This is a genomic window from Larkinella soli (assembly GCF_003703975.1).
In the GTDB taxonomy this organism is placed as follows: Bacteria; Bacteroidota; Bacteroidia; order Cytophagales; family Spirosomataceae; genus Larkinella; species Larkinella soli.
Genome location: NZ_QTJY01000011.1, coordinates 170,614 through 228,284, shown reverse-complemented (window position 1 = coordinate 228,284; position 57,671 = coordinate 170,614). Strand labels below are relative to the sequence as shown.

At 57.8% G+C, this 57,671-nt stretch carries 51 protein-coding genes (1 of these 51 running past the window's edge); 24 read left to right on the top strand and 27 right to left on the bottom strand.

Annotation, left to right across the window (positions count from 1 at the left end):
* Positions 1–32 precede the first annotated feature (32 nt).
* The gene (locus tag DX909_RS19565) at positions 33–443 is read right to left on the bottom strand and encodes a VOC family protein (protein ID WP_128546899.1); all 411 of its coding nucleotides are present in this window, start codon (positions 441–443) and stop codon (positions 33–35) included.
* 182 nt (positions 444–625) lie between these two features.
* Here DX909_RS19565 and DX909_RS19560 point away from each other — a divergent pair, with 182 nt between their 5' ends.
* Entirely contained in the window at positions 626–1,699 is a 1,074-nt protein-coding gene (locus tag DX909_RS19560; protein ID WP_128546898.1) for an AI-2E family transporter, read from the top strand.
* 26 nt (positions 1,700–1,725) lie between these two features.
* On the opposite strand, the gene DX909_RS19555 is transcribed toward DX909_RS19560, so the two are convergent.
* The 3 genes from DX909_RS19555 to DX909_RS19545 form a co-directional block, all read right to left on the bottom strand.
* On the bottom strand, positions 1,726–2,247 hold the full coding sequence (locus DX909_RS19555) for a dihydrofolate reductase family protein (protein ID WP_128546897.1): 522 nt from the start codon (positions 2,245–2,247) through the stop codon (positions 1,726–1,728).
* A gap of 58 nt (positions 2,248–2,305) precedes the next feature.
* Positions 2,306–3,157: an AraC family transcriptional regulator gene (locus DX909_RS19550; protein ID WP_128546896.1), complete on the bottom strand. Its 852-nt coding sequence runs from the start codon at positions 3,155–3,157 to the stop codon at positions 2,306–2,308.
* A gap of 187 nt (positions 3,158–3,344) precedes the next feature.
* A complete protein-coding gene (locus tag DX909_RS19545) occupies positions 3,345–5,306 on the bottom strand; it encodes a glycoside hydrolase family 127 protein (protein ID WP_128546895.1) in 1,962 nt (653 codons plus the stop codon).
* A 276-nt stretch (positions 5,307–5,582) separates the two neighbouring features.
* Between DX909_RS19545 and DX909_RS19540 the strand changes: the two genes are divergently transcribed.
* A complete protein-coding gene (locus DX909_RS19540; protein ID WP_206513022.1) occupies positions 5,583–6,677 on the top strand; it encodes a glycoside hydrolase 5 family protein in 1,095 nt (364 codons plus the stop codon).
* Positions 6,678–6,889: 212 nt separating this feature from the next.
* Here the strand turns inward: DX909_RS19540 and DX909_RS19535 are convergent, their stop codons facing one another.
* The 8 genes from DX909_RS19535 to DX909_RS19500 form a co-directional block, all read right to left on the bottom strand.
* Complete coding sequence (locus DX909_RS19535) at positions 6,890–10,240, bottom strand: UvrD-helicase domain-containing protein (RefSeq protein ID WP_128546894.1); 3,351 nt, start codon at positions 10,238–10,240, stop codon at positions 6,890–6,892.
* A gap of 32 nt (positions 10,241–10,272) precedes the next feature.
* Entirely contained in the window at positions 10,273–10,803 is a 531-nt protein-coding gene (locus DX909_RS19530) for a hypothetical protein (protein ID WP_128546893.1), read from the bottom strand.
* A gap of 24 nt (positions 10,804–10,827) precedes the next feature.
* A complete protein-coding gene (gene hisC / locus DX909_RS19525) occupies positions 10,828–11,895 on the bottom strand; it encodes a histidinol-phosphate transaminase (protein ID WP_128546892.1) in 1,068 nt (355 codons plus the stop codon).
* Positions 11,896–11,909: 14 nt separating this feature from the next.
* Complete coding sequence (locus tag DX909_RS19520) at positions 11,910–12,284, bottom strand: type II toxin-antitoxin system VapC family toxin (protein WP_128546891.1); 375 nt, start codon at positions 12,282–12,284, stop codon at positions 11,910–11,912.
* Positions 12,281–12,511 carry a hypothetical protein gene (locus DX909_RS19515; RefSeq protein WP_128546890.1) on the bottom strand — a complete coding sequence of 77 codons (231 nt, stop codon included), beginning with the start codon at positions 12,509–12,511 and terminating at the stop codon, positions 12,281–12,283. The genes DX909_RS19520 and DX909_RS19515 overlap by 4 nt, the downstream gene beginning before the upstream one ends.
* Positions 12,512–12,552: 41 nt before the next feature.
* The gene (hisD, locus tag DX909_RS19510; RefSeq protein ID WP_128546889.1) at positions 12,553–13,812 is read right to left on the bottom strand and encodes a histidinol dehydrogenase; all 1,260 of its coding nucleotides are present in this window, start codon (positions 13,810–13,812) and stop codon (positions 12,553–12,555) included.
* A 1-nt stretch (position 13,813) separates the two neighbouring features.
* Entirely contained in the window at positions 13,814–14,674 is an 861-nt protein-coding gene (gene hisG / locus DX909_RS19505) for an ATP phosphoribosyltransferase (protein ID WP_128546888.1), read from the bottom strand.
* A 79-nt stretch (positions 14,675–14,753) separates the two neighbouring features.
* Positions 14,754–15,515, bottom strand: a complete 762-nt coding sequence (locus DX909_RS19500; protein ID WP_128546887.1) for a hypothetical protein — start codon at positions 15,513–15,515, stop codon at positions 14,754–14,756.
* Positions 15,516–15,685: 170 nt separating this feature from the next.
* On the opposite strand from DX909_RS19500, the gene DX909_RS19495 reads away from it, so the two are divergent.
* The 3 genes from DX909_RS19495 to corA all read left to right on the top strand — a co-directional run bounded on the left by DX909_RS19495 (position 15,686) and on the right by corA (position 21,641).
* Positions 15,686–18,736 carry an amidohydrolase family protein gene (locus tag DX909_RS19495; protein ID WP_128546886.1) on the top strand — a complete coding sequence of 1,017 codons (3,051 nt, stop codon included), beginning with the start codon at positions 15,686–15,688 and terminating at the stop codon, positions 18,734–18,736.
* Positions 18,737–18,746: 10 nt separating this feature from the next.
* Positions 18,747–20,057 carry an amidohydrolase family protein gene (locus DX909_RS19490; protein WP_128546885.1) on the top strand — a complete coding sequence of 437 codons (1,311 nt, stop codon included), beginning with the start codon at positions 18,747–18,749 and terminating at the stop codon, positions 20,055–20,057.
* A gap of 627 nt (positions 20,058–20,684) precedes the next feature.
* Positions 20,685–21,641 (top strand): magnesium/cobalt transporter CorA, encoded by a 957-nt coding sequence (corA, locus tag DX909_RS19485; protein ID WP_128546884.1) that lies wholly within the window; start codon positions 20,685–20,687, stop codon positions 21,639–21,641.
* On the opposite strand, the gene DX909_RS19480 is transcribed toward corA, so the two are convergent.
* The 4 genes from DX909_RS19480 to DX909_RS19465 form a co-directional block, all read right to left on the bottom strand.
* Complete coding sequence (locus DX909_RS19480) at positions 21,619–22,404, bottom strand: phytanoyl-CoA dioxygenase family protein (RefSeq protein ID WP_128546883.1); 786 nt, start codon at positions 22,402–22,404, stop codon at positions 21,619–21,621. The genes corA and DX909_RS19480 overlap by 23 nt on opposite strands.
* A gap of 254 nt (positions 22,405–22,658) precedes the next feature.
* Entirely contained in the window at positions 22,659–23,534 is an 876-nt protein-coding gene (locus DX909_RS19475; protein ID WP_128546882.1) for an endonuclease/exonuclease/phosphatase family protein, read from the bottom strand.
* Positions 23,531–24,151: a hypothetical protein gene (locus tag DX909_RS19470; protein ID WP_128546881.1), complete on the bottom strand. Its 621-nt coding sequence runs from the start codon at positions 24,149–24,151 to the stop codon at positions 23,531–23,533. Before DX909_RS19470 ends, DX909_RS19475 begins: the two co-directional genes overlap by 4 nt.
* Positions 24,152–24,159: 8 nt before the next feature.
* Complete coding sequence (locus DX909_RS19465; RefSeq protein ID WP_164851344.1) at positions 24,160–24,513, bottom strand: hypothetical protein; 354 nt, start codon at positions 24,511–24,513, stop codon at positions 24,160–24,162.
* Positions 24,514–24,610: 97 nt separating this feature from the next.
* Here DX909_RS19465 and DX909_RS19460 point away from each other — a divergent pair, with 97 nt between their 5' ends.
* Genes DX909_RS19460 through DX909_RS19450 form a run of 3 tightly spaced genes read left to right on the top strand, consistent with a single transcriptional unit; the run spans position 24,611 to position 26,210 of the window.
* Positions 24,611–25,177 (top strand): RNA polymerase sigma factor, encoded by a 567-nt coding sequence (locus DX909_RS19460; RefSeq protein ID WP_128546879.1) that lies wholly within the window; start codon positions 24,611–24,613, stop codon positions 25,175–25,177.
* Entirely contained in the window at positions 25,168–25,590 is a 423-nt protein-coding gene (locus tag DX909_RS19455) for a hypothetical protein (RefSeq protein ID WP_128546878.1), read from the top strand. Before DX909_RS19460 ends, DX909_RS19455 begins: the two co-directional genes overlap by 10 nt.
* 26 nt (positions 25,591–25,616) lie before the next feature.
* A complete protein-coding gene (locus DX909_RS19450; RefSeq protein WP_128546877.1) occupies positions 25,617–26,210 on the top strand; it encodes a hypothetical protein in 594 nt (197 codons plus the stop codon).
* 124 nt (positions 26,211–26,334) lie between these two features.
* On the opposite strand, the gene DX909_RS19445 is transcribed toward DX909_RS19450, so the two are convergent.
* Positions 26,335–26,829 (bottom strand): hypothetical protein, encoded by a 495-nt coding sequence (locus tag DX909_RS19445; protein WP_128546876.1) that lies wholly within the window; start codon positions 26,827–26,829, stop codon positions 26,335–26,337.
* A 3-nt stretch (positions 26,830–26,832) separates the two neighbouring features.
* Positions 26,833–28,359 carry a hypothetical protein gene (locus DX909_RS19440; protein ID WP_128546875.1) on the bottom strand — a complete coding sequence of 509 codons (1,527 nt, stop codon included), beginning with the start codon at positions 28,357–28,359 and terminating at the stop codon, positions 26,833–26,835.
* A gap of 175 nt (positions 28,360–28,534) precedes the next feature.
* Here DX909_RS19440 and DX909_RS19435 point away from each other — a divergent pair, with 175 nt between their 5' ends.
* Positions 28,535–29,851, top strand: a complete 1,317-nt coding sequence (locus tag DX909_RS19435; protein ID WP_128546874.1) for a DUF6600 domain-containing protein — start codon at positions 28,535–28,537, stop codon at positions 29,849–29,851.
* Positions 29,852–29,913: 62 nt separating this feature from the next.
* On the opposite strand, the gene DX909_RS19430 is transcribed toward DX909_RS19435, so the two are convergent.
* Together DX909_RS19430 and DX909_RS19425 are read right to left on the bottom strand one after the other, a co-directional pair.
* The gene (locus DX909_RS19430) at positions 29,914–31,428 is read right to left on the bottom strand and encodes a malate:quinone oxidoreductase (protein ID WP_128546873.1); all 1,515 of its coding nucleotides are present in this window, start codon (positions 31,426–31,428) and stop codon (positions 29,914–29,916) included.
* 262 nt (positions 31,429–31,690) lie between these two features.
* Positions 31,691–33,055 (bottom strand): TrpB-like pyridoxal phosphate-dependent enzyme, encoded by a 1,365-nt coding sequence (locus DX909_RS19425; RefSeq protein WP_128546872.1) that lies wholly within the window; start codon positions 33,053–33,055, stop codon positions 31,691–31,693.
* Between the two features lie 118 nt (positions 33,056–33,173).
* On the opposite strand from DX909_RS19425, the gene DX909_RS19420 reads away from it, so the two are divergent.
* Positions 33,174–34,808 (top strand): S8 family peptidase, encoded by a 1,635-nt coding sequence (locus tag DX909_RS19420; protein ID WP_128546871.1) that lies wholly within the window; start codon positions 33,174–33,176, stop codon positions 34,806–34,808.
* 26 nt (positions 34,809–34,834) lie between these two features.
* Here DX909_RS19420 and DX909_RS19415 read toward each other — a convergent pair whose 3' ends face one another.
* From DX909_RS19415 to DX909_RS19405, 3 genes are all read right to left on the bottom strand, one after another.
* On the bottom strand, positions 34,835–35,743 hold the full coding sequence (locus tag DX909_RS19415) for an NAD(P)/FAD-dependent oxidoreductase (RefSeq protein ID WP_128546870.1): 909 nt from the start codon (positions 35,741–35,743) through the stop codon (positions 34,835–34,837).
* A 105-nt stretch (positions 35,744–35,848) separates the two neighbouring features.
* On the bottom strand, positions 35,849–36,223 hold the full coding sequence (locus DX909_RS19410) for a DUF4406 domain-containing protein (RefSeq protein ID WP_128546869.1): 375 nt from the start codon (positions 36,221–36,223) through the stop codon (positions 35,849–35,851).
* A gap of 18 nt (positions 36,224–36,241) precedes the next feature.
* A complete protein-coding gene (locus DX909_RS19405; RefSeq protein ID WP_128546868.1) occupies positions 36,242–37,801 on the bottom strand; it encodes a serine hydrolase domain-containing protein in 1,560 nt (519 codons plus the stop codon).
* 82 nt (positions 37,802–37,883) lie between these two features.
* On the opposite strand from DX909_RS19405, the gene DX909_RS19400 reads away from it, so the two are divergent.
* The 3 genes from DX909_RS19400 to DX909_RS19390 are packed head-to-tail and all read left to right on the top strand — an operon-like array spanning position 37,884 to position 40,275.
* Positions 37,884–38,105, top strand: a complete 222-nt coding sequence (locus DX909_RS19400; protein WP_128546867.1) for a VF530 family protein — start codon at positions 37,884–37,886, stop codon at positions 38,103–38,105.
* On the top strand, positions 38,102–39,337 hold the full coding sequence (locus DX909_RS19395; RefSeq protein ID WP_128546866.1) for a DEAD/DEAH box helicase: 1,236 nt from the start codon (positions 38,102–38,104) through the stop codon (positions 39,335–39,337). Before DX909_RS19400 ends, DX909_RS19395 begins: the two co-directional genes overlap by 4 nt.
* On the top strand, positions 39,337–40,275 hold the full coding sequence (locus DX909_RS19390; RefSeq protein ID WP_206513021.1) for a glycoside hydrolase family protein: 939 nt from the start codon (positions 39,337–39,339) through the stop codon (positions 40,273–40,275). Before DX909_RS19395 ends, DX909_RS19390 begins: the two co-directional genes overlap by 1 nt.
* A 260-nt stretch (positions 40,276–40,535) precedes the next feature.
* Here the strand turns inward: DX909_RS19390 and DX909_RS19385 are convergent, their stop codons facing one another.
* Positions 40,536–41,717: an MFS transporter gene (locus tag DX909_RS19385; RefSeq protein ID WP_206513020.1), complete on the bottom strand. Its 1,182-nt coding sequence runs from the start codon at positions 41,715–41,717 to the stop codon at positions 40,536–40,538.
* Positions 41,718–41,864: 147 nt separating this feature from the next.
* Here DX909_RS19385 and DX909_RS19380 point away from each other — a divergent pair, with 147 nt between their 5' ends.
* Both DX909_RS19380 and fdhA read left to right on the top strand, forming a co-directional pair.
* Positions 41,865–42,725, top strand: coding sequence for a glycosyltransferase family 2 protein (locus DX909_RS19380; RefSeq protein WP_128546865.1), 861 nt, complete (start codon positions 41,865–41,867; stop codon positions 42,723–42,725).
* Between the two features lie 145 nt (positions 42,726–42,870).
* Positions 42,871–44,061, top strand: coding sequence for a formaldehyde dehydrogenase, glutathione-independent (gene fdhA, locus DX909_RS19375; protein WP_128546864.1), 1,191 nt, complete (start codon positions 42,871–42,873; stop codon positions 44,059–44,061).
* Positions 44,062–44,140: 79 nt separating this feature from the next.
* On the opposite strand, the gene DX909_RS19370 is transcribed toward fdhA, so the two are convergent.
* Positions 44,141–44,848 carry a DsbA family oxidoreductase gene (locus DX909_RS19370; protein ID WP_128546863.1) on the bottom strand — a complete coding sequence of 236 codons (708 nt, stop codon included), beginning with the start codon at positions 44,846–44,848 and terminating at the stop codon, positions 44,141–44,143.
* A gap of 188 nt (positions 44,849–45,036) precedes the next feature.
* Between DX909_RS19370 and DX909_RS19365 the strand changes: the two genes are divergently transcribed.
* From DX909_RS19365 to DX909_RS19325, 9 genes are all read left to right on the top strand, one after another.
* A complete protein-coding gene (locus tag DX909_RS19365; RefSeq protein ID WP_128546862.1) occupies positions 45,037–45,357 on the top strand; it encodes a DUF4258 domain-containing protein in 321 nt (106 codons plus the stop codon).
* Entirely contained in the window at positions 45,345–45,557 is a 213-nt protein-coding gene (locus DX909_RS19360) for a DUF2283 domain-containing protein (RefSeq protein WP_128546861.1), read from the top strand. The genes DX909_RS19365 and DX909_RS19360 overlap by 13 nt, the downstream gene beginning before the upstream one ends.
* A 154-nt stretch (positions 45,558–45,711) precedes the next feature.
* Positions 45,712–47,058: a sensor histidine kinase gene (locus DX909_RS19355; protein WP_128546860.1), complete on the top strand. Its 1,347-nt coding sequence runs from the start codon at positions 45,712–45,714 to the stop codon at positions 47,056–47,058.
* Positions 47,059–47,079: 21 nt separating this feature from the next.
* A complete protein-coding gene (locus tag DX909_RS19350; protein WP_128546859.1) occupies positions 47,080–48,066 on the top strand; it encodes a helix-turn-helix transcriptional regulator in 987 nt (328 codons plus the stop codon).
* A 182-nt stretch (positions 48,067–48,248) separates the two neighbouring features.
* Complete coding sequence (locus tag DX909_RS19345) at positions 48,249–49,544, top strand: vanadium-dependent haloperoxidase (protein WP_206513019.1); 1,296 nt, start codon at positions 48,249–48,251, stop codon at positions 49,542–49,544.
* An 81-nt stretch (positions 49,545–49,625) separates the two neighbouring features.
* Positions 49,626–50,783 (top strand): acyltransferase family protein, encoded by a 1,158-nt coding sequence (locus DX909_RS19340; protein WP_128546858.1) that lies wholly within the window; start codon positions 49,626–49,628, stop codon positions 50,781–50,783.
* Positions 50,780–52,990: a TonB-dependent receptor family protein gene (locus DX909_RS19335; RefSeq protein WP_128546857.1), complete on the top strand. Its 2,211-nt coding sequence runs from the start codon at positions 50,780–50,782 to the stop codon at positions 52,988–52,990. Before DX909_RS19340 ends, DX909_RS19335 begins: the two co-directional genes overlap by 4 nt.
* A 126-nt stretch (positions 52,991–53,116) precedes the next feature.
* Positions 53,117–53,734 (top strand): hypothetical protein, encoded by a 618-nt coding sequence (locus DX909_RS19330; protein ID WP_128546856.1) that lies wholly within the window; start codon positions 53,117–53,119, stop codon positions 53,732–53,734.
* A gap of 130 nt (positions 53,735–53,864) precedes the next feature.
* On the top strand, positions 53,865–55,745 hold the full coding sequence (locus DX909_RS19325; protein ID WP_128546855.1) for a cytochrome c oxidase subunit I: 1,881 nt from the start codon (positions 53,865–53,867) through the stop codon (positions 55,743–55,745).
* A gap of 20 nt (positions 55,746–55,765) precedes the next feature.
* Here DX909_RS19325 and DX909_RS19320 read toward each other — a convergent pair whose 3' ends face one another.
* Positions 55,766–56,083 carry a hypothetical protein gene (locus DX909_RS19320; RefSeq protein WP_128546854.1) on the bottom strand — a complete coding sequence of 106 codons (318 nt, stop codon included), beginning with the start codon at positions 56,081–56,083 and terminating at the stop codon, positions 55,766–55,768.
* A gap of 312 nt (positions 56,084–56,395) precedes the next feature.
* Positions 56,396–57,671 carry the 3' portion of a TSUP family transporter gene (locus DX909_RS30050; RefSeq protein ID WP_310589862.1) on the bottom strand. It continues 440 nt past the right edge of the window, so the window shows 1,276 of its 1,716 coding nt (coding positions 441–1,716); its start codon lies beyond the right edge, outside the window; it ends in the stop codon at positions 56,396–56,398.

Genomic DNA, 57,671 nt, shown 5'->3' with positions numbered 1-57,671 from the left:
GTCGGGCGATTTGTTATGGCAAAAGGTTGCATTTAATTCTTGGGAAGGTCGTAATTGAACATCCAGTTCACCCCAAACCGATCCGTACACATTCCGAAGCGGGCGCCCCAGAAGGTATCCTCCAGCGGCATCGTGACGTTTCCGCCTTCGGAGATCGCCCCGAACACCCGCTCAATTTCATCGCCGGAGGTCAGATTCAGTGACAGGCTGCAATGGGTGCCGGGCTGTACCGGAAAATCCGGCATGCTGTCCGACGCCATCAGCACATTATCACCGAAACTCAGAACGGCGTGCATCACCCGGTTTTTGGCGGTTTCGGGAATCTCCATCGGCGACTCACCAAAACGCTGCATGTACTGGATTGTGCCGTTCAACGCCTGGCTGTAGAAATTCATGGCCTGTTCGCAGTCGCCATTGAAGGTCAGATAGCAATTGAGGTTCATAAGCGGGATCATTTGAAGTGGAAAGGAAGGAATATTTTGACGGCTCAAATGTATAATATAGTTGTGTTATTTTTTCTCCGATCTATCAAATTTTTTTATCAGTTAACTTTTAGTTAACATATAGGCCCAAAAAACAATTGAACCCGGATTTTGATTGTATAAGGCAACACCATTTGAAATCCATGTCTACGATCTATACACCCCGCCAGCAACGTATCCTGCTGATCGTCAGCCTTATCATCATAGCAGTATTTGTCTTTCTCGGACTGCGTCAGTACACCATAGCCTTGCTGGGCTCCGGAATTTTCTATGTAATCTTCCGGCCGTGGTTCCGATTCCTGGTGAAAAAAAAGAAATGGAACCGCCTGCTGGTGACCATTTTACTGATCCTTTTTTCGGTGATCGTCATCATCATGCCTTTTTTTGCGCTGAGCCTCCTGCTGGTGAACCGGATTCAGTATTACAGTCAGAATTCGGGTCAGATACTCCAGCTCATCGACAAAATGGAAAAGGCGACGGGCATCACCCTCACCGACCAGAAAAACATCCAGTCGCTCGTGCAGCAGGGAGCCGGTTTTGCCAGCCGGCAGTTTCCGTCCATCCTTAGCGGAACCCTCGACGTGATCATCTCGCTCGGACTGCTGTATGTCGGGCTGTACTTCATCTTTATGGATGAGGAAAAATTTCTGAAAGGGCTACGCCGGTACCTGCCCTTCGATAACGACACGCTGGATGAACTCGGGGAGGATCTGAAAAACATGGTGAACGCCAACATTCTCGGCCAGGCGCTGGTGTCTCTGGTCCAATCCATCCTGACCGGCCTGACGCTCTGGATTTTCGGCGTCCCGGATGCGGCTTTCTGGGGAACGGTGGCCTTTTTCTTTGCCTTCATCCCGATTCTGGGAACGCCCATCATCTGGGGTCCGGCCGGCATTCTGATGATTTCCCAGGGGCAGACCGGAAACGGCGTCGGGATTCTCGTGGTCGGGGTCATCGTCATCATCAACGTGGATAACCTGCTGCGGGTCATCCTGGCGAAACGGATGGGCGACGTTCACCCGTTCATCACCCTGACCGGCATTGTGCTGGGGGTGCCCGTCTTCGGCATTCTGGGTCTGGTGATCGGACCGCTGCTGCTTTCTTACTTCATCGTTCTCTTCAAAGTATTTGAACGCCAGAACCAGCGGCTGCGGGTCGAGGCCGTCCGGGACGACGAACGGGTGGAAGCCAAAGCCGGAAAAACGGCCGACCGATGAAGAAAAAAGGCCCTTCAGGGCTTTTTTCAATTCTCCGGAAGCTTCTCATAATGCAGCTCCACCAGTCCGTTTTCGAAGGCATGGCTGCGAACGAAACGGAACGACTGCCGCCTGTGGGTCGGCTGAATCATCGGTATTCCTTCCCCCAGCAGAATGGGGTGGATAAACACCCGGATTTCATCGATCAGCCCGGCTTCGAGCAGCAGCGCGTTGATCTGCCCTCCTCCCACCAGAAAAAGGTCTTTCCCGCTCTGCTCCTTCAGGTTTTTGACAAACCCGGCGATCTCCCCCGAAACGAACTCCACATAGGGTGCCTGCGGGCGGTCGGTTCGCCGGGTAAACACGAAGTTCCGGGTGTCTTTGTAGGGAAAATCTCCGAAGGACTCGGTTAGTTTGTAGGTTTCGTATCCCATCAGGGTGGTATCGACGGTTTCCATGAACTTGCCGTAACCGTAATCTCCTTCGGCTAAGAGCCAGTCGATTTCGCCGTTCGGACCGGCAATGTAAAAGTCCAGACTGGTGGCAATGAACAGTTTTACTTTTCTCATGTGGCGCTGATTTGGCCACAAAAGTAAGCCGCCCCGGACCGTCGGGATTGTATAAAAATTACCTGTTGGGCGTATACGTCTCCAGCCCGGCCCGGATGTAGCAGGGGTCCTGCGGATCGATGTTTCCGGCCAGAACCTGATCGCGGTATTGACCGGGGGTAAGACCGCTCAGGGATTTGAAGTGGTGATTCAGATGGGCCTGGTCGAAAAATCGGTGCCGGTAGGCCAGCCCGGTCAGCGACTGCCGGGGATTCCGGGCCAGATCGGCCGTTACCTGGTTGAACAGCCGCAGGTGCAGAAACCGGCCCGGCGACAGACCGACGTATTTCCGAAAAGCCGCCGTGAGAGATTTTTGACTGATCCCCAGATGGTTGGACAGTTCTTTCACCATGCCGTCGTGCCACGGGCGGTTTTGGAGATATTCGACCGCGAAGGCCAGGTAGGCCGGAACGTCGCGGCTTTCCAGCCGTTTCTTCAGAAATCGTTCGAGAACCGCCAGCTTCTGGACCGGCTCCGAAGCCTCTCTGAGCCGGCCGACGAGTTCCGAAGCCGCCTTTCCGAACAACGCATCGATTTCCAGCACCCGGTCGGTCAGTTCGAAGGCCGGGATGCCGGTCAGGGGTTGAAGCGCCCAGGGAAGCAGAAAAACGCCGAAGGATTCATGCCGGCCCATCGTAACGGTCCGCATCGGGCGGGTGTAAATCGGCGTAACCCATCCCTCCCGATCCCGGACCAGCGGCTGTTTTCGGTGGTCGTAAACGGAAAAGTGGTCGGAAAAACTGAACATGAATTCGTGCTGAAGCACCGGAAGACCGATGTCCTGCTGCACGAAAGAATCGGCGGAGATCAGCCACAGTTTGTCGACAAACAGGCGAAGGCTGGGCGCAGGTTCTCGGACGACGACGTTCATCGGTTAAAAAGGATTCGTTACTTCAACCAACCGGACGGACCGCGGGTTCCGGCATACCTCAAGTGTCTGATATTAAAAAATAGTTACAAGAGCACCGTTACTTTCCTGCGCCTGTTCCGTCTTAGTTTATTTTGTGCCCCTTCCCCGACTCTGAAAAATAGTTGGGTAAATTTTCAAAGTTGTTGATTTATTTGCTCACCTGCCCGAACCAGACCGCCATTTCGTTGGCTCCCCGGTTACACCAGGCATAATAAGGGATCAGGGTCATGGTTTTGGCTCCCGTGCTTTTCAGGACCGTTACCCCGCCCAGCAAATCGTTCCGAAATTCCGGCGTGAAGGTCTGGTTCGGGGCTACGGTCAGGTTCAGGGCCTGGCCGTGGTTGTCGGTTCCTTCGGCACAGTAGACGATGGGGCCGCGCTCGACGGCAATCCGTCCCTGATCGGCCTTTACTTTCGGGTTGGCCATCACCTGCCGGACGGCCATATCGAAGGTCAGCGTCACGACATCCCCCGGTTTCCAGGTTCTCAGAATTCGAAGGTATCCCTGCTCCACGGTCAGCGGTGTCTCCTTTCCGTTGATGGTCAGGCGGGGTTGCGTATTTCGGTTATCGGCGTAGCGGTAGAGGTCGCCCGGCATCGGCTCATTGCGGGCCCAGCCCGGAATCCGGATTACGAGCGGGAAAGACACGGCCTGTTTGGGAGAAACGGTCAGTTTGACGGTGCCGTCCCACGGAAAACCGGTCTGCTGACGGAGGCTGACCGGCGTGTTGTTCAGAGTCTGTTCGGTCTGGCTGTCGATGAAAAGATTGACAAACAGCTCATTATTCCGCAGGGCGTAAATGTAGCCGGGCAGGGAGGGCAGGAAGCGGGCGACGTTGGTAGGGCAGCAGCTGACCCCGAACCAGTCCGACCGACGGGCCGGCTCCCCGTTACCGAAATCCCGTTTGCCGTTCGAGGACATCGGGTTCACGTAGAAGAAGGTATTTCCGGCCAGCCCGACACCCCCTAGAAAGCCGTTGTAAAGCACCCGCTCGAACACGTCCATGTACTTCGATTCGCCGGTCAGGAGAAACAGGCGGTGGTTCCAGAAAAGGTTGGCCGTGGCTGCGCAGGTTTCGGCGTAGGCCGCATCGTTGGGCAGCACATACGGGTCGTCGAAAGCCTCCCCGTTTTCGCGGGCGCCCACCCCGCCGGTAACATACTGCTTTCGGGTGGTGGCGTCGTTCCAGATTTTTTTCAGGGCTTCGGCATAGGCCTGGTTTTGCTGAAGGGCCGCCAGGTCGGTCATCCCGGCGTAGAGATACTGCGCCCGTACGGCATGGCCGACCGCTTCCGTCTGCTGCGTGACGGGTTTATGATCCTGAAAATAGGCCGGGCCGAGGTTGTGGGCGTCCAGAAACAGGGGCCGTTTGTCGGAGCGGCCTCGCATATCGACGAAAAACCGGGCGAGGTCCAGGTAGCGTTTTTCACCCGTGACCCGATACAGGCGCACCAGCCCGATTTCGGTTTCCTCATGCCCCGGCACCACGATCAGCTGACCCGGCCGGGTTCCGAAGGTTTTGACAAGGTGGTCGGCGTTTTTGACGGCGATGTCCAGCAGCGACCGCTTGCCCGTTGCCTGAAAATGGGCAACGGCCGCTTCGTAGAGGTGCCCGACATTGTAGAGTTCGTGACTGCCGTTTTCAAACGAATACCGGGTAGGCCCCGCGGTCCAGTCGACCAGGCCGGTGCTGTCCTTATGGATGGTGCGGAAGGTGTAGAGATAGCCGTCCGGCTCCTGAGCCGCGGCAAACAGGGTGATGAGGCTGTCGAGGTAGCGGTCCAGACGGGCGTCGTATTTCAACTGGAGGGAATAGGCGGCTCCCTCCACCACTTTGAACACGTCCGAATCATCGAACCGGACGCCCCGGAAGGTGCCTTTTTTCAATCCGCCGGCTACCGCAAAGTTGTCGATCCGGCCGGTTTCCTCGCATTTGGCCAGGACATGGGGAATCGTGACGTTCCGGACGGTTTCGAGCCGCGTATTCCAGAAACCCGGCTGCATCTTTACCTGAGCCAGCAGGACGGGAACGATGGGGTAATCCTGCGCATATCCCGAAAGGGAGCCGATTATCAAAAGCAGGGCACTGAGCCGGAGGCTGCGTATCATGGTTGGTTGGATTTGTTAGTTTTCGGTAGAGAATATACCGGTCGGAAGATACTTTCTGGTATTAAAATTGTGTTATATCGGGTAAAAAGATTCACCATTCAATAATCAGGAAACCGGTTCCTAAAAAGATGGCATGAATCTGGATAACGAATAATTAGGTTAGCATAGTGCGGATTAAACGGATGTTAACCTAACGGGTCTAACCGGCATATAACCTATGAACGGCAGGCCAGATTGAGGAATCCCAAAAATTTGCGACCGAACCGTAACTAACTTATGAATACCTACGCAATTTCGTCGGTTTCGACCGACCGGGTCAAAATGATCGCCCGGACGCTGCCCTCCGGCCAATGGACCGAAGAACAGGCTCACCTCTGGCACGCGGAGCAGCCTTATTTCAGCGGCAGCAATTTCGTCCCCTCCACGGCCATCAACCAGCTGGAAATGTGGCAGGCCGAAACCTTCGACCCTGAAACCATCGACCGCGAACTCGGCTGGGCCGCTTCGCTCGGTTTCAACACCATGCGGGTGTTTCTGCACTACCTGGTATGGCAGCAGGACCCCGAAGCGTTCAAAGAGCGCATCGACGAATATTTGAACATTTCCATGAATCACGGCATCCGGACGATGTTCGTCTTTTTCGACGACTGCTGGAATCCCAACCCGCAGCTGGGTCCGCAGCCGCATCCGAAGCCGGGCGTACACAACTCCGGCTGGGTGCAGTGCCCCGGTCAGAAGGAAGTGTCGGACGTCTCGCTCTATCCGGTATTGCAGGGCTACGTGCAGGATATTCTGCGCAGCTTCGCCCACGACGAACGGATCGCCATCTGGGACCTTTACAACGAGCCCGGGAACTCTAATCACGTCAATGAATCGGTGCCCCTGCTGCGGAACGCCTTCGAATGGGCCTGGGCGGTTCGCCCGTCGCAGCCTCTGACGGTCGGCATCTGGAATTTCTCGGAAGAATTCGACCTGCTGAACACGCTTTCGCTGTTTTACTCGGACATCGTCAGCTTCCATCATTACTGGGAGGTTCAGGATATGGAGCGGATCATCCGTCGCTGCCGGGCCTACAACCGCCCGGTGATCTGTACCGAATACATGGGCCGGACCACCGGCAGCCGGTTCGATACGCACCTGCCCGTTCTGCGGAAGCACAACGTCGGGGCCATCAACTGGGGCCTGGTCAGCGGTCGCAGCAATACCATCTTCCCCTGGGGCTCGCCCGAAGGAACGGAGGAACCCGAAACCTGGTTCCACGACATTTTCCGGGCCGACGGAACCCCCTACTGTCACCATGAGGTCGCCGTGATCCGGGAAATCACCGGCACCGTGAAGGTCAGTTCCGTCGAATTTCTACTTACCGCCTGATACTCAACGTTCATACATCCGAAATGGCTCACCCCTAATCCCCGGCCGGGAATTAGGGGTGACTTTTTTAGGGGTGTCATGATGGGGGGATCAAGCGACAACGCTTTATGGATTCATCCATGCCCAAGTGAATTTGAAGAGGATTGACTGGTAATTCAAACCAGTCAATGACCGGCGGCCACCCGGGAACTGGACTGATGCCGGGAAAATTTTCAGGAAAGCCGGATAATCTCCGGTCCGTCCACCAACACCAGCCAGCCTTCGACCGCCGGATAGCCCATCTGCCGGTACAGTTTGAGGTAATAGGAGAGGGTGGAACGGTGTTTTTCTTCGGGTGGGCAGCTGAGGTAGTTGACCAGAAGGACTTTGTCCGGAAGATGGACGACGCGGTTCGGGCCGCTTTTCTGGCCGTTTTTCACCAGAATCCGCCGATTGTTCTCGGACTTAACGGTGTTCGAAAAGAGGAGTGAAAGATCCGGGTGGGTCAGGATGTGCTCCAGGCGGGTTTGCAGGTCGTTCTGCTCGGAGGCCCGGAGTTTACCTTCGGCCACCATCTGCCGGATGGTCCGATCCATGGTTTCGGTGGACCGCATCATGGTCAGGGCGGTGCAGACTTTTTGCGCCCAGTCCCGGCTTCGTTCGACCCTATCTTCCCCAAAGGATCGCTCCACCCGTCGAAGTTTCAGGGCCTGAACCCCTTCCCGGTTTCCAACGACCACCGGCAGCGAATCGCCCGGCTGGTTCCGCGAATGGCGGTCTCCCGGCCTGGTCGGACAGTCGAAAAGCACATAACTGAGCCGGCCCTCCTCCCAGCAGCAGTTGCCCCGGAGGTCGTTCAGGTAATTGAAAAGCCAGAAGTCGATGCCCTGTGCGTTTTTAGGCTGGCCGTCCTTGTTGGCGGAATAATCCTGTTTGGCCGAGAGGATGTAAATGCGGTCCGTCGGGCGGGTGAATGCCACGTACAGCATATTCATGCACTCCACAAAAACCCGGTATACTTCATCTTTGTACTGCGGGCCCAATGGGGTGTCGTCCAGCCCTTTCTGAATGGTAATGGAAGTGGTTTGGAGCCGCCTGCTTTCACTGCGGACGTCGCCGGGGATGGTCAGTTCCTGCATTTCCCCGAGCGGTTCCAGATCGGCCCACATCGTATCGCCGTTCCGCGGTTTGAACGACCAGTCGGCGTAGGGGATGATCACCACCGGATATTCCAGCCCTTTCGATTTGTGAATCGTCTGAATGGTGACGGCATTGCGGTCGGCGGGAGTGCTGACGGAAACCTTTTCCTGGGCGGTTTGCCAGTAAGCCAGAAAATCAGCTAAGTGACTGCTATACCGACTGCTATATGTCAGTACCTCATCTAAAAATCGAAATAAGTAGGCGCATTCCCGCTCATTGTCAAACAGATCGAAATAGTCGGACAGCTTCTCGGACAGTTCGTAAACGCTGAGCTGCTGCAACTGGACGGCGTCGAGCCGTTCCTTCCCGAGTTTGGAGAGGTAGGTGAACACCTGTTCGACATCTTCGGCCCGGGCCATATCGTCCATGAACTGCATCAGGTCTTCATTCGGTGCCGCTGGGTTGACGATCCGGTGATACAGAAACAGCATGTCATACCGGACCATGCGGTTTTCGGGCTGATGGAGCAATTGCAGCAGGGCCACCAAAAAACGGACCCGCTCGGAGGATTGCAGGGTCAGCGAGTCTTCCGAAATCAGCGGGATGTCGTTGGCTTCGAAGTGGTCGGCCAGCAGCCGGGCGTTTCGTTTGAAGCGGCAGAGCACCGCAATGTCTCCGAAGGAGTAACCTTCTTCAACGGCTTTCCGGATGTAATGCAGGGTCCGTTCCACCATCTGGGTATTGAAATCCGGCTCGTCGGTTTCGGCTTTGGCGGCAAACCGATCTGGTTTTTCGATGAAGTCGACCTGGACGTGGCCCTGAATACCGGCTTTCGAGGCTTTCTGCCGGAATTCCTCGTCGAACACTTCCGTCACCTGGCTGAACTCGGTACCGGTATAGGATTCGGCCAGAAAGTGAAAGAAGCTGTTGTTGAACTCGACGATGGACTCCGCGCTGCGCCAGTTGGTCGCCAGGCGGTCGGGAATGAGGTAGTTCCGCAGGCCGGAAAGGCGTTCGAGCGTCAGTTCGCTTTCCTCATGAGCCGACAGCAGCAGGTCGAGTTTACCGCTATGCAGCGACACGATCTGGTCCATGTCACCGCCCCGGAAGCGGTAAATGGCCTGTTTGGCGTCGCCCACGGCCAGATTGAAGCGCTGGTAGGCCAGGTTATTATCGATCAGAGGCAGGAGGTTGACGAACTGAAGCCGGGAAGTGTCCTGAAATTCGTCGATCAGAATGTGGTGATACTTCTCTCCCAGCCGCTCGTAGATAAACGGAACCGGCTCTTCGGTAACGATCCGGACGATCAGCCGGTTAAACTCGGAGATGTGAATCCGGTTCTGTTCCCGCAGCAGGTCGTCGCATTCCTGCTTCACCTGTTTCAGCAGGGCCACTTTCTGCAGGTGCTGTTCCACGGCCTGAAACGTCAGGTACCGTTGGCGGTTTTCGGCCCTGATCTGCTCGATTTCTTCAATGAGGGGGCGCAGACGGTCCTTCAGTCCTTCGATGGCCAGCTGGTCCGGAGTCAGGTTCTTTTTGCCGGAATGCCAGACGTCCTCCTCGATGGCTCTCCGGACGTAAGAGTTCGGGTCTTCGGGAAAACCGGCCGTTTCGGCCCGCTTTCTGAAATAACCGGGAACCCCCTTTTCGCCCTGAAAGAACGATTTTTCGGCGATGCCGGCCTGCCGGATCATTTCCTGGCCCTGCCGGGCCAGCCTTTGAATGTCGGCTTCGATATGCCGCAGGTGGTCGCGCAGGTTGCGCCGGATGGTTCGGAAATGGCCCGGGTTAAGGTCTTTCAGCTTCTGCACCGAATCGTAATTCCGGTCGCCGAGCTGGCCTTTGGAAAAGTCCGCCAGACTGCCCGCGAGGCTGTACCAGCTCCGGCCTTCCGTCGCATTTTCGAGATAAAATTCTTCGAGGGCTTCCGAAAGATACCGGTGATCCTCCTGTCCGACCTTCTCCAGCAGGCGGTCGATGGCGGTTTGCAGTACGGCGTCGGTATCCATTTCGACCTCGAAGCTGTAGGGCAGTTCCAGGTCTTCGGAAAAGGCCGAAACCACCCGCTGCACGAAGCTGTCGATGGTCAGGACCGAAAAAGCGGAATAATCGTGGAGAATGGTATGGAAGGCCGCCCGGGCCCGGGCTTTCAGGTCGACGGCTTCAATGTCAAGCTCATTTTTAAGTTTGGAAAACAGGGAGTTCTCATCTCTGACAGCTTTCTCCGGATCGGCGTCGGCCAGTATTCGAAGTTCCTTCAGAATCCGCTCCTTCATCTCGTTGGCGGCCGCATTGGTGAAGGTAACCGCCAGGATGTGTTTATACTGGTGACTTTCAAAAGGTTTCCCAAGCTCGGTCCGGTCGCGCAGGGCGAGCTTCAGGTACTCTTTCGTCAGAGTATAGGTCTTTCCCGAGCCGGCGGAGGAACTGTAAATTTTGAACATACCCTAAAGGTAGTACGGAATCGGCGACCTTCCTACAGGTTCAGCCGAACGCCCAGCCCGGACTGGAGGCCGAAGAAAAAGGGGGACGGCAGCACCTCGACGTACAGGCCGGTTTCCAGAAAAATGGAAAACGGTTTGTTCGGCATAAAGTATTCCAGCCCGGCCACGCCGGAGCCGCCCAGCGAGGTTTCCGGCACGGATTCGTTGATATTCCGGTCGGGGAAGTACGCCCGGCGGTTGATCTGTCCGCCGAAGCCGTAGTAATAATGCAGCGTCTGGGATTTGCCGATACCGCCGTGCCAGAGGTAATGCCCCTGAATGCTGAGCCCGACATTTCTGTACCGACCTCTCCGATAATCCCGGCGGGTGCCGTAAACCCCGCCGTAGGTGCCGATATTTACGTCGAAGGCCTGGTTCTCGCCGAAATATTTCCGCACATTCAGACCGGCAGGTTCACCGATCCGGAAACCTACGGCCCAGTTATTGGTCTGGGCCCGGGCCGATAAGGAAAAGAATAGCGCAATGAGGGGCAGGAGGGCGGCCCGGAGGAGCAATCGTTTCATACTTTTTAATGGGTTGGACCTCGGTCAGGCACCAATGGTCACGGTTTCATAAAAGGCCTTCAGCATGGACAGAAGCTGCTCGTTTTCCTGCCCGGTTCCGACGGTAATCCGCAGGCAGCCTTCGCACAGCCTGACCCGATGACGGTCGCGGACGATGATCTGCCGGCTGATGAGGTAATCGAAAATGGCCCTGGGATCGTCGAATTTTACGAGGAGGAAATTGGCATCCGAGGGATAAACGTGCCGAACCAGCGGCAAATTGAGCAGGTTGCCGATTAATTCTTCACGCCGGGCCAGCGTGCGGTCCACCATTTCGTTTTTGCCGGACACGTTTTCCAGCGCCTGAAGAAGCAGCTGCTGGGTAGGGCCGCTGATGTTGTAAGGCGGTTTGATCTTGTCCAGGATACGGATCAGTTCCTCGGAGGCAAAAGCCATTCCCGAACGCAGGGCCGCCAGTCCCCAGGCTTTCGAGAAGGTCTGAAGCACCACCAGGTTGGAATATTGATCCAGCAGAGCGATAAAAGACTGGCTATCAGCAAAGTCGATATAGGCTTCGTCCACGATAACCAGGCCGTCAAATGAATCTAACAGCGTTAGAATATCGTTTCGGTGGATCAGATTGCCCGTGGGGTTGTTGGGGGAGCAGACGAACAGCAGTTTGGTATGGGGCTGCACCGCGGCCTGCACCGCCGGCACGTCGATCTGAAAAGCGGGGGTCAGCGGCACCCGGATGACCGGTACGTCGTTGATGGCCGCGCTCACCTCGTACATACCGTAGGTGGGCGGCAGAATCAGGATGGAATCCTGACCGGGGGTACAGGTGGCCCGCACCAGCAGGTCGATGGCTTCGTCCGAACCGTTCCCGATGAAAATCTGGCCCGGCCGGACGCCCTTGATCGGCGCCAGCCGCTCCTTGATGGCCTGCTGGTGCGGGTCCGGGTAGCGGTTATAGGCTTCGGTCGTGACGGAGCCGTAGGCATTTTCGTTGGCATCCAGAAAAATGCCCTCCTTGCCCGTATACTCGTCGCGGGCGGAGGAGTAGGGCGTCAGGGACCGGATGTGGGAACGGAGAACGGTATCTAACTGAAACATAGGTGTAATGGCAATTAAAGGACCGACTGTAACGGGATGACATTCAGGCCGGGGATGTCGGTAAAATCACCGGCGTTGTTGGTCAGCAGGGGAAGGTGGTGCAGGAGGGCCGTTGCCGCGATGATGGCGTCACCCGTCGAGCGTTTCCGTTGCTGCCTGAGCCGGATGGCTTCCTGAATGACGGCTTCAGAAATAGTTATGTCAGGAACGATTTGAAAAAATCCTTCAAACTTCACCTTCTCATCCGGTGTAAGTCGGTGAAATCCAAGCGTTTCGATACGTGTTATGGAGGACACCTTCAGAATCGACTCGTTTTCTTTCAGAAATTTTCTTAAAGAATCATATTTCGGAAGAATCGAGTAAATAATCACATTACTGTCTAAAATCATTCTTCACGTCCGGGTAAAGGCCGATCTTTCCGGGTTTCCCGCTGCCATTCCGAAGGATCACCGTATTTTTCAGCAATTCCACTAATTGATAATTCATTCAGAACCTCACTTAGAGACCGTTTAGCCGTTTCTCTTTTTTCAAGGACCCGACCGTTTAGCTTCGGAAGGAGGGAAAGCAGAATAGCCTCGTCCTCTGGTGAATTTATTTCGATCAAAAGCTGGCTCATCGTCATACTGTTTTCCGCAATATAATCAACTACGCACAAATTCAGTTCAGACTCGCCAGCCGCAGGCTGACGGCGCGTTTGTGGGCCAGGAGCGATTCGGCTTCGGCCATGGCCTCGATGGTAGGTCCGAGGGCGCGAATGCCTTCCTTTGAAATCTGCTGAACGGTTATCTTCTTGACGAAGCTGTCCAGCGAAACCCCGCTGTAGGCCCGGGCGAAACCATTGGTCGGCAGTGTATGGTTCGTGCCGGAAGCGTAGTCGCCGGCCGATTCGGGCGTGTAGTTGCCCAGAAAGATCGATCCGGCGTTGGTAATGCGCTCAGCCACTTCCTCCGGGTTCTCGACGCTCAGGATCAGGTGCTCGGCCGCATAGGCATTGAGCAGGTCGACGGCTTCGTCGGTCGTCTCTACCAGAATGGCCCGGCTGTTTTCGATGGCTTTGGCCGCCAGATCCCGGCGAGGCAGGTTTTCGAGCTGGCTGGTCAGGGCCAGGTTGACCGTAGACACCAGCCTGCGGCTCGTCGTCACCAGCAGCACCTGGCTGTCCGACCCGTGTTCGGCCTGGGAAAGCAGGTCGGCGGCCACAAAGGCCGGAACGGCCGTGTCGTCGGCATAAACCGCTACCTCGGAGGGCCCGGCCGGCATATCGATGGCGACGCCCTCCTTCGCCACAAGCATCTTGGCGGAGGTCACGTACTGATTGCCGGGTCCGAAAATCTTATACACCTGCGGCACGGATTCAGTCCCATAGGCCATGGCGGCAATGGCCTGTGCCCCGCCGATGCGGAAGATTTTCGTAACGCCCACCAGCTGGGCCGCATAAAGAATGGCCGGGTGGTTGCCGGGCGTACAGAGCACAATCTCCCGACAGCCCGCCAGTTGGGCCGGGATGCCGAGCATCAGCACCGTACTGAAGAGGGGGGCGGTTCCCCCCGGAATATACAAGCCTACCTTCTCGATGCCGACGCTCCGGCGCCAGCAGGTCACCCCCGGCATGGTTTCGATCTTCTCGACCGGCTGCCGCTGCGCTTCGTGAAAGGTGCGGATGTTGCTATAGGCCTGCCGGATGGCCGTTTTCAGGTCTTCAGGCAGGGAGATTTCGGAAGAAGGGACCTGGAAACCTTCCTGACGAAGATCCAGCCCGTCGAAGCGAAGGGCCAGCTCGTACAGGGCTTCGTCGCCCCCGCTGCGCACCTGTTCGAGGATCGGGGCGACGACCTTTTCAATGGCCGCCGTAGACTGGACCGGACGGGCCAGCAGTTCCGGCCACCGGCTGCGGGGTGGAAAAGAAATAATCTGCATGTCAATAGATCATTTTCTCGATCGGAATCACCAGAATCCCCTGGGCTCCGGCGGCCCGGATGGCTTCGATATTCTCCCAGAAATCGTTCTCGTTGATGACCGAATGGACCGAACTCCAGCCTTCCGTCGCCAGCGGGGTGACGGTCGGGCTTTTCATGCCCGGCAGGAGGGACGTAATCCGGCCGAGCGAATCGTTCGGCGCATTCAGAACGATGTATTTATTGTTTTTGGCGGCCTGAACGGCTTTGATCCGGAACAGCAGCTTGTCGAGCAGTTCCTGCTTCTCGGGCACCAGCGTGGCGCTCGCGATCAGAATGGCTTCCGAGCGAAAGATGACCTCCACCTCCTTCAGGCCGTTGCTCAGCAGGGTGCTGCCGGAACTGACGATGTCGCAAATGGCTTCGGCCAGCCCGATGCCCGGTGCGATCTCTACCGAGCCGCTGATTTCGTGGATTTCGGCGGAGATGCCCTGTTCCCGCAGGTAGTTGCCCAGCAGGCGGGGGTAGGAGGTGGCGATGTTCTTGCCGTTCAGGTCCTGAATCCCGTTCCAGGCGGCTCCGCGCGGGATGGCCAGCGAAAGCCGGCACTTCGAAAAGCCGAGCCGGTGGACGGTCAGGACGTTGCGGGCGGTTTCGACGGCCACGTTTTCGCCGACGATGCCGAGATCGGCCACGCCGTCTTCGACATAACCGGGGATGTCGTCGTCGCGCAGGAACAGAAATTCGGCGGGGAAGTTCGACGAAACGGATTTAAGCTTACCGGTGCCGTAGTCGAAGCGGATGCCGCATTCCTTAAAAAGCTGGTAGGAATCTTCGCTTAGCCGGCCGGACTTTTGTAACGCAATTCGAAGGATGGAAGACACTTGCAATCAGGTCTGGTATCAGAAAGCGCAAAGGTAAGAAATTTAACGCCTATCCCTACCAACTTCACCGAATTGCCGCTCATAACCCATTATAATACTGAAACACTCCGGCCAGGTCTTCCGGGTTTTTATAATCCGGTTTTTTGGCTTTCAGCCAGGCTTCCATTTCGGTTTCCCTTTCCTTCATCAGCGCCAGCAGGCCCTTGCGGGATGGGGAAAGTCTGGTGAGATTCTTCCCGTCGCTGACGTAATACTGCGTTTCCTGAATCAGTTCCGTATCCTTCGACCCGACGCTCATGGCCACGTTGTAGGTCGGTTTCTTGACGAATATTTTATGGTGGACCAGCAGCTTCAGGCGGCCGTCGGCCAGCTGTTCGAGCAGGGCTTTCGGTTCGGCGGAAGGGCCGAACTCCCTGGCGTTGACGTATACCACCGGCCGGCCGTTCCGTTCGGTTTTCATCTGACGAACCTGCTCCCCGCTGATGGCCTTGACGGTTTTCGGATCGATCCGGAACTCCAGTTCATTGCCCGCCAGATTATACCGCACCGGAGCGTCGATGATCTCCGTCAGGGGTTTGCTCCCCGGTTTCGCCATGTCCCGGTAGAAAGTGACCGTCGTTTTGGCGAAGCTGGAATCCAGATACGGGCTGCCGATCACCCGGCCTTCCGGGCCCGCAATCGTATACATGGCCGACAGGTCGTAATTTGGAATCGTCAGATGCACCTGATTGAAAGCGTCGCGGGTGGCCTGGGAGACGGTGGTCTGGGCTTCGACGGTGGAGACGACGGCCAGCAACCCGGCGGTGGTCAGCATTTGTCGGATGGAAACGAAAAGAGGCATGAATCAGAAAAGCGATAAAGAGGAATAGAACCGATAAAATCCGCCGATAAAATTAGCCTTTTTTCATGAATTAACGGAAAGGCCAAAATTGTATTTGGTTGTTCTGTCAGCGATGTGACCGATTTCTTATTTTTGTAAAATTGTCTCCATCCATCAACTCCGTCTCTTTCATGAGGAAACTCCTTCTGACCGCGCTGCTGGCGGCCGGTATGATCCAGGCCGGCCGGGCGCAGGTCACGTTTCCCCGGAACGGCGTCTACGACGAACGGCCGGGCCTCTATGCCTTTACCAATGCAACGATCATCGTTGACCCGCAGACGACCCTTGAAAATGCCACCCTGCTGATCCGCAACGGGCGCATCGAGGCCGTGGGCAAAACCGTTTCCCTTCCTTCCGGGGCGGTCGTGGCCGATCTGAAAGGCAAACGCATCTATCCGGCGCTGGTCGACATCGAATCGGATTACGGGATGCCGGCCGTGCAGCGGGCTCCGAACAACTTCCGGGCGGCCCCGCAGTATGAGTCGGCCCGGAAAGGGGCCTACAACTGGAACCAGGCCATCCAGTCGGAAGCCGATGCCGGCCTGCTGTTCAAGACCAACCCGGCTCAATCCAACGAACTCCGGCGGCTGGGCTTCGGAGCGGTGGTGACGCATCATCACGACGGCATCGCCCGGGGCAACTCGGTGTTCGTGACGCTGGCCGATGAGCGCGAAAACAACGTGGTGATCCGCAATCGGGTGTCCGCCCATTATTCCTTCAGTAAGGGCAGCTCCGGCCAGGCCTACCCAAACTCGCTCATGGGGTCGGTGGCGCTGCTTCGGCAGACCTATTTCGACGCCGACTGGTACCGGAAGACCATCGGAAAAACCGAGGCCAACCTCTCGCTGGAAGCTTTCAACCAGCTTCAGAACCTGCCCTCCGTCTTCGAGGTATCCGATAAACTGGGCGTCCTGCGGGCGGACAAAATCGGCGACGAGTTCGGCATTCAGTACATCATCAAAGGCGCCGGTGACGAATACCAGCGCATCGACGAAATCAAGGCCACCGGGGCCGCGCTGATCGTGCCGCTGAACTTCCCGCAGGCCTACGACGTGGAGGACGCCTGGGATGCCGACAACGTTACCCTTGCCGAACTGAAACACTGGGAGATGGCTCCGGCCAACCCGTCGCTGCTCGCCAAAGCCGGCATCCCGTTCGCGCTGACCTCGGCCGGCCTGAAAAGCCGCAGCGAGTTCTGGCCCAACCTCCGGAAAACCATCGACTACGGGTTGACCGAACAGCAGGCGCTGGCGGCCCTGACGACCATTCCGGCCAAAATGCTGAAGATCGACAACGAGGTCGGGAGCCTGAAACCCGGTCTGCTGGCGAACTTTCTCATCACCTCCGACAACCTCTTTTCGCCCGAAAATATCATTCTGGAGAACTGGGTCCGGGGTGCTCAGTACCTGTATACCGACAAAAATGCCCCAGACCTGCGCGGAACCTATACCCTGACCATCGGCGACCGCAGCAACCTGAAGCTGATTATCGGCGGCAAACCCGGCAAATTCGACTACCAGATCACGGCCGACTCCGCCAGAATGACGCCGAAAGTATCAGTCAATAATGATCTGATTTCCATTCAGGTGCAGCTGGATAAGCAGGCGACCGGCACCACCCGGCTGAGCGGATACCGGGAAGGCAACACTTTCCGGGGCGACGGCGATCTGCCGGACGGAAAAACCGTCAAATGGATCGCCACCCGGACCGAAACGGCCGCCGATCCGGCCCGCCCGGCCGCCGACACCGCCCGCAAAGCACCGGTCCGGTACGGAAAAGTGATTTATCCGTTCGTCGGCATGGGAAATGTCGAAAAACCGAAGGCGCAGACGCTCCTGATCCGGAACGCGACGGTCTGGACTAACGAAAAGGAAGGCGTACTTCAGAATGCGGACGTGCTGGTGCAGAACGGCAAAATCGCCCAGGTGGGCCGCGGGCTGCCGGCTCCTGCCGGCGCCAGAGTCCTCGACGGAACGGGCAAACACCTGACCAACGGCATCATCGACGAACACTCGCACATCGCCCTGTTCTCGATCAACGAGGGGGGGCAGACCAGTTCGGCGGAGGTCCGGATGGCCGACGTCATCGATTCCGACGACATCAACATCTACCGGCAGCTCGCCGGAGGGGTGACCACCTCACAGCTGCTGCACGGCTCGGCCAACTCCATCGGCGGACAGTCGGCCATCGTGAAGCTGAAATGGGGCGCTTCCCCGCAGGAAATGCTTCTCAACGGCGCCGACGGCTTTATCAAATTTGCCCTGGGCGAAAACGTGAAGCAGGCCAACTGGGGCGATGCGGTACGGATTCGGTTCCCGCAGTCCCGGATGGGCGTCGAGCAGGTTTACTACGATCACTTTACCCGGGCGCGGGAATATGACAACACCTGGAAAGCCTATAACGCTCTGAATGTCAAAGAGAAGGCAAAGGCTTCCCCGCCCCGTCGGGACATCGAACTGGAAGCCCTGGCCGAAATCCTGAACAAAAAACGCTTCATCACCTGCCATAGTTACGTGCAGTCGGAGATCAATATGCTGATGAAGGTGGCCGATTCGCTGGGCTTTAAAGTCAACACCTTCACGCACATTCTGGAAGGTTACAAACTGGCCGACAAGATGGCCCGGCACGGGGCCGGCGGCTCGTCGTTCGCCGACTGGTGGGCCTACAAAATGGAGGTGAAAGACGCCATTCCGTACAACGCGGCCCTGATGCACAAAGCCGGGGTGACGGTTTCGATCAATTCGGACGATGCCGAAATGGCCCGCCGTCTGAATCAGGAGGCCGCCAAAACCGTCGAATACGGCGGGATGACGGAGGAGGACGCCTGGAAGATGGTTACGCTGAACCCGGCCCGGCTTCTGCACCTCGACAACCGCCTGGGCAGCATCCGGGCCGGCAAGGACGCCGATCTTGTTCTCTGGAACAACAACCCGCTCTCCATCTACGCCCGGCCCGAGAAAACCATCATCGACGGTGCCGTCTATTTCGACCTTCAGGAGGAAGACCGCAAGCGGGACCAGCTTCAGGAAGAACGCGCCCGGCTGATCCAGAAAATGCTTTCGGCCAAGGCAGGCGGAGCCCAGACCCAGAAGCCGGTTTTCCGCCGGCAGCGGATGTGGCACTGCGAAGACGTCGAAGGCATGATGGCCGAGGGTGAAGAAAAAATGGAGGAAAAAAAGTAAGGAGCGACTCATGAAAAAGATACTGATTTCCATCGCCGGTCTGCTGGGCATCGCCCTGTCGGTGTCGGCCCAGAACCCGGCTCCGTCGCGTCCTCAGGCCCGCCCGATTGCCCTTTCGGGCGCCACCATCCACGTGGGCAACGGCCAGGTCATCCCGAACGGCATCATCGTTTTCGACAAGGGGGTCATTACCGCCGTCGGCGATGCCAACACCCCCACCAACGGCGCGCAGGTGATCGAGGTGGCCGGGAAGCACATTTACCCCGGCCTGATTTCCCCGGCCTCGACGGTCGGGCTGCAGGAAGTGGCCTCGGTGCGGGCGACGCTCGATTTTCAGGAGGTGGGTTATCTGAACCCCAACATTCGGGCGCTGATCGCCTACAACACCGATTCCGAAATCATTCCGACCATCCGAAACAACGGGATTCTGCTGACGCAGGCCATGCCCCAGGGCGGGGTGATTTCCGGCAGTTCGTCGGTGATGCAGACCGACGGCTGGAACTGGGAAGACGCCGTTCTGAAAGCCGACGACGGCATCTGGCTGAACTGGCCCGGTTATTTTTCCCGGGATTTCGATTTCGAGAACTTTGGGGTTACCCTCAAAAAGAACGAACGGCGGCAGGACGGAATCAACGTCCTGACGGCCACCTTCGGCGATGCCAAAGCCTATTCCGAACTCAAAAAACCGGCGACGGCCAACCTGCGGTTCGAAGCCATGAAGGGCCTGTTCGACGGCTCCCGATGCCTCTACATCCGGGCCGACTACGGCAAGGACATCATCGAGGCCGTCAAGTTTGCGAAACAGATGGGCGTTCGGAAGCCGGTCATCGTGGGGGGCGACGATGCCGCCCGGGTGGTCGATTTCCTGAAGGAAAACAACATCCCCGTCATTCTGAATCCCCTGCACCGGCTGCCCAACCGGCAGGACGAAGAGGTAGACCGACCGTACCGGCTGCCTTCCATCCTGCACAAGGCCGGCGTCAAGGTGGCTCTCAGCTATGCCGAGGAGTGGTGGCGCACCCGGAATCTGCCTTTCCTGGCCGGTACGGCCGCCGGCTTCGGCGGTCTGGATAAGGAGGAGGCCCTGAAGATGATCACGTCCAATACCGCCGGCATCATGGGCATCGACAAACAGGTCGGGACACTCGAAAAGGGCAAACACGCCACGCTCGTGGTTTCCAAAGGCGACCTGCTCGACATGCGCACCAATGTCGTCGAACAGGCTTATATTCAGGGTCGTACCATTAACCTCGACGATAAGCACAAACGCCTGTACAACATTTACCGGGAAAAGTACGGTCAGGAGCAGACGGGGAAGTAGGGAATTGTTGAATTGGTGAATTGTTGAATGATTGAGTGAGGGATTTTTGGGGTTTAGGGGTTGAGGAGTTTAGTTTTTCGCCTGTTATTGTCATCCCGGGAACGTGGTATCCTGTGCTTCGGCGCTTAGGTAGAGGGGATATGCGTAGCCACAAACTTCCTTCAGCACCCGGAGACCACACCACAGCCGGAGCGCCGGTCCGGCCCCACCTTGCTAAGGAGGGGGGCTTCGCCGGTTTTGAAAAGTGGCAGAGCACTCCCTTTAAGAGGTTGTTTGGGGAAGCGGTTTGTCATCCCGACGCAGGAGGGATCCTGAAGCTCGATAACCGGTTACTGTGAGCGCCGAAGCACGAGATCCCTCGTTCCTTGGGATGACCAAAGAGTCGGGATGACAAACAGGGCCGAGCCCCCCCTCCTTACCAAGGAGGGGGTTGGGGGGTGGTCCTCGCTGGCTATGCGTTTTGGTGAATAGTTCTGATCGGCAGCGCAGGATAGAAAAGAAATGATTGAATGCCGGGGAGGGCTTTTCTGCCCGGCATTCGACATTTTACAATTTAGCCTCCCACGGAAACCCGTTTTTGATGACCTTTGCACCCGAAACCAGCAACCGCTCATTGATCCTGAACGTATGATCCGCATTTTTCAGCTCGACGAAACCGCCGTTCGCAAGGTAAGGGATATCGACTCCTTCTCCGACACGGAGCGCACGCTCTGGGTCGATCTTCAGAACCCGTCGCGGGAGGAAATCAAGAGCGTGGAAGACAAGTTCGACGTCAATTTTCAGTCGCAGCAGGAGCAGCTGGAAATCGAAAGCAGTTCGCGGTACATCGAGGAAGACGAATTTCTGATCGCCAACTCCAACTTTCTGATCCCGGATAAGGAGCAGCCGGACGGATACCTCAACGTTCCGGTCAGCTTCATGCTCAAGGACGACACCCTGTTCACCTATCGGAACGCCGACCTGAAATCCTTTGCCGATACGGTCAAACGCATCAAATCCCGCCGGGCGGTGTTCAGCGACGGCGCCCAGATTTTGATCTTCATCTTCGAATCCCGCATCGACTACGATGCCGACCTGATCGAGATGGTTTCCCAGGAAATCAAGGCCATCAACCGCCACCTCGACCTGGATGCCAAACTGGATAAGGAGATGCTGCTGAAAATCAACGATTACCAGGAGCTGACCATGTCCATCCGCGAAAACGTCGTCGATAAGCAGCGGGTAATTTCGGCCATGATCCGCAGCGACGGCTGGTTTACGGAGGAAGAGCAGCAGCGCCTGCGGACCCTGATCAAGGACATCAATTCCCTGATCGACCACACGAACTTCATCTTCGAACGGCTGGAATTTCTCCAGAATACCTTTCTCGGTTTGATCGACCTCGAACAGAACCGCATCGTGAAGATTTTCACCGTAGTGTCGCTGGTTTTCCTGCCGCCGACGCTGCTGGCCAGCATCTGGGGGATGAACTTCACGAATATGCCCGAGCTTTCCTGGCATTACGGGTATCCCATCGCTCTGGGCGCCATCGTCGTTTCTTCGCTGGTTACGTTATTGATCTTCAGGCAGAAGAACTGGCTCTAAGAATGGCCTCCTCCACCGGCGAAATGCCGGTTTCCGAACCCCCCATATCAAAATCCCGTCTCAGCAGCAGGGGAGGCTGCGCCAGAAACCGGGGTTCGGTACCGGAGTGCGGCTGGGCGGCATGGACCAGAAACGGATGGCAGAGGTACACCGTGCCCGCTTTCCCGACCGCCCGGGTTTCCAGCCGTTCCGGAAGTTCGGGGAGCTTTCCGGCCAGTTCCATAAAGGACAGACCGGCTTCCCCATACGGCTTCAATAGCCGGGCCACGTCCTGATGCGACCCGATCCTCAGGCGGGTCGGGGCATCCCGTTCCGAGGTGTCCGAAAACAGAAACAGCATCAGCAGCCCCCGGCCTTTCGACCGCCAGTTGACACGCCACTCCAGGAAGCCGGTCGGGTCGTCGCCCGCAAAACTGGCGTCGACGTGCCAGCCGGTATCGCCGGTTTCCTCCCGCAAAGGAAACCGGACCGGGAACGAACCCATACTCCGGCAGGGAATCCATCGGCGTGGGCCCGCCAGCTGGTCGAAAGCCGCCTGCAGAATTTCCGTTTGGGCGGCTGCGAGAAAGGGAGGGTCGGAATACATCCCCAGCCGAATGACCGGCCGGGTCCAGGTGGCCGGATCGTCGGGGTCGCAGCCGGTGTCGCGCCAGAGAATGGCCCGGGCTTCGCGGGCCAGGGGTTCGGAAAAGGCGTGGTCGATACGGACGAAACCGTCCTGGATGAATTGCTCGATTTGCTGCAGAGTTAACCCTGTTTTCATGATCTGAATGGTCCGGAATGAGTAGCCGTTCCCAACCCGGATGTCGAATGGAGACGGTTACATGACTTTAAAAAAAGACAATGGAATTTTGTGCCCGAAAAAAGGCGATTGCCGGAGGGACAATGGAAAGAGAAGATTAAAGCATCGGGGTCATCCGCATCCGGCAAAAATAGGAACCGTTTTGGCAAATGGAAAACTTTTCCCTCCACCGGGCAGGCAGACCGGCCGGTTTTGGTTACACGGAGATAGGTTCGTTAGGGGTTGGTAAGCGCGAGGGAAAGGCGGGTCAGAACGGGCCAGTGGTCCGAAACGAACACTTCCTCTTTCATGATGGGCAGGTAATCATGCCGCTCCACCTTCAGTCCCGGCCCGACGAACACGAAGTCGATGACGGGTCCTCGCTGGTCGGTTTTGAAGCCGTTGAAGGTGCTGTTGCCGCCGGTGTGCGCATTCTCGGAAACCCGTTCGGTATTATTCAGTTTGAAGTCGGCGTCGCCGGTCAGGGTCTGGATGGAGGGGGCGTTTTCGGGGGTGTTGAAGTCGCCCGTCAGCACCACCGGCAGCCCTTCGTTCAGTTCCCGGATCTTTCGGATCAGAAGTTTCGCGCTGTTCTGACGGGCCTGCTCACCGATATGATCGAAATGGGTGTTGATCACAAACAGTTTCTTGCCGGTGCGGATGTCGCTGAAAATACCGTAGGTTGCCACCCGCGTAATGGCCGCATCCCAGTGTTTGCTGCCCGGAACCTCCGGGGTCTCGGAAAGCCAGAACGTACCCTGTTTGTCGAGGCTGAATTTCTGTTTGTTGTAGAAGATCGGTGAAAACTCCCCCTTAAATTTCCCGTCGTCCCGCCCGACGCCAATCCAGCCGTAGGCGGGAAGCTGGTCCTGGAGGTCGGCGATCTGGCCGGCCAGGGCCTCCTGCAACCCGGCAAAATCGACGTTATAATCCGTGAACACTTTGGCCGCCAGTTCCTTCCGGTTCGGCCATGCGTTGACGCCGTCCTGCGGGTTGTTGTACCGGATGTTGAAAGAAAGCACATTCAGCGGCAGGCGTGTCACCGGTTGCGGCTGGGCGGTAAGGGTAAGCGCAAAACTGAACAGGCTGAGGAGCAGCAGTCCTGATTTCATTCGTTCCCGGGATTGGTTTTCGGGGACGAAGATAGGAGAAGGGAATGGAATCCCAGATATACCATCGGGATTAAGATCATCAGGTCCGACAGGTGGGCCAGAACCGGATGGCGGCCAATCCGGCTGAGGGGAAACAGGACGCCTTCCAGGCAGATCAGGACTCCCACCCAGATCGGGGCCGTCCGGGTCCGGATCAGCTGGATGCCCAGGACGAGCAGGCTGAGCGGAAAAAGCGGTCCGCCCCAGTACAGGGTCAGGTTGAAGGAGAGCGGATGGGCCGCCGACTCCTCCAGCACCCGCGCATGGGACAGACCGAACGCTTCGGCATAGACCCCACGCAGGCCGAAATTACTGCCGGCGATGCAACCGTACACCGCGATGAGCAGCCCCCAGGCCGCATACCGCGGAAGGGCAGTCCTCACCCGGTCGAAGAGACCCATGAACGCCGGAATCCAGAACACGCTGCCCAGCACGATGAGCGTACCGCCCGTCGTGCCGTACTCCCCGTAAGGGCCGGGGCTGATGAAAAAGGACGAAATCGTAAACAGCAGGGGGGCGATCAGCATCGATAACCCCTGGAGGGTGCGTTCGGGGGAGAAGACGGAAGAGGGGCTCATATCCTTGTTCAGACGGTTTTGGAACGGTTGACGACGATGAGGTAATAGAGCAGAAAGCCGAGCGAAGCCGCCACGGCAATGACGCCGTAGGGGAGAGAGGACCGGTAATAGGAATACGGCAGGAATTCGTTGAGGATCAGACCCAACCCGGTAAATAACAGGATCAGCCCCCATTTGAGGTTTTCGGTGGTGTTCCCGGCATACCGCCCCAGCTCCCGGTGAATCTGTTCGTTCCACTGCCCCAGCTCGATCAGCCGCCGTCTCAGCAGGTAGGTCGTTACCGGTCTGATCAGCAGATACAATCCGAAAGAGATGGAAAGGATGACATAGGCGCCCTGGATCCCATACTGGTCTTCTCCCATGATTTTACGATTTTTAGCCATGAGACAACCCGGCCGGCCGAAAGGTTGCAGTCGACTCGCTGCAACCTTCGATATGGGGCCGTTGTCTCATGGAGCAATGAACGATGAACAGGTCCTGATCCGCCGTATCCTGCAGGGCGACCTGCGTGCTTTCCGGCACCTGGTCGAGCAGTATCAGCGTCTGGTGGCGCATATGGTGGGCCGGATCGTTCAGCAGCCGGAAGACGTCGAGGATCTGTGTCAGGAGGTATTCATTCAGGTCCATAAGCATCTGGGGGAGTTTGGGGGCGAGTCGAAACTGTCGACCTGGATTGCTACCATCGCCTACCGGACGGCCCTCAACCACCGGAAGAAAACCGCCCGGCGGCCTGCCGATCCCCTGTCCGAACCCCTGGCGGATCGTCTGGAGGACGCCGGTCAGGCCAACCCGGAGGAGCGGCTCGTGCGCCAGGACCGGCAACGGTTCATGCAGGAAGAAATCGCCAGACTTCCGGTCCATTACCGCACCATCCTGACCCTCTACCACCTGGAGGAGCTGTCGTATGAAGAAATCGGAGCCGTTACCTCCCTTCCCGAAGGGACCGTTAAAAACTATCTGTTCAGAGCCCGTAAATTATTGAAGGAAGCCCTTCAAAGATATCAGCAAAGCGAACGATGGCCTTAGAAAATCGAAGTGACGAAGAATGGCAGGCCTGGTTTGAAGGCCTGAACGGAACCCCGCCCTTCGCCCCCGACCCGGATGACGAATCGTTTCGTCTGTATCGGCAATTGTTCGATGCCCTGGCGACCGAACCGGCAACCGGCCTGTCCTACGGCTTTTCGGCCCGGGTCGTCCGGCGGATTCAGGAACAGGACCTGGCCCGGCAGGAACGCAGGGCATACGGGTATGTGGCGGCCGGCATCCTGCTGATGATCGGGGCGGCTTTGGGTCTTCAGGCAATTTTCGGCAGAGATGATTTCCGGGAGACCCTGCGGGCAGTTTTCCATTACCGCTATCCGGTGTTGTTTGCCCTCGGCTTGCTGATGCTGATCCAGTGGGCGGATCGCCGGCTGGTGAAACGGAAAATAGCTGAATAAGAAGGAACCCTATATTCTATTGAGCCATGAAACGTCTGCTTTCGGCCCGGCTTATGCGCTGGGCTTTCAGGTTCTGGCTGGCCCATGGGGCAGCCATTTCGGGACTGATGCTGATTTCGGCCGTGGGCCGTGCCGCCCAGATGAAGGCCGCCGGCCCAATACCGGGTCCGGTTTACTGGGGGCTGGAGGTCGTGGTCGAATCGGCGCGGGTGCTAACGCTGCTGATCATTCTGGGCGATGGGAATTTCCGGAACGGGGTTGCCGTCGTTACCGGCTGGTTTCAACCGGTGGATTGGAAGTGGAGCGGCCTTTGGGCCACCGTCAACAATCAGTGGGCCCGGTGCTGGCCCGAAATGATCGGTAATCTGCTATGGTTCGCCCTGACGGCCTGGGCCATGAACCAGCTGATCTCGATGGTTTCGGAAAACCGGGTGATGCTGGACGCTCTCCGGGAGCGGGGTTTACTCCACCCGGAATCGACCGGTATGCCGATTGTCTTTTTCCTCAAAAACCTGACGGTGATCCCGCTCACCGTGATTTTCGAGTACGGGTTTCTGCGATGGTTGACGGGCAATTCGCGGGTTTGGAATAGCCTTAAGGTATATTTTCCAACCCAGTGATCAGCTAAAATAAAAATTTCATCCCGTAAAATCCTCCTGGGCCATTTAGGATTTTACAACTTAAAAAATTCAAATTTTAAAATTGCCCTCAATTTGAATTGCTTAGTTTAAAGGAAAAGGAAGTTTACTTAAATCGGCCGAAATGCCGTTCAGTTATCTGCCAACGGCCTTGATAATTTTTTTTAAATTTGTACCGACTTAACAGACCAATTCCTTTCCAGCTCATGGAAATTTCGGCATGCTCTCCCTTCAAGATTTTTAAATAACGCACTTGGGTGAAAAATTTGGGGCGGGTCCAGTCAAAAAGTTCTTCAGAAGTTGAATCGATATTTGAAAATTGGACAGGGATGTCATTAAATATAAGGCGGTAGTCTTTCTGGATAATTTCATTCCTAACGATTTTAAGCGGTTTACCTTTAAAAGCAAAAGACAATAATGAGTCCAGCTTCTTGTCATTCAGCATGGTCTGAAGTAATTCTAAAGTATCAGATTTGGATAGATTTTCTTGGTGATGGCCAGCTGAACGGGAGGTGTCCCGGCAATTGCTAAAAAAGAAAAATAAGAATGGTAAATACCATCTAATTTTTTGGTTTTTAAAGGGTTGATATGCTCGTTCCATTTTTCATTTCTTTTGATAAAGTCTATAATAAAATTTTCCAGCATTATCTTTCGCAATAGTGACACCAAAGGCATCTCTTTCTAAGCCAAATCCAAAATCATAACCGTACTCAGGAAAATTATTTACTGATCGGTTATAATGAACAAACTCGTGAAGTACAACCACTGCTAGCAAAAATGCGGTCGCTTGTCGAGTACTTAAAAGGGATGCTTGCTCCAAGCCTTTAACATACCTAATATCAACTTGCATTATATTTGGAGAAGATGGGCCTTGACATATGCAGTTACCATATAGCTTTTGTTTTTCCTGGGCGTACAAATCAACCACTTGTATTTCGGGGCCCCTACTAAATTTTAGTAATGGCTTTATTTTAGAATAAGGCAAATTGCAGTAGGCAACTAGGGCATCACGAACTTTTGAATCATTATCTACAAAAGCTGGCAAGCTTTTTATCAATTCCGAAAATCTTGGGTAAATTCGCTGAACTTCTGGGCTTAAAATAAACGCTTTTGTCCCATCAGGCTTACCGCTTTCCGCCGAACTTACCAAGCTAACGATCCGAAAGGGCAGAATTGTCGAGAACTCCTGAATCACCAGCTTCTCGGCATCGCTGAAGGTGATGGCCGGACTGCGTTGGGCCATATAGTTGTAGTAACTGTCAATATTACTCGCTCCTCCGTAACTGGCATAACCGCCCCCTTTAGCCGGCATCACCAGCGTGCCCGGTGAACAGACTTCCGACTGCACCCCCTCATAGCGGTAGACCGGATCCACCGACCCGCAAACGCCCCGCGCCAGGGCAATCTTCTCGTCGCCCGTCGGAAAGAACACCGGCCCGTTGACGTAGCCCGAGCCCGCCGAGCCGCTGCCGCCCACACTGCCGGCTCCACCCAACTGAGCCGCCTGCACCATACTGATGGGGCAGCCGCTGCCCACATAGCCGATCAGCGCCAGGTACTGGCGGTAGTCACAGCCGGCCACACGCCCCTGCCGATTTTGGGTCTGCTTGTCACTCTCTAATACGATAGGGCCCTGTTTGCGACCATTCTCATACGCCCAGCCCGCAAGAAGGGTATCATCCCAGTCCCGCAGGAAAACGAGCCCTGTGAAGTCGAAGTCATTTAAATGGAAATTATTTTTTTGTAGGTAATCGGGGCGGCCCAGCACTTCGAGCACAACCGACTGGGTTTGACCATTGTCCTTCCAAACCAGCAGGCGTTGAAAGCCCTGGAGCATCAGGTCCTGGCCCAAATCATATACAAGGGGGACAGATACGACGTCTCGACCCCTCTGGTCTTTCTGGTTAACAGCTTTGTCCCAGAGGGTCTTTCGGTTTTTCTTTTTTGGTTTGCGCAAACCGACACCTGCCAGTTGTTGAAAAAAATACTGTTTAGCCTCGGCAATGGTTATCTGATTAGAAGGCCAAGGGTTGGGTTGATTGGTATTGGAGTGCTCGGCGTCCTGACAGGATGACGCAGCCATTAGAGCGAAAAGGGTAAAAAGAGTGCTGACCGGGAATTTTTTCGGCATGATGAAATGGCTGGTTTGGTTGAGTTTTTCCTAAAATTTCTGTTCGATAATTATCGATAGGACGTCAAACCAACCAAAGAGTCACCTTTTCTTAAGTTCTTTTTTATAAATTAAACCTTTGTCTTTGTGAGTAGTCTAAAGAAGGCAATCCCAACCATTTAACCTCCGCCGGGCCATGAATACGACACGAAAGACAGGGTTTTTAGGCTTATTGCTTTTCTTCACGCTCTTGCTGGCCCTGCCCGCAACCCTCGTGGCTCAGCCGGACGATTACGTTTCACCGGATACCTTTTACGATGAACTGGCTCCCTACGGCCGCTGGATGGACAATCCGGAATACGGGCGGGTGTGGGTTCCCCAGGTAGAGGATGATTTTCAACCGTATGCCACAAGCGGTCACTGGGCCGTTACCGAGTACGGCAACACCTGGGTTTCCGATTACCCCTGGGGCTGGGCACCGTTCCACTACGGCCGCTGGCTTTTCGATGATTATTACGGCTGGGTCTGGGTGCCGGGTACGGAATGGGGACCGGCCTGGGTTTGCTGGCGGTCGGGGGGCGGTTACTACGGCTGGGCACCGCTCGGGCCGGGGGTGAACATCAACATCAATATCAATATTCCTTCCCGGCACTGGGTGTTTGTGCCTCAGGGCTATTTCACCAGCCCCCGGCTGTACAGCTACTGCGTACCCCGGACCCGGGTGGTCAACGTCTATCACCAGACGACAATCATCAACAACGTGTACCGGTATAACAACCGGACCTATTTCTACGGCCCGCAGCGTAACGAAATCGAACGGTATTCCCGCAGCCGCGTTCCGGTTTACCGGTCCGAAGATCTCAGGAGACAGGAGCGGCTGAGCTACCGCAGCAACTCCGGCGGTAATTCCCGCCCGGACGGCTATGCCGACCGTCGCAACGGTTCGGGCCGCTATGACGGTTTCAATTCCGACAACCGGGGCAGTTATTCGAATGAACGTCCGTTGCCCAACGGAAACCGCCCCGGCCCTAATTCCTACGATGCCGACCGGTTCAACCGCCGGAACGAGCGCTCCTACAACCCGAACGAACGGGGCGGCTTCGAACCGGGCAGCCCGTCCACCAACCGGGGCAACGACCGGTTCAATCCCGGTAACGCGCCGTTGAACCGGGGAAATGAAAGTTATTCGCCGGGCAGCGGTTTTCCCGGCACGGAAAGAAGGGTCGAACGCGAGAATTCGCCCTTTTCGATGCCGGAGCGCCGGAGCCGCCCGGAAATGAGTCCGCAGCCGGAAGGCCGGCCCGGTGGCCGGGAATCCTACCAGCCCCGGATGCCGGAGCAATACCGCGAACGCGGCCGGCCGAGCTTTGAAGGCAACCGGGAATCCTACCAGCCGCGTATGCAGCAGGAGCGCCGGGAGCAGAGCCAGGGCCGCCCGCAGATACAGCCCCGCTTCGGCGGAGACCGACAGAACTCCGGGCAGGGCGGGAACGGCCGCCGGGGTCCGCAATAACCGGTGATGCAAAAAAGGGTCGGCAAACTGCCGACCCTTTTTTGTTTTCTATTAAAGAAGGTTTAAACCGTAACGGAGGTGTTCAGATGGAGCACGTCGCTGGTGTAGGCCCGGGTTTGTTCGGCCAACGCGGGATCCGCGGCCAAGGACTTTCCAAACGACGGGATCATCTCCCGCAGCCGGTTCTGCCATTCGGGCGAGTCGATCCGGTCTCTGAAGCAGCGCCGGAGCAGGTCGAGCATGATCGAAACCGAGGTGGAGGCTCCCGGGGAAGCCCCCAGCAGGGCCGCAATCGAGCCGTCGGCGGCACTCACCACCTCCGTGCCGAATTCCAGCACACCGCCTTCTTCGGGGTCTTTCTTGATCACCTGAACGCGCTGACCGGCCGTTTCCAGGTCCCAGTCTTCGAGCCGGGCCGTCGGCAGGTAATCCCGCAGGGCTTCCAGCCGGTCTTCCGGCGACTGCCGCACCTGATCGATCAGGTACTTCGTCAGCGGAAGGTTATGCAGGCCCGCGGCCATCATCGGGATGATGTTGTTAATCTTGATGGAAAGCGGCAGGTCCATGTAGGAGCCGTTTTTCAGGAACTTGGTCGAAAAACCGGCATAGGGTCCGAAAAGCAGCGCCTTCTTTCCTTCGATCATGCGGGTATCGAGGTGCGGGACCGACATCGGGGGAGACCCCACGGCGGCTTTTCCGTATACTTTCGCCTGGTGGCGTTCGATCACCTCAGGATTGGTGCAGACCAGCCATTGCCCGCTGACCGGGAAGCCGCCGAAGCCCTTGCCTTCCTCGATGTCGGATTTTTCGAGCAGCGGCAGAGAGCCTCCGCCCGCGCCGATGAAAACGAAGCTGGTGCAGAGCGTCCGTTTTTTGCGGGTCGCCCAGTTTTTGACCGTAATTCGCCATTTCCCGTTCGGTTTCTTTTCCAGATCCCGTACCTCGTGGGCCAGATGAAGCTGAACCCCTTCCTGGCGGGCGAGATAATCGAACAGGGCGCGGGTCAGGGCGCCGAAATTGACGTCCGTCCCGATTTCCATCCGGGTGGCCGCCACTTTCTGTTCCGGATCCCGGCCTTCCATCACCAGCGGAATCCAGTCGTTCAGCTGGTTCCGGTCTTCGGTATACTGCATCCCGTGGAAGAGGTGGTTCGTCAGCAGGGCCTCGTGGCGCTTTCTCAGGTAGTCGACGTTCTCTTCCCCCCAGACGAAGCTCATGTGCGGGATGTCCCGGATGAAACTTTGCGGATTGGAGATAATATTCCGTTCCACCAGGAAGGCCCAGAACTCTTTGGAGACCTCGAACGACTCCGCGATCTTCACGGCTTTCGAGATGTCTACGGAACCGTCGGGATTCTGGGGCGTATAGTTCAGTTCGCAGAAGGCGGAGTGGCCGGTTCCGGCGTTGTTCCAGGCATCGGAACTCTCGGCGGCCAGCACATCCAGCCGTTCAAATATTTCAATCGTCAGATCCGGGTCCAGTTCTTTCAGGAGCAGGCCGAGCGTGGCGCTCATGATGCCGGCCCCGATCAACACGACGTCAGGATCTCTTCGGGAAGAACGTTTACTGGTAGTCATACTATAGATGGTATTGGAATCCTGTTATTGTCCAAAACACATTGATAATACAACTCAAAATTGGGAGATGTGATTCAGAAAATTATCATTATTCTATTTTAATATTCCGGCGAGTATCGGTATTTTTCAAAGATTAGGGTAAGAAGTGATGAAATTCCGGAGGAAAGTACAATCGGTCCGGTGGGTCTTATCTGGGATTGTTTACATTTTTCGTCGGCCGGGTATCCCGCCCGGCCGACGATGAAACCGTTTTGTCTTCCTTTTAAGGGATGGTCGGCGTATCCAGTTCGGCCAGCGATTCGAGAATCTCTTCCTGCGTGACCTCATGCTCGACCAGTTTGCCGGACAGGTACTGCTCGTAGGCCCCCATGTCGAAGTGCCCGTGGCCGCAGAGGTTGAACAGGATGGTTTTGGCGGTTCCCTCTTCTCTGGCCCGCTCGGCTTCCCGGATCACCGTGGCGATGGCGTGGGTAGCTTCCGGTGCCGGAATGATGCCTTCCGTCTGCGCAAACCGGATCCCGGCTTCGAAACATTCGAGCTGTTTGAACGCCTGGGCCTCGATCAGCCCGTCTTTCAGCAGCTGGCTGACGATGGCTCCCGCGCCGTGGTAACGCAGGCCGCCCGCGTGGATGGGGGCCGGGATAAAGTTGTGGCCCAGGGTGTACATCGGCAGCAGGGGCGTCATGCCGACCGTATCGCCCAGATCATACCGGAACACCCCGCGCGTCAGCTTCGGGCAGGAAGCCGGCTCGGCCGCGATGCAGCGGATGGATTTTCCCTCCTCCAGATTGTAACGAAGGAAGGGGAAGCAGATGCCCGCAAAGTTGGACCCGCCCCCGAAAGGAGCCACCACGATGTCCGGGAAATCGCCGGCCTGCTCCAACTGCCAGACGGCTTCCAGCCCGATCACGGTCTGGTGCATCAGCACGTGGTTCAGCACCGAGCCGAGGGCGTAGCGCGTGTCTTCCGACTGAAACGCCAGTTCGACGGCTTCCGAGATGGCGATGCCCAGACTGCCCGGTGAACCGGGGTCCTGGGCCAGAATCTTCCGCCCGGCGGCCGTGCGGTCGGAGGGAGAGGGATACACCGACGCCCCCCAGGTGTTCATCATGATCTTGCGGTACGGTTTGCCGTCGTAGCTGGCCCGGACCATGTATACCTCACACTCGATGCCGAATAGCTGGCAGGCGAAGCTCAGCGCGCTGCCCCACTGCCCGGCCCCGGTTTCGGTGGTGATGCGCCGGATGCCCTCCTGCTTGTTATAATAAACCTGCGGAACGGCCGTGTTCGGTTTGTGGGAGCCGGCCGGACTGACGCCCTCGTATTTATAATAGATTCTGGCGGGTGTATCCAATAGCTTTTCCAGACCGTGGGCCCGGTAGAGAGGGGTGGGTCGCCAGATTTTATACACCTCCCGGACCTCGTCCGGAATGTCGATCCACTTTTCCGTGGAAACTTCCTGTTTAATCAGTTCCATCGGGAAGAGCGGGGCCAGCATTTCCGGCCTGATCGGCTGTTTCGTGCCCGGATGGAGCGGAGGCAGCGGTTTGTTGGGCATATCGGCCACGATATTGTACCAGCGGGTAGGTATGTCTTCCTCCGAAAGCATGAATTTTTTCTGTGCCATCTGATGGGTTGGTTAAGGATTGTTAAAATGTTACCTATAAGTTATTCGTTTAAACTAAATCTGGTATTTTATTGTCTTCTTTGTAGAATTTTCCGGCAATCCGCTAACCAAATTTTATATGTCTTTTAAGAAAACTGCAATTCGCTTTCTCGGCGTTATCTCCCTTTTTGCCTTTGCAGCGGCCGGCGGTCAGGCTCAGTCCGCCAAACAGTGGTTCCATCTGGATTTGAAAGCCGATACCGTCGTCGGGATCAGCACGGATCGTACCTACCGCGAACTGCTGAGCAGCCGCAAACCCACGCCGGTGGTGGTGGCGGTCATCGACGGAGGCATCGACTCGACCCATGAAGACCTGAAGCGCGTTCTGTGGACCAACCCGAAAGAGATTCCGGGCAACGGCATCGACGACGATAAAAACGGGTATGTGGACGACATTCACGGCTGGAACTTTATCGGAGGCAGGGACGGCCGCAACGTGCAGTACGAAACCGCCGAAGTGACCCGCCAGTATGTGCGTCTGAAGGCCCTGTATGAGGGCAGAAAGCGTGCGGACCTGAAACCCGCCCAGCAGAAGGAATACGACCTGTTTGTGAAAACCAAAGCCGAAGTTCAGAAGAAACGGCAGGAATACCAGGAACAGTACCAGTCGATCAGCAGCTTCTACGGCCAGTTTCAAACCGTCGTGGCGGCCCTGAAGCAGGCGCTGGGCGTTTCGAAACTCGATACCAACATCCTGAAAAACCCGACGGCCGGCGACGCGCTGGTCAAGCGCCAGGCCGCCCTGCTCTATGAACTGATGGCTCCGCAGGGCTACGGGGACGCCGACGACGTTCAGAACGAACTGAAGCGGGGCATGGAGGAACTGAAAGCCCGGGCCGAATACGCCTACAATCCGGAATACGACAGCCGGAACATCGTCGGCGACAAGCCGGACGATCTGAACGACAACAACTACGGTAACCCGGACATTTCGGGTCCGGACCCTCTGCACGGTACCCATGTGGCCGGGATCATAGCCGCCGACCGCACGAATGAGGTGGGCGTGAAAGGCGTTGCGGATCAGGTGCAGATCATGGCCATCCGGGCCGTTCCGGACGGCGACGAACGGGACAAGGACGTGGCCAACGCCATCCGGTATGCCGCCAACAACGGCGCCCAGATCATCAATATGAGTTTCGGGAAGGATTATTCTCCCCAGCGCAAAGCCGTGGAGGATGCCATGAAATACGCGCTCTCGAAGGGCGTTCTGCTGGTCCATGCCGCCGGCAACGACAGCAAGTTCCTCGACACGACCGCCAGCTATCCCTCCGACAAGTACCTGGACGGAACGCCCATCCCGAACCTGATCACCGTGGGGGCCATTGCCTCGAAAGAGGGTGAAAATCTGGTCGCTCCGTTCTCCAACTACGGCCGCAAATCGGTCGACGTCTTTGCCCCGGGTCTTGGAATCTACTCGACGACGCCGGGCAACCAGTATGAAAACCTGAGCGGAACGAGTATGGCCGCCCCGGTCGTTACCGGCATCGCGGCCGTGCTGAAGTCTTACTTTCCCCGACTGACCTACGCGGACCTGAAGCGGATCATTCAGCAGTCGGCGACCGTATACCGGACGAAGGTGCTGCGGCCCGAATCCAAACAACTGGTCGATTTCTCGGAGCTTTCCCGCACCGGAGCCGTCGTGAACCTGTACGAAGCCGTTAAAATGGCCGCCGGGGAAGAGGCCTCCGGCGGTGCCCGGAAAGGCCTTAATTAAGCGGTTCTTAAATAAAAAATGAAGCGTCAGGCGCTTTCCTCAATAAGCTCTTTATTGAGGAAGGCGCCTGACTGCATTCCGGCCGAAACCGCCACCGCCACCGACCGCATCGGCTGGCAGTTATCGCCTGCGGCATAAATACCCGGAACTTCCGTCCGGAAAAAAGCATCGACGTTCAGGTGACCCGAGGGCTTCAGGGTGCAGCCCAGGTCCTGCGGAACCGGGCAGTGCTGCGTGAAGGGAACCCGGGCAAACAGGGCCGTCAGCGGGCGGGTGGTGGCGTCCCCGAACCGGAGCTGCTGCATGGTGCCGTTCCGGTGTTCGATCTCCGCTAGGGGCTTCTCAATGATTTCAATGTTCAGGCGTTCCAGTTGCGCTTGCTGCTCGCCGGTCAGGGAGGCCGGGCCGTGGGTGAACAGCGTCAGCGACGGCGTCCAGTGGCGGATCAGGCCGGCCAATTCAAAACCCATATCGCCGTTGCCCAGAACGCCCAGGGGCCGGCCGTGCACCTCATATCCGTGGCAGTAGGGGCAATGCAGGACCGAGATTCCCCAGCATTCGGCAAAGCCCGGCAGCCCCGGCATCTGGTCGGCTATGCCCGTGGCAAACAGTAACTTCCGACTCAGAAAGGTTTCTCCGGCTTCGGTCTTTACGACAAAACGGCCGTCTTCCCGCCCGGCCCCGACAACGGTTCCGGGCATGAACCGAACCGTCGGATAGGCCAGCACCTGCCGGAGCGCGCGTTCGGCAATCACTCCCGGCTTTTCTCCATCCTGCGTGATAAAGTTATGCGCGTGGGGCGTCTGCCGGTTGCAGGGCTTCCCGCCGTCGATGATCAGGACGTTGCGAAGGGCCCTTCCCAGCGTCATTCCGGCCGAAAGACCGGCGTAACTTCCTCCGATAATGATGACATCAAAAACCAGGGCAGTCGGCATAGCATTTTTTGTTGGATACCGCTGCAAGGTACGCCGTTTTTGCAACGTTGTTGCATTTAAGCGAAGAAAATTCCTTTTCCCGTATTTAACGACCTGGTTTTAAGCTTAATCGGCCTTTTGTCCGATTTCGTCGAGGGAATGAAAAATCCGTTTTCCGTATTCCCGGGCGATCCGGACCATCTCATCGGCGCCGGACGACGGGCCGCCGATGCGAAGCACCCCGTCGACTCTGGACAGGAGCCGGATCGCCACCGGGTGAAAAAGCCGGTTGAAGACTTCGTCGCCGATCTCCTTCGAACCCGCTTCCTCGATCAGCGGCAGGGCGAACCATTCGCCCAGAACCGGCAGGTGGCCTTTCTCATAAATCTGGAGGGCGGTTCGGGTCATGTGGGCGACATTGGCCTGAATGCGTTCAGGCTGGTCGTTGGTTCCGGAGCGATACGGTCCGGCTACCAGAATCAGAAGAGGTGTTTGAGCCATGGTTTTGTAGAGTGAACACTATAATTCTTTCAGGTCCAGCTGCTGGATCAGGGCCGGAACCTCCGGGGTCAGGGTAAAAAAGACCTCGATGTTTGCCTTTTCTCCTTCCAGGATAAACCGGCCCCGAAGCTGGTTTTCGGGGATCAGTTCGCCGATGCGTTTGATTTTTCCGGCTTTGGCAAACAGCGCCTGAACTTCCTTCCGCCGGGATTCCGGCGAGCGGTCGGGGAAGAAATTTTCGGCGAATATCGTATTTCCGGCTGATGGCGACCCGTTTTGGAATAGTTGAACCAGTTCGGCTTTCCGCCGGGCCAGGATGGGAGACACCGGCAGCGACCTCGGTTTGAGTCCAGTTACCGAAATCAGTGTGTCCATCACCGCCCAGTTGGCGCTGCTCATTCCGGCATAGGAAAGATTCCCGCAGGCCACGACACCGATGCCGTATTCGGGCATCACCCACCACTGGCTTCCGAAACCCGGCAGGCCGCCGGTATGGCCGACGTACTGCCGCCCTTCACCATCCCGGCTCCAGCGCAGGCCGTAACCGTAACTGCTGACCATCGGAGAAAGCCGCCCGGACGGATACCGGAACGTGCTGTTGAGGTTGTTGAACGTCCAGGGCTGCTGCATCTCCCGGACCGAACTCCGCCGTACCGGCCCGGTTTCGGCCTCGTTCCGCGGGGGCCAGGCGGCCAGATGAACGGCCATGTATTTACTGAAATCCTCCACCGAGGTAATCAGGCCGCCCATGGCCCCGTAGGAACCGTCGTGCAGCAGCGATTCCTCTTTCCACTGCCCGTCCTCCCGCCGGTAGCCGTGGGCCAGCAGGTCCGCCCGGACGCGGTCGTATTCCCAGACGGTCTGGGTCATGCCGAGCGGTTTGAGGATGGTTTCGGTGATGTATTCCTGATACGGTTTTCCGGAAACTTTCGTAATGACGGCGCCCAGCAGGGCAAAGCCCAGGTTGCTGTATTCGTAGGTAATGCCCGGCACGTTGGAGAGAGAAAGGCCGGTTTTCAGGAGGTTCATCAGGTCGGCGTCGGTATCGGCCAGCTGGCGGTCGCCCCAGGGGTTGTCTTCTGGGAAACCGGCCGCGTGGGTCATCAGGTGGCGGACCGTGATGGGCGGGGCGTCGGTCGTCAGCGGGCGGATCTGCTTCATCTCCGGGATATACGTCCCGGCGGGATCGTCGAGCCGGAGTTTGCCCTCATCCCGCAGCCGCAGGATCGCCATCGTCGTAAAGCTTTTGGTCATCGAGGCAATCCGGAACAGGCTTTTCGGGGTGGCGGGCGTTTTCTTTGCCAGGTCGGAATACCCGAAGGCGCCCGAATACACCAGCCGGCCATCCACGACGATGCCGAACGCCATGCCGGGAAACTGGTTTTTCCGGGCGTATTCCCGATAGACGGCCTCCACGGCCGGGAAAGCTGCCGTCAGCCTTTTCAACCGGTCGGGATCGGTGAAAACCGGGGGCTGATAGGTGGCGGTTTGCGGGGGAGAGGACTGGTTTTCAGGGGCGGGCTGGGCAAAGGCGGGCCCGGCCGCCAGGAGGGCCATCGGGAGAAACCATTTTTTCATACCGCCAAAATAAGACGCAAAGGGCAAAAAGCGCGATTCCTGACGAAACAACGTACCTTTGTTTTCAAAATAACCGACCCCTATGGCTTCCGAACAGCCCAATAACCCGCTTCACGGCAAAACGCTGGAAACCATCCTGACCGAACTGGTCGATCATTATGGATGGGAGCGGCTGGGAAACCGGATCGACATCCGGTGTTTTAACGAAAATCCGAGTGTCAAATCCAGCCTGACCTTCCTGCGCAAAACGCCCTGGGCGAGGCAGAAGGTGGAGGAACTTTACCTTAGAATGAAGAACCGATGAAATTTCAGGACTATGAAATTGCTCCCGAGATCAAAAGAAATCTGGAGACGCTGGGTTTCAAACGGCCGACCGATATCCAGTATAAATCCATTCCGGCCATTCTGAAAGGGGAGGACGTGCTGGCGATTGCCCAGACCGGCACCGGCAAGACGGCCGCCTTCGCCATCCCGGTCATCAGCCTGCTGCACGAGCGGAAGACCTCCTTGCGGACGGAGGGCATCAAATGCCTCGTGATGCTGCCCACCCGCGAACTGGCCCTCCAGATCACGGAGGTGTTTCAGCAGATCGGCCGGCACACCCGGGTCACTACCTTCTGTGTGTTCGGGGGTGTCGAGCAGGGGCCGCAGATCAGCCGGCTGGAAAAGGGCATCGACATTCTGGTGGCCACCCCCGGCCGGATGTTCGATCTGGTGAGTCAGGGGTACATCCGGCTCCAGCGGGTGGAATTTCTGATTCTGGATGAAGCCGACCATATGCTCGACCTCGGGTTTCTGAAGGACATTCAGGACCTGATCCGGTTTCTCCCAAAGAAGCGCCAGACCCTGTTTTTCTCGGCCACCATCGACGAAACCATCAAGAAGCTGGCTTACTCACTGGTTCACAAGGCCATCCGGATTCAGATCTCTCCCGACAATCCGGTCAACAAAAACATCGAACATTCGGTGGCCTTTATCGAAATGGACGACAAGCGTTTCTTTCTGGAGCGGATGATCAGGGAGCATCCCGACCAGAAGATTCTGGTGTTCGTCCGCACCCAAATCCGGGCGGAGCGGGTCGCCAAAGCCCTTGAACGCATGGAAATCCGGAGCCTGACCATGCACGGAGGCAAAGAGCAGACCGACCGGCTGGACGTGCTGAAACGGTTCAAGGCCGGGGAAATCCGGGTGCTGATCGCCACCGACGTCAGCGCCCGGGGCATCGACATTCCCAACGTCGATTTCGTCATCAACTATGACCTGCCGGAACCGCCGGAAAATTACGTCCACCGCATCGGCCGGACGGGTCGCGGGACGGCCCGGGGGCAGGCGGTGGCCTTCTGCAGCACCGAAGAAAAGCCTCTCCTGAAAGACATCGAAGCCTATCTGAACAAACCGATCGCGGTGCTGGACATTTCCAAAGCGGACTATATGGCCACCAAAGACAACACGGCCGATCTGGATTTCAACCTGAAGTCCCTCATGCAGGAAGTGGCCTCCTTTGAAGACGTTCGCCGGAAGAAAAAGAAGAAATGATGAAAACCGCCCTGTCGTTCGTCCTGGCCTGCGGCCTGCTTTCCGGATTCACCGGCCGATCTTCTCTTTTTTTACCGAAAGGCGAGATTCAGGACGGTTTGCCCGGCGCCTTTCCCCGCGAACTGGTGCAGTTTGAGCCGGCCGGCAAGGCGCCGGTTTTTGCCGGGACCGGCATCGACACCTGGGATGAAAAAATCCGCGAACGGGGCTATATTCTGCGGGAGGGCAGCACCTGGCACCTCTGGTATACCGGCTATCGAAACGAGAAAAACGCGGTGCTGCACCTGGGATACGCGACCTCCCCCGACGGCATTCGCTGGACGCGATACGCGCAAAACCCGGTGCATGACCAGGGCTGGGTCGAGGATATGTGCGTCGTCAAATCCGGCAATACCTACTATATGTTTGCCGAAGGGAAAGACGACATTGCCCAACTGCTGACCTCCACCGACCGCGTTCGCTGGACGGAAAAAGGTCCCCTCGACATCCGGTATAGGGATGGAAAACCGCTTTCCGAAGGTCCGCGTGGCACACCGGCCGTCTGGAAGGAAGGGAACACCTGGTATCTGTTTTACGAACGCCGGGATGAAGCGATCTGGGTAGCCACCAGCCGGGACCTGTCCACCTGGACCAACGTTCAGGATGAACCGGTGCTGAAAGCCGGCCCCGAGCCGTATGACCGATACGGGGTGGCGATGAACCAGGTCATCAAACACAAGGGGCTGTATTACGGCTACTACCATGCCACGGCCTTCTCCGACTGGCGGGAATGGTCTACCAACGTAGCCGTGTCGAAAGACCTGATCCACTGGACGAAGTATGAACGAAACCCCATCATCGGCGACGATAAATCCAGCGGTATTCTGGTTCACGACGGTACCCGGTATCGAATGTATACCATGCACCCGGCCGTTTATCTTTTTTACCCGAAGCCCTGAGAGGTGGTTTGAGGAAGCGTTTTTTGCTTCCGGCTCGGATGGTCATCCTGGGGAACAAGAGCCGCCGGACCACCCCCCAGCCCCCTCCTTGTCAAGGAGGGGGTGGCTTCGCAGGGTTTGAATCGGGCAGCGCTCTCCCCCTCCTTAACAAGGAGGGGGTCGGGGGGTGGTCAACAGGACGACAAACCGCCCGGAAGGGCAAAACCCTTCCCCAAACCCCCTCTAATCGCCCCAGGAAGACTGGAAACGGATGATCCCGATCAGCCTGCCGGAGGATTGACCCGGCTTACCAGCGCCATCAGGCCCAGGCCGAGCAGCGACATCAGCCCGAACGACCATTGCAGATTCAGGGCTTCGGCCAGAAAGCCCACCACGGGCGGAACGATCAGAAAGCCGGCGTAGGCAATGGTGGAGACGGCCGCAATGACCGAACCCGTGTTGCCGAGGGTGGCGGACTGGCCGGCGATGGCGATGACCAGCGGCACCACGCACGACACCCCCAGCCCGACCATCATAAAACCCAGCCCCGCCGTGAGGACCGTCGGCCACAGAGCCGCCAGCAGCAGACCGGCACTCATCAGCGCCCCGCTGGTGGAGAGCACCGCCTTCCGCCCGAACCGGTTGACGACGTAATCCCCCGAAAACCGTCCGGCCGTCATCGCCACCATGAAGACCACAAAACCGGCGGCCGTAAATTCCTTCGGAGCCTGTACCACCTTCTGAAAATAAATGCCGCTCCAGTCGTACAGCGTGCCTTCGCAGGCCATCGAGGAAAAGGACATCAGCCCGAATTTCATCAGCGATCGGTCGGGCAGCACGAAGCCCGTCCGGGTGGCCTGCCGGTTTTCCGGTTCCGGCAGGCTGGCCGGAAACAGGATCAGAGCCAGGCCCGTCAGGAGGAGGCAGACCAGCGTAAAATGGTAGGCCGGAGGGATGCTTATCGAAATCATCAGCGACCCGAAGGCCGCCCCCGCAAAGCCGGCCACGCTCCAGATGCCGTGAAACGTATTCAGAATAGACTTGCTGTACAGCGACTGCACTCCGATGGACTGCGCGTTGACCGAAATGCTGAGCTGGTTGCGGGACGCCCCGAAACAGAACAGCAGAACGGCCAGTTGCCAGGTCTGATCGACCAGCCCCAGAACCACCAGAATCAGGTTGAGCAGAATCGCCCCGAACAGCATCATGTTCCGGCTGCTGAAGCGGGCGATCAGCAGACCCGTCAGCGGCAGGGTCAGGATCAGGCCCAACGGCATGGCCAGCAGGACGGCCCCCAACTGGGCTTCGTTCAGGCGGAGGTGCTGCTGGAGGGTGGGAATGCGGGAGGCCCAGGAAGAAAATCCGAAGCCGGAGATGAAGAAAAAACCGGCAATGGCGATGCGGATCTGCCGGGGCGATTTCAGCAGACCCGGGAATTGCAGGGGTACGGATTTATCACTCACGAAGGACGCTAATCAGGTTATATCCGGAGGCATAACCGGGGCCGGATGCCGGGAGTTCGGATTGGTGACCACATTCTTATTTTGCTTCAACATTTCCTTTCGGACGGGGTTTCGATGCCGACACCGAATGGAAACGTGGAGAGAAATATGCATGAAATTACGGTAGTTATCGTTACTCGAAACCGCATCGAATCGCTTCTTCGGACTCTGGGTCAACTCACGGCCCTGCCGGAAAATCCGCCGATCATCATCACCGACAACGGGTCCACCGACGGTACTCCGCAGCGGGTCCGGGATGCATTTCCGCAGGTTACGGTGCTGGAACTGGGAAGAAACCACGGATGTTCGGGCCGAAATTTTGGGGTGAAACACGCCCGGACGCCCCTGATCGCCTTTTGTGACGACGACTCCTGGTGGGAGCCGGGGGCACTGACCCGGGCGGCCGGGTACTTCCGGCAATATCCGCACCTCGGCGTGCTGGCCGGCCGGGTGCTGGTTGGCGAGGATCAGCACGAGGACCCGGTCTGCGAGGCCATGAGAACCAGCCCGATCACCAGCCCGAAGCCGCTGCCGGGACCGGCCGTTCTGGGATTCGTCTGCTGTGCGGCCGTGGTTCGGCGCGATGCTTTCCTGGAGGTGGGTGGTTTTCACCCGGCTTTCGGCATTGCCGGGGAAGAGCGGATGTTTTCGGTCGATATGCGGACGAAGGGCTGGGCGCTGGCCTATGTAGAGGAGGTGGTCGGATACCATCACCCTTCCAAAATCCGGAACCCCGGCCAGCGGACCAAAACCATCACCCGCGATACGATCTGGTACTACTGCCTCCGCCGTCCCTGGAAGTACGCCCTGAAGCATCTGCTGCTCATCATGAAGCAATGCGGGAGGGATGCGGACATCCGGCGGGGGTATATCGAAGCCCTGCGGGCCGCGCCCCGCATCCTGATGGAGCGGAGGGTGGTGCCCCCGGCGGTGGAGGAGCAGATTCTGAAAATCGAAAGCTTTTACTGAGGCCGGTTGGAAGCGGTCCCACCACCGGCATCGGTCATTAAATACATTTCCGGGGTTTGGGTCATGGATTGTGAGGGGTTTTTATAGATTTGTCGACGGCCCTTTTTTTCAAAATAGCTGATCTTCAACAAAAACCCTCAACCCTATGTGTCACAATCACGGAGTAACCTACATCGAACCGGGTGTGGTGGAGGTTCATTCGATCGAGTATCCCAAACTGGCGCTGGGCGACCGAAAGTGCGAACACGGCGTCATCCTTCAGATCGTCTCCACCAACATCTGCGGCAGCGACCAGCACATGGTCCGGGGCCGGACCACCGCCCCGACCGGACTGGTTCTCGGCCATGAAATCACGGGTCTGGTGATCGAAGCCGGCCGCGATGTGGAGTTCATCAAACCGGGAGACCTGGTTTCGGTGCCGTTCAACATCGCCTGCGGACGCTGCCGGAACTGCAAGGCCGGGCAAACCGGCATCTGCCTCAACGTCAACCCCTCCCGGCCGGGAGCGGCTTACGGCTACGTCGATATGGGCGGCTGGGTCGGCGGGCAGGCCGAATACGTCATGGTGCCGTATGCGGATTTCAATCTGCTGAAGTTTCCGGACAAGGACCAGGCCATGGCCAAAATCCGGGACCTGACGCTGCTATCGGATATTTTTCCTACGGGCTATCATGGGGCGGTATCGGCGGGGGTGGGTCCGGGTTCCATCGTTTATGTGGCCGGAGCGGGTCCGGTCGGGCTGGCCTGTGCGGCCTCCTGCCACCTGCTGGGGGCGGCCGTGGTCATTGTGGGCGACCTCATTCCCGAGCGGCTGGAGCAGGCCCGGAGCTTCGGCTGCGAGGTGGTCGATCTTCGCAAGGAGACCCCGCTGACCCAGCAGATTGCCGAAATCGTCGGGGTGCCGGAAGTGGACTCGGCCGTAGACTGCGTCGGCTTCGAGGCCCGTGGCCACGGGGTGGATGCCGGCACCGAACACCCGGCTACGGTGCTGAATGCCGCCATGATGGTGACGCGGGCGGGCGGGGCGATCGGTATACCGGGTCTTTACGTAACCGGCGATCCGGGAGCCAGGGAGGAGGCCGCCAAAGAGGGGAGCCTCAGCATCCGGATCGGGCTGGGCTGGGCCAAATCCCATGCCTTTTATACCGGCCAGTGTCCCGTCATGAAATACCACCGGCCGCTGATGAACGCCATTCTGTATGACAAAATCCAGATTGCCAAGGCCGTCAATGTGGAGGTGATCAGCCTGGATCAGGCCCCGCAGGGCTACCGGGATTTCGACAAGGGAGCCGCCAAAAAGTTCGTCATCGACCCGCACGGCATGATCCCGAACTGAGGGGAGCCATACAGACGGAAAAGCCGCCGAATCTTCTGATAATCAGAAGATTCGGCGGCTTTTGTCATGCGGCCGGGGGTTAGTTGCATTCTCCGTCTGGACCGCAGACGGCGCCTTCGGAAGCAAGTTCCACCAGAACCGGGTTGGCCTGCCGCCATTCCGGGAAAGCTTTCCGGAGGGCACCAAGGAAGGTCTCGGGTGCCTGAGCACCGGACACCGCGTACTTCCGGTTGAAGACGAAGAACGGAACCCCCCGAACGCCCAGAAGGCGGCTTTCGTGAATGTCGGCCTGAACGGCGCCGGCAAACTCGCCGGAAGCCAGCACGGCACGGACCGGTTCGGCGGGAAGGCCGATTTCGGTGCCCAGTCTCAGCAGCGTTTCATGATCGGCGGTATTAGCTCCCTCCGTAAAGTAGGCTTTGAACAGGCGTTCCTCCATGGCATCGCCCAAACCCTGCTGTTTGGCGAACTGAATAAGCCGGTGGGCGTCGAACGAGTTGGCGACCACGGCCTTGTCGAGGTGGTAATCCAGCCCGACCTCCCGGGCCATGCCGGTCACGTAGTCGTTCATCTGGCGGGCGTAATCGAGCGACCAGCCTTTGACGTCCGCCAGGTGCTGGTGGAGATTCACTTCCGGGTCGGTTTCCTGATCCGGGTTAAGCTGAAAGCTTTTCCAGACGATTTCGATGGCCTCCCGGTCTTCAAATTGTTCCAGGGCGGCCTCAAACTTCCGTTTTCCGATGTAGCAGAATGGGCACATTACATCCGACCATATTTCAACTTTCATAGTGATTCAGGTTATATTGAGCAATTTACCCAGGGATCAGACGGTCAGGTTGACAATCCATCCTTCTCTTGGATAATGAATGTAAAAGTGAAATGGTTCGCAGATTGTTGTATCTACATGATTTTTTTGGAAAGCGTTTTATCAGGTTGATTTATTTACATTTGGAGGAACAATAACGAGGGTTCGGGTTGGAAAAAGAGATTTTATTCCGGATAGATACTATTCTGGATTTTACCGTGTTCGTGGATAAACATCGTTGGGAATTGATCACCACCCAGAAACATCCCGTGATGAAAGGCCAGGAAAACGTAGTTCAGGAGACCATTGCTTTTCCTGATGAAGTCCGAAGGAGTAAATCCGATGAATCAGTATTTTTGTTTTATAAGACGATTCAGGCGAAACGGTGGGTTTGTGCAGTAGTAAAAAGCCGGGTCGATGAACCAGGTTTCCTGATTACAGCATATCCGACGGATGCCATAAAAGAGGGCGAAATCATATGGAAAAGGTAAGTGTATATTACGATTCGGAAGGGAATACCCTGACCGTCTGGTTTGGAAACCGGGAGGAGGAGACTATTGGCGAAGAGACTGGGGAAGAAATGATCCTGATGAAGAACGCTCGTGGAGAAGTGATCGGATTTGAAAAACTGAATTTCAGAGCCGGAGAGGAAAAAGGCCGCCCTTTCGCTTTTGAAGCGATAACAATCTGAGTCCGGAAACCGGCCCGGATCATTCGTTCCGGTTTAGAATTTATGCCTGCCGTCTTCCTCCCGATTTACGTAAAATCAATATAAATCAAGACGATATTACCTTTTGTGTACATTTAAGCCGCCAATCTGACGACGGGTCCGGCAGTATACAATAATGAGCTACGAAGCATGGTCTCCACTTTTTCTGGGAATGGTTCTCGCCATGCTGCTGGCGAACTCCGTCCAGTGGTTCATGTATCGGGAGCGGATTTACGGACTGTATTCCCTCTACACCCTGACCTGGGCGTTTTATTTCATTATCAACCACTTCGGGCTGCCCCGGAACATCGGGAACTTCTACAAGGTGATCCTTTCCTACTCCGGATACATCGCCTACCTCGAACTGGCTAAAATCTTTCTGACCCTGCCCGAACGGCCCCGCTTTCTCCGCTGGGTGAATCGGGTGCAGTGGATGCTGCTGTTTTACATCGTCGCCAAGACCTACGTGTATCTCTTCACGGACTTCTGGCAGACCCGGCTTCACGACCTGCTGCTGCATCCGGTCCGGCTGGCGCTCCTGGCCGTCGGAACGTATATCGTGTTTTCCTTTATCCGTTCGAAGGACATGGTGGCGCGGTTCTTCGTGGCCGGAACGGCCGCCCTGCTCGCCAACCATACGGTGGCCTTCGTCCTGCTGGTCCGATCGCCGAATCTGGATTTGAAACTGCCCTTCTGGCAGCATCCGGACCTGTTCATCCAGTCGGGGGTGGTGCTGGATCTGATTTTTTTCTCCCTCGGGATTTCGTACCGCCACCGCCGGGAAGCCGTCCGGAAGGCGGTGCTGGAAAAGGACCTCATCAGCGAACGGGAGCAGCGGTACCGCGAACAGCTCGAGGCCGATCTGGCCCTCCAGCGGGTGCAGCAGGAGAAAACCGAAGTGCAGATGCGGGCGTTACAGACCCAGGTCAACCCGCATTTCCTCTTCAACGGCCTCAACACCCTGTCGTCCCTGATCGACGAAAGCCCCCGGCAGGCCAGCGACTTCGTGGATGAACTGTCCAGCGTCTACCGGTATCTGCTGCGGAGCAACGAAACCGAACTGACCACCCTCGGGGTCGAACTGCGGTTCATCCAGTCGTATTTTCACCTGCTGAAGACCCGTTTCGGCAACAGCATTCATCTGGAAACCCACATCGACGAGCGCTTCCGCGACGCCCTGCTTCCTCCGCTGACGCTTCAGCTGCTGCTGGAAAATGCCGTCAAACACAACGTGGCACTGGCCGAACAACCGCTGACCATCGGCATCCGGACCACGCCCGAACACCGGTTGATCGTGGAAAACAACCTCCAGCGCAAAACCATCCGGATCGAGTCCAATGGGGTGGGCCTTTCCAATATCGCCGTCAAATACCGCCTGCTGAATCAGCCCGAGCCGGTCATTCAGGAAAAGAACGGCTGGTTTCAGGTGATCCTCCCGCTGCTTCCGGCCCCTCGCGGAGAGATGATCGAAAAATCCGTGTAACCGATTGTAAGGAGTTGCCGTATGCTGACGACCGAAGAAATTGAACATACGCTCCATGAAGCCTACCGGGTCAACCGGCCGGCCGTGTACCGCTTCGAGGACCCGGCCATCGGCCGTGTCGAAGTGGAGATCGAGGAGGTGACCGGCGCCACCCTGATCCATCACCGGACCGTGACCGAAAAATGCCGCCTGCGGGTGCCGCTCCAGCGTCCGGAGCCGATGGTGCTGATGTTTTTCCAGCTCGAAGGGGGCGCCCATTTTCATCAGCAGCAGGATTTTAAGGTACCTGCGCTGCACCATTCGCTGAATTTCATGCCGGCCCTCCAGTCGACCTACCTGGTCGGGGAACATTCCCGGGTTCTCGACCTGACGATCAAATTCAGGCCCCGTGAGGTAGCCGCCCGGCTGCTGGAGGAAGGCATCCCGGACGACTCCTGGCTCCGGCTGCTGGAAGGGGCCGACCAGCCGTTCATCACCCTGCACGAAAGCCGGAAAATGAACGCCTTCATGGCCGATACGGCCCGGCGCATTCTGGACTGTCCCTATAAAGGCCGGCTCGGACGGTCGTACAAGGAAGGGCTGACCCGGGCGCTGCTGATCGACCAGCTCAGCACCTTCCGGACGGTGCGCGATAGTCGGGACGCCCGGCTGAACCCGCGCGATATCGAGACCCTTCATGAATTGAAGCGGTATCTGGAGGAACACTTTCTGGACGACCTGTCGCTCGACGCGCTGGCCCGTCTCTACGGACTCAATACGTTCAAATTGAAATACGGCTTTCGGAAGCTGTTCGGGATGCCGGTCATGCGGTTCCTCGACGATCGGAAAATGACCTTCGCCCGGCAATTGCTCCGGGACGGAAAACAGGAACCCTGCGACATTGCGGACCTGCTCGGCTACACCCATTATTCCAACTTCAGTGCGGCTTTCCGCCGGCGGTTCGGTTATGCGCCTTCGGTGTTGCGCGCCGAACCGTCTCCTCCCTTTCAAAAGCGGCTGTCCGCCTGAAAAACCGGTCCTTTCCTCCGCAGGCCCCGAAGTGATACTTCGGGGCCTGCGGCTTTTTCAGGTGCCCGGACGGCTGGATTCAAAAAATACCTTTTGCATAAGTGGTAATACTTTTCGCATATCCGGCGGGTGGACGGGGGGTGGTTACTTTGTAGCCGTAAACCAAAAACTATACCATCACCATGAAAAAGTTAACCCTTTGTTCGCTCATTCTCAGTCTGTTGATGCTGCTCGCCTGTAACCGCTCCGACGGGGTCGGGGTCGGTGAAAAACAGCCGAAACTGGCCGGCTATTCGAACGAAGTCATTCTGAACTGGAACGTCATGGCGTTTGAAGCCATGGGGGGCGTCACCTACCAGCACTCGCTCCTGGCTTCGCGGATCAACGCCATGGTTCACCTGGCCATGCACGACGCCCTGAACGGAATCACCGGGAGTTACCAGACCTACGCCCTCAAACGCCGGGATACCGATGCCGACCCGATCGTAGCCGCGGCCACGGCGGCCCACGAGGTGCTGGTGGTATCGTTTCCGGATAAGAAAGCGAAACTGGACTCGGCCCTGACCCGCTCACTGGCCGGTATTCAGACGGGCAGCCGGTTCGACCGGGGGGTGACGCTCGGGAAGGAAGCCGGTACGGCCATTCTGAACCTGCGGAAAGACGACGGCGCCCTTCTGGACCCGATCGCTCCCGTGACGCCTTCCAGCCGGCCGGGAGAGTATCAGGCCGTCGCTCCGATGCCTTTCCTGTTCGCCCCGTTCTGGAAACAGATGAAACCGTTCGGCCTGAGCAAACCGGATCAGTTCCGGGTGGGCCCGCAACCGGCGCTGAACAGCAGGGAATATACCGATGCGTTCAACGAGGTGAAGCAGCTGGGCGACCTCAAAAGCAAAACCCGCTCGACGGACCAGACCAACTACGGCAAATTCTGGTATGAATTCTCCGAAATCGGCTGGAACCGGGTGGCCCGCGTCGTAGCCGCCGACCGCAAGCTCGACCTGCTCAGCACCGCCCGGCTGTTCGCGCTGGTCAACATCGCCATGGCGGATTCCTACACGGCCGGCTGGGATTCCAAGTTCCATTACAACTTCTGGCGTCCGAAAACCGCCATCCAGGCCGCTGAAACCGACGGCAACCCCGCCACGGCCGCCGACCCCCAGTGGGAACCGCTGATGCCGACTCCGCCGGTGCAGGACTATCCGTCCACGCACAGCACCCTCGGCAATGCCGCAGCCGTCGTCATGGCTCAGTTGCTGGGCGACAACGTCAGCTTCACGATGACCTCGAACACGGCCGACCCGTCCAACCCGAAACGGAGCTTCACCAGCTTCAGCCAGGCCGCAAAGGAAAACGCCGACTCCCGGGTGATGGTGGGCATCCACTTCCGGTTCTCCTGCAACGCCGGCCTGGACCTCGGTGCCAAAGTGGGCCAGTGGACGGTCAGCAATTACCTGAAACCCACCGGCGCTTTGAAATAAGTGAGTAGTGTATTCGATGATTTGTCATCCGGCAGGTGCTGATCTGCCGGATGATTTTTACCACAACAAATACGCACGATTATGAAAACCGGTTTACCTGATTACCTGCCCACGCTGACCCCCCTCCGGGGAATTGCCGCGGTCTGGGTGGTCGCCTACCATGTGGAAGTCCTGGCGAAGATGGCCGGAATGGCCCCCCTGACCACCACCGACACCACCTGGCTGCTGCTGAAGGGATATAGCTGGGTCGATTTCTTTTTTCTGCTCAGCGGCTTCATCATGACCCACGTATACGGGGATGGGTTCCGGTTCGGAAACGGCTACTCCGGAGCCCGCTTCCGGACGTACCTGACTTCCCGCATTGCCCGGCTGTATCCACTCCATCTCTTTTGCCTGATGGTTCATATCCCGCTGGCCCTGGTTCTGGCCGGCGGCTTTCCGGAGGGGGTCGCCCGGAAGTTGTCTTTCCTTTATCCCTGGGAAGCGCTGCCGGTCCACCTGCTGATGCTCCAGCACATCTCCAGAGACCTCGGGTTCACCTGGAACGTCCCGGACTGGTCGATAGGAGCCGAGTGGTGGACTTACCTGCTGGCCGTACTGTTGTTCCGGCTGCTTCACCGAAAGCCGCTCGGGCGGTCGCTGGTGCTGGCGGCCGGGGCGATGGCGGGGCTGGGGCTGCTGATCGGCAGCCACCCGAAACACCTCATCGACTTGACCTGGGGTCTCGGGCAGTTCCGGTGTCTGTTTGAATTTACGATCGGTATCGTCCTGTACCAGCTGTACCGTCGCCGGATGGTCCGGGACCTGCTCCGGAGCGACCTGAGCTTTCTGGTTTCGGTGGCGGCCTGCCTGTATGCCCTGCACCGCTCCGGTTCCGACCTCTGGCTGATTCCGGCTTTCGGCGGTCTGCTGCTGAGTGCGGCCGCCAACCAGGGGATTGGCCGGAGGTGGCTGACGGTCAAACCATTGCGCTACCTGGGAGATATTTCCTATTCGGTGTACATGATGCAGTCGCTCTGGCTCAATCTGTATCTGATCGGGCTGCTCGTCTGGGGCCGGACGCATGATCCATCGGCCATCCCGGAGTGGGTCAAACTCCTGCTCATGGCCGGGGTGGTGGCCGGAACCCTCCTGTCGGCTTCCCTGACCCACCGTTTTGTGGAAATCCCGGGCCGCCGGTGGCTGCAATCGAAGTTGGAAAAACGCCGATCCGCCGAACCTGTTTCCGTTGCCGTATGAATCCGTTTTTCGTTCCCCTCATCGACTGTCTCCTTTGGTTTCTTCGGAAAGGGTTGCCGGTTTTATGGCTCCTTTCTTCCGGTGAGCTATTCGCCCGGCCGGATTCCACCCGGCATCTGAACGAGGTGACCGTCCGGGGTCTGAGGCTTGCCCATGCCGAATCCCTGACCGGCGTCCACGGCACCTGGCTGCTCGCCGGCCGGAAGACCGAGGTGATCCGGCTGGCCGACCTGGACGTCAACGTAGCCGAAAAAACCGGCCGCCAGATTTTTGCCCGCATTCCGGGGGTGTTCGTTTATGATATGGACGGGACGGGCAATCAGGTAAATATCGCCACCCGGGGCCTCGACCCGCACCGGTCGTGGGAGTTCAACAGCCGTCAGAACGGGGTCATTATCAACTCCGACCTGTACGGCTATCCGGCCAGCCACTATTCTCCGCCCCTGGAAAGCATCGAACGGGTGGAGCTGGTCCGTGGGACGGCCTCGCTGCAATACGGAGCCCAGTTCGGCGGGATGATCAATTACGTGACGAAAGGCCCCGATACCAGCCGGAGGTTCGGCCTGGAAAGCATCAGTTCCGTCGGTTCCTTTGGGCTGAGGAGTACGTACAACGCCGTCGGCGGCCGGATCGGGAGGTGGACCTATTACGCCTACGACGCCCGGCGGCATTCCGACGGCTTTCGGCAGAACAGCCGGTCGGACGGCGAGGCCCAGTTCTTCAGCCTGCAATACTGCCCCGGCCGGAACCTGAAGGTCGGTGCGGAGCTGGGCCGATCGACTTACCGCCACCAGATTCCCGGCCCGCTGACCGATTCCGCCTTCCACCGGAACCCCCGACAGGCCGGCCGGAGCCGCAACTTCTTCAGCCCCGACATCCGGGTTCCGTCCCTACGGCTGGAATGGACGATTTCCGACCGGACCCGGCTGCTCTGGCTGACATCGGCCGTTCTGGGTTCCCGCAATAGTGTTCAGTTCGATGCACCCGCTACGGTTCCGGACCGCCCGGATGAACGGACCGGCCTTTACAGGCCCCGGCAGGTGGACATCGATCGGTTCAACAGCCATACCTCGGAGCTGCGTCTGCTCCACCGGTGGACGTTTCTGGGGCGGCCGGTCACAACGGCGCTCGGGGTGCAGGGCATCGCCAACGACCTGCACCGCCGGCAACTGGGACAGGGAACGACGGGCACCGGTTATGACCTGAGCCTGACCAGCCCCGACTGGGGCCGCGACCTGCACTTCCGGACCCGGAACCTGGCCGTGTTTGCCGAAAACCAGGTTCAGCTGACCGAAAAACTCATCGTTTCCGGAGGGCTGCGGGCCGAACAGGGGAGAAGCCGGATGAGCGGCACCATTCGGTATTATACCCCTGAAAAGATTCCGAATGTGGTCCGTCATGCGTTCGTGCTGGCGGGGGTCGGCGCCCAATACCGCCTGAATCCGTCGGTGCGGTTTTACGGAGGTTGGTCGATGGCGTATCGGCCCGTCCTGTTCAAGGATATGATCCCGGCTTCTCCCTACGAGCAGGTGTCAGCCGACCTGAAGGATGCAGGCGGCTATAACGCCGAGCTGGGCGTGGAAATGAACGGCCGGAACGTCCGGCTTCACCTGACCGCCTTCGACCTTCTGTATCGAAACCGGATGGGCAACCTGGTGACCGGAGAAACGGAAGGACAGGTGGCGGTGCTGCGGACCAACATCGGCGACAGCCGCAGCCGGGGCGTCGAAGCGCTGCTGGAAGCCGGTCTGATGCTGGGCCGGGGCTGGAGCCTCCAGGGCTTCAGTTCGACGGCGTTCATGGATGCCCGATACCGGAACGCCGTCCTGAGCAACGGGCGGGAGAACGTCGATCTTGAAGGAAACCGGGTGGAGTCGGTGCCGGAGTGGACGAGTCGGAACGGGGTGACGGTCCGGTATGGACCTATTCGGTTTACCACCCAGTTCAGCTACGTCGGGGCTACGTTTTCGGACGCCCTGAATACGCCGGTACCTACTTCCACCGGGGCCAGGGGGCCGGTGCCGGCCTATGGGCTCTGGGACCTGAATCTGAGCTGGCGGCCGGCCCGGCGCTACCAGATCCGGGCGAGCCTGAACAACCTGATGAATCGGGCCTATTTCACCAAGCGGCCGGCTTTTTATCCCGGCCCCGGCGTCTGGCCGTCCGACGGCCGCAGCGGGGTGATCTCGCTGGGCTTTACGCTGTAACGATTGCTTTGCTGGACCGTAAGGATTTTCAACAATCGGTTCCGGTTTCGGGTTGTGCAGACAACCCCGGACCGGTCAGTGATATACGTTGGCCGGCCGGCGGGAAATAATCAACCGGAACGTGCTATGGGAATCGGAAAAGTGATCAAAGATATTTTGCAGGAGGCCAAAGTGATCAAAGGCGAGGAGTCGAAGGACAAGACGTTTTCCAGCGAAAAAACCTTCCCGGACGAAACGGCAGCCCGGACGGCTTTCGAACGGGCGCGGGAGAGGCTGTTTGCCGTGAACCGCTGGTCGAATCTGCCGGGCATTTCCTCCGACTTCGAGGTCGTCCGGCCCGATGGAAACCCGCGGACCGACGGGGGGCTGGAAGTCGGTGATTTTGTGCGGATCGGGCTGCCCGGACCCACCCCGGAGAACTGGGTCGAGGTGACCGACATCCGGACCGGCGAGAACGAGGCCCAGTTTACGGTGAAGCCGAGCCCGCACCCGCAGGAGAACGGGAAGCCGGGGCCGAAGGAGATTAAACACTTTTTCGGGCCGGAGGCCAGCAGTACCTTCCGGGTCGAACGGCGGGGCCACACCGTCTTCGGGCTGGAACTGGGCCGCAACGAATTCATCAATAACCAGGGGCCGGAAGCCGGCGACCGGCCGGTGGTCAATACGCTGATCGCCGAAGGCGGCTGGGCCTATTTCCAGAAAATGCAGTGGGAAAAACTGACGGATTTTCTGGTCGGTGCCTGACGGCGACCGGTTTGAAAAGGCAACGGCCCTTTGGTTTATCCTGAAGGGGCCGTTGCCTTTTTTCGGTATTATTTTTTTACGGATCGTTCAGTCGGCCGGTTTAGCCTGCGGAAGCAACCCCTTTTTCCGTATGGCAACACCTGGACACTCCACCCTCCCCACCGCCGGGGTGGCCGAACACGAACACCATGAACCGCAGTCGTTCTGGCGAAAGTACGTCTTCTCGGAAGATCACAAAACCATTGCAAAACAGTACCTCCTGACGGGCATCTTCTGGGCCGTTACCGGCATCGCGCTCTCTCTGCTGTTCCGGATTCAGCTCGGATTTCAGGGCGCCAAAGTGGAATGGCTGCGGCCCATTCTCGGCAACTGGGTTTCCGACAACGGAACGCTCGACCCCGAATTTTACCTTGCGCTGGTTACCATGCACGGTACCATCATGGTTTTCTTCGTGCTGACGGCCGGCCTGAGCGGAACCTTCTCCAACTTCCTGATTCCGCTCCAGATCGGGGCGCGGGACATGGCCTCCGGTTTTCTGAATATGCTGTCCTACTGGTTTTTCTTTGTGTCCAGCCTGATCATGTTCACTGCCCTCTTCATCGAAACCGGGCCCCCGATGGGAGGCTGGACCGTGTACCCGCCCCTGAACGCCCTGCCCCAGGCGGTTTCGGGTTCCGCGCAGGGCATGACCCTCTGGCTGATCAGCATGGCGATGTTCATCGTTTCGCAGCTGCTGGGCGGCATCAATTACATCACCACCGTGATCAATCTCCGGACGCGCGGCATGGCCTTCAGCAAACTTCCCCTGACCATCTGGGCCTTTTTCCTGACGGCCGTCCTCGGCCTTATTTCCTTCCCGGTTCTGTTTTCGGCGGTACTGCTGCTGATCTTCGACCGCCATTTCGGAACGAGCTTTTACCTGTCGGAAATCTACATCGGTGGCGAGGCTTTGCCGAATGTCGGCGGCAGCCCGATTCTGTTCCAGCACCTGTTCTGGTTCCTGGGCCATCCGGAAGTGTACATCGTGATCCTGCCTGCGCTGGGCATTACGTCCGAGGTGATCTCGGTCAACGCCCGCAAGCCGATTTTCGGATACCGGGCCATGATCGTGTCGATGATCGGGATCGCCTTTCTGTCCTTCATCGTTTGGGCCCACCATATGTTCGTCTCCGGCATGAACCCCTTCCTGGGGTCGATCTTCATGTTCCTGACGCTGATCATTGCGGTGCCGTCGGCCGTGAAGGCGTTCAATTACATCACCACGCTCTGGCAGGGCAACATCATCTTCACCCCGGCGATGCTCTTCGCCATCGGGATGGTTTCCTTTTTCATCTCGGGCGGGGTGACGGGCATCGTTCTGGGCAACAGCACGCTGGATATTCCGCTGCACGACACTTATTTCGTGGTAGCTCACTTTCACCTGGTGATGGGGGCGGCCTCCGCCTTCGGCCTGCTGACGGGCATCTACCAGTGGTTTCCGAAGATGTTCGGCCGTCTGATGAACAATACGCTGGGGCAGATTCACTTCTGGTGTACGTTCGTGGGAGTCTATCTGGTCTTTTTCCCGATGCACTACCTCGGCATCGCCGGTTTTCCCAGACGGTATTATTCCTTCACGAGCTTCGACGCCTTCCAGAAGTATCAGGACATGAACGCCTTCATTTCCATTGCGGCCTTCCTGACGGCCGGGGCGCAGATGATCTTCCTGTATAATTTCATACACAGCCTGTTCTGGGGAAAACAATCCCCCCAAAACCCCTGGAACGCCAATACGCTGGAGTGGACGGCGCCGGTCCATCCGGGGCACGGGAACTGGCCGGGGGAGATTCCGGCCGTATACCGCTGGCCGTATGATTACAGCAAACCGGGCGCCCGCGAGGACTTCATTCCGCAGAATGTGCCCTATTCGCAGACGCCCGAATCCAATATGCCGTACGAGAACGAACTGATCGTTCAGGAAAAGGAAATCCAGACCCGGAACTTCAACGACCAGTTCAATCAACCCCACTGAGGGCAGCGGGCCGGGAATCGTCAGGGCGTTTCCCGGCCGCCGTTGTGCGGGTCGCCGGCTTCGTTTTCACCCCGGCCCGGATTTTCGTCCGAATTATTTTCGGTCGAGTTTTTGGCGGTTTTATTTCTTTGCTCGCTGCATGTCTGCAGGCTGACGGCGCTCAGGCCGAGAACACCGATGCCGACGACGACGGTCAGCCACTTCAAAGGGCCGACCCGCGAACGGGAAACGGCCGTCGGATTCAGGTCCCGGGCTTTTCTAACCCTGAACAGGTAGATGAGCAGTCCTGCCAGCAGGCCCACCGCGAAAATAAGGATAACTCCAAGATCGATCAGCATGACTCCTAACGTTGTTGGGTATGCAACCATCAACCCTTTCCGGGCGGTTTTGACGAATAGGGCGGCTTTTAATTAGGATTCGGGCCTACATAAAAAACCTCCCCGTCAGCGACCGGGAGGTTTGTCAGGTTGTTTACAACAAATACACACTAAGATTATCCTTTCCAGGACCCTCGAACAAAGGTAAGCCGCTGATCGCCCGACAACAACGGACAATGAATAACCGGTGGGTATCGGCCGATATCTGGCGGTTTCCGGCGGTCTGTTCTGACCGCCCTCCCGGCGGCCGGTGGAGCCTGTCACCGGCCGGGGTCAGATTTCCTGTTTCTTCCGGAAGTCCTCGATGGGCTGGAACGGCCCGTATTTGTGCTGTCGTTCGGAGAAGGGATCGGCATAGGGACCGACCGGATGATCGACCGGCTTGCTGCGCCGGACGGGCCAGTCCTGCGGAAAGGGTCTGGACGGTCGGGGAGCGGAATTGATGAAGGCCGCCAGGTCCCAGGCTTCCCCGGAGGTGAGTTGGGGGGAATTCCAGGTAGCTCCCAGCGGCATATTGGATTGGAGGTAACCGGCCAGTCGGGAAAGCCGGTAAAGCCCGGCACCGGTATTATAGCTGTGCGGTCCCCAGAGGGGAGGAAACGTAAACCCGGCCCCGTCCGGTCCGGGAACTCCCCGGCCGTCCGGCCCGTGGCAGGCAACGCACTTCCTTCGGTAGATCCGTTGCCCGCGGGCGGGGTCGGCGGCCCGGTCCAGATAGGGCGGCACCCGGACACCGGCACCGGCCGGACTCACTCCCTTCGGCACCTCCCTGCCGACAAACCGGATGTAGGCTACGAGGGCACGCATTTCCCGGCCGGTACTGTCGGGCGCACGGCCGTTGAGACTTCTTTCGAAGCAGTCACTGACCCGTTTGACGATGGTTTCCTTCGTACCGGACCGTTCCCGGTATTTCGGGTAGGTCGAGGCAACCGCCCCGAAATTATAGCCCCAGGCTTTGGTGCCGGCTTCCAGGTGACAGTTCTGGCAGTTCATTCCGTTGGAAAGCCGGTCGATGGTGCCCAATGGCCCCAGGTACCGGGCCGTGTTCACGATGAGGTCGCGGCCGTACCGGATCAGACCGGCATCCGGCAGGAGGTCGGCTTCCCGGAGATCCGGCGCTTTCCAGAGCGGTTTCGGTGCCGGAGCCGGCCGGCGGTTCGCCGGAAGGTGCTGCCCGAAGGCCGTGGAAATCAGGGTCTCCCGACTCAGGATAAACAGGCTCAGCAGGGCCAGAAACCAGCCGAAGGCCCGCGACAGGCTTTGGCCGGAAACGAAGCGGGAAAAGTAGGTGCCTGCCAGAATTCCCAGGATGGAAGTGGCCGTAAAGGGAAGCAGAAAGAACCAGTTGACGCGGGTGGCGGGCAGATCGCCCAGGAAGCCGATCAGGGATTTCAGGGCGATGATGAGCAGGGAGGTGCCGACGGCGGTTTTCATCGGCAGCCGGGCCAGGAGAACCAGGACCGGAATGATCAGAAAGCCGCCCCCGACCCCGGTCAGCCCCGTCACGGCCCCGACCAGCAGCCCGATCAGGACGACCGGCAGGTGCGTG

Coding starts and splice junctions, on each gene's coding strand:
- DX909_RS19565 (WP_128546899.1), bottom strand. CDS start 443: ATGAACCTCAATTGCTATCTGACCTTCAATGGCGACTGCGAACAGGCC.
- DX909_RS19560 (WP_128546898.1), top strand. CDS start 626: ATGTCTACGATCTATACACCCCGCCAGCAACGTATCCTGCTGATCGTC.
- DX909_RS19555 (WP_128546897.1), bottom strand. CDS start 2,247: ATGAGAAAAGTAAAACTGTTCATTGCCACCAGTCTGGACTTTTACATT.
- DX909_RS19550 (WP_128546896.1), bottom strand. CDS start 3,157: ATGAACGTCGTCGTCCGAGAACCTGCGCCCAGCCTTCGCCTGTTTGTC.
- DX909_RS19545 (WP_128546895.1), bottom strand. CDS start 5,306: ATGATACGCAGCCTCCGGCTCAGTGCCCTGCTTTTGATAATCGGCTCC.
- DX909_RS19540 (WP_206513022.1), top strand. CDS start 5,583: ATGAATACCTACGCAATTTCGTCGGTTTCGACCGACCGGGTCAAAATG.
- DX909_RS19535 (WP_128546894.1), bottom strand. CDS start 10,240: ATGTTCAAAATTTACAGTTCCTCCGCCGGCTCGGGAAAGACCTATACT.
- DX909_RS19530 (WP_128546893.1), bottom strand. CDS start 10,803: ATGAAACGATTGCTCCTCCGGGCCGCCCTCCTGCCCCTCATTGCGCTA.
- hisC (WP_128546892.1), bottom strand. CDS start 11,895: ATGTTTCAGTTAGATACCGTTCTCCGTTCCCACATCCGGTCCCTGACG.
- DX909_RS19520 (WP_128546891.1), bottom strand. CDS start 12,284: ATGATTTTAGACAGTAATGTGATTATTTACTCGATTCTTCCGAAATAT.
- DX909_RS19515 (WP_128546890.1), bottom strand. CDS start 12,511: ATGAGCCAGCTTTTGATCGAAATAAATTCACCAGAGGACGAGGCTATT.
- hisD (WP_128546889.1), bottom strand. CDS start 13,812: ATGCAGATTATTTCTTTTCCACCCCGCAGCCGGTGGCCGGAACTGCTG.
- DX909_RS19500 (WP_128546887.1), bottom strand. CDS start 15,515: ATGCCTCTTTTCGTTTCCATCCGACAAATGCTGACCACCGCCGGGTTG.
- DX909_RS19495 (WP_128546886.1), top strand. CDS start 15,686: ATGAGGAAACTCCTTCTGACCGCGCTGCTGGCGGCCGGTATGATCCAG.
- DX909_RS19490 (WP_128546885.1), top strand. CDS start 18,747: ATGAAAAAGATACTGATTTCCATCGCCGGTCTGCTGGGCATCGCCCTG.
- corA (WP_128546884.1), top strand. CDS start 20,685: ATGATCCGCATTTTTCAGCTCGACGAAACCGCCGTTCGCAAGGTAAGG.
- DX909_RS19480 (WP_128546883.1), bottom strand. CDS start 22,404: ATGAAAACAGGGTTAACTCTGCAGCAAATCGAGCAATTCATCCAGGAC.
- DX909_RS19475 (WP_128546882.1), bottom strand. CDS start 23,534: ATGAAATCAGGACTGCTGCTCCTCAGCCTGTTCAGTTTTGCGCTTACC.
- DX909_RS19470 (WP_128546881.1), bottom strand. CDS start 24,151: ATGAGCCCCTCTTCCGTCTTCTCCCCCGAACGCACCCTCCAGGGGTTA.
- DX909_RS19465 (WP_164851344.1), bottom strand. CDS start 24,513: ATGGGAGAAGACCAGTATGGGATCCAGGGCGCCTATGTCATCCTTTCC.
- DX909_RS19460 (WP_128546879.1), top strand. CDS start 24,611: ATGAACGATGAACAGGTCCTGATCCGCCGTATCCTGCAGGGCGACCTG.
- DX909_RS19455 (WP_128546878.1), top strand. CDS start 25,168: ATGGCCTTAGAAAATCGAAGTGACGAAGAATGGCAGGCCTGGTTTGAA.
- DX909_RS19450 (WP_128546877.1), top strand. CDS start 25,617: ATGAAACGTCTGCTTTCGGCCCGGCTTATGCGCTGGGCTTTCAGGTTC.
- DX909_RS19445 (WP_128546876.1), bottom strand. CDS start 26,829: ATGGAACGAGCATATCAACCCTTTAAAAACCAAAAAATTAGATGGTAT.
- DX909_RS19440 (WP_128546875.1), bottom strand. CDS start 28,359: ATGCCGAAAAAATTCCCGGTCAGCACTCTTTTTACCCTTTTCGCTCTA.
- DX909_RS19435 (WP_128546874.1), top strand. CDS start 28,535: ATGAATACGACACGAAAGACAGGGTTTTTAGGCTTATTGCTTTTCTTC.
- DX909_RS19430 (WP_128546873.1), bottom strand. CDS start 31,428: ATGACTACCAGTAAACGTTCTTCCCGAAGAGATCCTGACGTCGTGTTG.
- DX909_RS19425 (WP_128546872.1), bottom strand. CDS start 33,055: ATGGCACAGAAAAAATTCATGCTTTCGGAGGAAGACATACCTACCCGC.
- DX909_RS19420 (WP_128546871.1), top strand. CDS start 33,174: ATGTCTTTTAAGAAAACTGCAATTCGCTTTCTCGGCGTTATCTCCCTT.
- DX909_RS19415 (WP_128546870.1), bottom strand. CDS start 35,743: ATGCCGACTGCCCTGGTTTTTGATGTCATCATTATCGGAGGAAGTTAC.
- DX909_RS19410 (WP_128546869.1), bottom strand. CDS start 36,223: ATGGCTCAAACACCTCTTCTGATTCTGGTAGCCGGACCGTATCGCTCC.
- DX909_RS19405 (WP_128546868.1), bottom strand. CDS start 37,801: ATGAAAAAATGGTTTCTCCCGATGGCCCTCCTGGCGGCCGGGCCCGCC.
- DX909_RS19400 (WP_128546867.1), top strand. CDS start 37,884: ATGGCTTCCGAACAGCCCAATAACCCGCTTCACGGCAAAACGCTGGAA.
- DX909_RS19395 (WP_128546866.1), top strand. CDS start 38,102: ATGAAATTTCAGGACTATGAAATTGCTCCCGAGATCAAAAGAAATCTG.
- DX909_RS19390 (WP_206513021.1), top strand. CDS start 39,337: ATGAAAACCGCCCTGTCGTTCGTCCTGGCCTGCGGCCTGCTTTCCGGA.
- DX909_RS19380 (WP_128546865.1), top strand. CDS start 41,865: ATGCATGAAATTACGGTAGTTATCGTTACTCGAAACCGCATCGAATCG.
- fdhA (WP_128546864.1), top strand. CDS start 42,871: ATGTGTCACAATCACGGAGTAACCTACATCGAACCGGGTGTGGTGGAG.
- DX909_RS19370 (WP_128546863.1), bottom strand. CDS start 44,848: ATGAAAGTTGAAATATGGTCGGATGTAATGTGCCCATTCTGCTACATC.
- DX909_RS19360 (WP_128546861.1), top strand. CDS start 45,345: ATGGAAAAGGTAAGTGTATATTACGATTCGGAAGGGAATACCCTGACC.
- DX909_RS19355 (WP_128546860.1), top strand. CDS start 45,712: ATGAGCTACGAAGCATGGTCTCCACTTTTTCTGGGAATGGTTCTCGCC.
- DX909_RS19350 (WP_128546859.1), top strand. CDS start 47,080: ATGCTGACGACCGAAGAAATTGAACATACGCTCCATGAAGCCTACCGG.
- DX909_RS19345 (WP_206513019.1), top strand. CDS start 48,249: ATGAAAAAGTTAACCCTTTGTTCGCTCATTCTCAGTCTGTTGATGCTG.
- DX909_RS19340 (WP_128546858.1), top strand. CDS start 49,626: ATGAAAACCGGTTTACCTGATTACCTGCCCACGCTGACCCCCCTCCGG.
- DX909_RS19335 (WP_128546857.1), top strand. CDS start 50,780: ATGAATCCGTTTTTCGTTCCCCTCATCGACTGTCTCCTTTGGTTTCTT.
- DX909_RS19330 (WP_128546856.1), top strand. CDS start 53,117: ATGGGAATCGGAAAAGTGATCAAAGATATTTTGCAGGAGGCCAAAGTG.
- DX909_RS19325 (WP_128546855.1), top strand. CDS start 53,865: ATGGCAACACCTGGACACTCCACCCTCCCCACCGCCGGGGTGGCCGAA.
- DX909_RS19320 (WP_128546854.1), bottom strand. CDS start 56,083: ATGCTGATCGATCTTGGAGTTATCCTTATTTTCGCGGTGGGCCTGCTG.